Raw genomic sequence first — 57,671 nt, 5'->3', positions numbered from 1 at the left:
TGAAGACTAGAAGATTGTAGGTGAAGTAGCTCCGGTTTGTTGAGGGGAGTTGGGATTACAGTCCAATCTTTTCTGTTATTGAACTGGCTATAGAGTTTCTCAGTATATGGTAGCACCGCAGCACTATACTTTTGAGTACTTACCACCTCTGTAACTACATCAAGCTGCCCTAGGACAGAAATAACAATACGATCCAATCGTGGCCTACCTTTTACATACTTTGGAAAGGCATTCAGTACAATTTCTTTGCCTGATTGGAATGTCTCAACCTGGAAAGGTCCACTGCCAATGGGCTTCAGCTGAAAGCTTGTTTGATTGTAAGCGTGGCGCGGTACTATACCGATACTCATCAGAGAGGTAATGTAGGGTGGTAGTGGAGACTCAACAATGTCGATGGGGCGGGGGCGTGGTTGGTCAACGATTTCGATAGACTCAATCTGATCAGACTCAATGGCTCGGGAGGTTGGTTGCTCAACAATCTGATCAATCCTCTCTAGAGCCTGAATCTGCTCCCGGTCAATGGGCGTAATCGTATCACCTTTGTCAATATCAACTTGATCAGAATTATTATCTTTGGCTTCCTCTTCTTTGATAAAAAGCCATAGCACTTCAAAGCTGATAGTTCGATCATCAACGACATTGATATCTCTGATTATGTTTATCACCCGCTTATTTGGGATTGAGTTAAGTTTTTTATTATATACCTGATAGGTAAACTCCACATCAGCTACAGTAAGGGGTTTTCCGTCATGGAAACTCACGTTTTCAGAGAGCTCAAAATAAATTATTCGAGTATTATTTTCCTTATTTTCAGTCCACCACCAACGAGTGGCAATATCGGTTACAAAAGCTCCTGTTTTTGGATCACGACGACCCAAACCACGGAAGACTAGGCTCAAAACATCCCCTGGACCGTAGTTCATATCCCCTGAAGAGTAGTTGATATTGACTAGTGGGTCAAGGGTATTGATATCACGAAAATCAGCAATGGTTAGTTGGTTTAGACCTTTAACCTCAATCTGTCTGGTAAAGGTGCTGTTAGCTGGGTTGAGGTCTAAATGCTTGTGGTTGGGATCAGCAGTGAAGCGGATGGTGTGGGAACCAGCTTCGAGTGTTAGCTGGCGACGGATACTGCTGTCTTGCGATCGCTGATTGGGCTGCAAGGGACCGTGGGATTGGATCGGCTGGGGCTTGTTATCCACTGTCCACTGTACCTCGAAGGCATCAGAAGAACTATTCCCTTGATTGATCAGATCAGCTTCAATGGTAATCAGGTCTCCTGCTAAGGGTTGATTTGGTGTGATAGTAATATTGCGCACTCGTAAATCAACGGTGATTGCTTCCCAAGACAGCAAATTGGTGGTTTGACCATCGATAAGTACAAACAAGACACCAGAGCCTGTTACTTCGGGCATGGTAACAATTAAACGGGACTTGCTCCACTCCAGAATCTCTGCTGGTTGACCTTGGAACATAACTGCGGCATTAGGGTCGCGATCGCCAAAATTATCTCCCTCAATCACAACCTGGCTTCCGGGTAGTCCTTTTGCTGGTTTGACCTCACTCAAGAATGGTAGCTGTCGCCAGATCCGAATTCGTGAATCAGCAATTCCAGTTTTGCGGCTGAGTTCGGCTACCATTGCCGCTGTTTGGGTGTAGGCTTCAAGGTCGTTAACTGAGTAAATCCCAATGCCATTTAATTGTTTGATCTCAGCTTCGGTAATACTAGGTAGAGTAGCCAGAAGCCTCGTGCTGATGGGTTGGTCAAGTTGCTTACGCACTCCTTGTAACTGGCTTTCTAGGACTTGGGCAAAATCCAGTTTGATAATAGTAGCGCTATTTTCGCCAGGGTCTGTAGTCCGAAATAAAATTTGCCCGTCAGAGCTACGGCGCAGCTTAACTTCCATGTCCAGTTGAAGCTGTTTAATCGCCATGGATTTGCCACGGGCATAAGATTTCAAGGAAAGGGTATCTTCAGCACGGTCAATTTCAGCAGCGATCGCATCAACCATATCCGCTAGCTGCCATTCCATATTTTCCTCTGTCTTGCTGTTGGTATTATTTACTGTATTGCCGTTGCTAGCGGTTAATGATTCATCAGTATTCATAGTAGTTTACTAGCAAAAATGTTCAACTTCGGATGGGGTAGTCTTATAGTGATTTTTCAGGAGCGATAGTCATGCGGATGCGACCTAGTTTACCGACAGGGGGAGTTTCTATGGTTGAAGGTAAACTAATCATTACTCGTGATGTGGTTTCCTCTTGACTTAAAAATTGCCCATCGGTTTGCAGGTATAAATGTGCTGGAATATCAAAATAAACATCTGTAACCTGTAAATTTTTTCCTGCTGCGCTGTCAGAACTTTTTTGGTCGAGGGTGTCAGATACTTCTTCAAGGATCAGGGCAATCAATTTGCCTAGTGTGATATCAGCCATAGGTAATGATAGATAGGGGATGATTGAGGTTACTAAATAAGGGAGCAGGGAGCAGGGAGTAGGGAGAAAATATCTTCAAACTCCCCTCTCTTTTCCTATTCCCTGGAGGCTACCCTATCGCAACAATCATCCCGCTGCGATACTTAAGTAATTAGGTAATCAAGTTATGCGTTCGACTCTAGGATTGGGAAGGTCTCGGTGCGGAAGCGAATTTTAACCTGACCAATGATTTCAGTACTCATGGTAACGTTATCAAATGAACTTTCATTAGTTGTTTTGACTTTGAGTTTGTTGAAGTTTGCTCCAACAGAAGCGCGACCCCATCCCCACCTAGCACTGGCTCGGAGATAAGCGCCAGCTTGTAAACGGTCGTACTCGCTTTTTCGTTTAGTTTCTGTTTCGGTAGCAGTAACGTTAAAGGTAAGTTTAGAAAGGATTTCACCATCGCTGATTACAATCCTTGCCATGCCCTGCCTTGCCATCTCCCGGAGATGATCAATCAAGCTCTGTGCCAGTAACTTAGAAATTGCCTGACGAATTTGGTAGACTTGTGGAGCCGTGAAAGCATTCTTCTGCTCTGGTGTGATAGTGAGTTTAAGGGGTCGTTCCAGGTTAGCCGTTTCTGTTTCTAATGCTCTTGCTACCTCCTGTAACTTAGTAATACCACCCTTGCCAGGATTCCCGGTTTTTGGGTCTGAAGGTGTGCCTAGAAATGCATAGTCCGGGCGTACAACAGTGCCCCCATCGCCATCCGGATAGCGTTCATTAAGGTGTGCGTTAATCTCAGCATCAGAGACGTTTTCAGCCTCGAAGTTTTCCAGGGTTTTGGCTAAGTTAGCAACCAGCTCAGCATAGGCTTCGATCTGTCTGATCGTGGCAGCGATAATAGCATCGAAAGTACCGTTAATTAAGCCAGCAGTAAACTCCACAAAGCCTAGGTCTTGTACTTGCTTAGCGGCATTAATACCGGCATCAACGGCGTCACCGATAGCCATCCCCCCAATCATGGAGATTTGAGATTGCTCGTGATTAAGTTTTTCCTCAACTAGTTCCTGGAGTGTGTTACCGAGGATATCAGCAATACCATCGCGCACTAGTTGCCGCTCTTGCTCATCGCTAATCCGTGCTAGCGCCGAATCAACAATCTCGTTGACGATGCGGTTAACACCTTCTTCTACTAGTGCTTCAGTAGACTGATTGTTATCCGTGGACTCAAGTTCCACGTTTGGCATATCACTTAACTGCGGCGGGATTGGATTTTGTGAAGTCATGGTGTGATGTCCTGAAATTGGAAAAAATTGGTAACTCAATCTCTCGATGAGTTACCAATTCATAACGTTACATTCCCGTTCTAACAGCTTTTAAATGAGACTGCAACACTGAAGTGGATAGAATGGGGTAACTTTTTCAGGTTTTATTACAATTAAATAACGGCATGCTCCTAGGATAACAGCTATTAAGTGAGATTGTCACCTTGAATAGGATCGATTTGGGTAACTTATTTAGCCCTATTCTTACTAATACATCACGTCTTATCCCCATCGTAGCATCTTTCAAGTGAGTTTACCACACTGAAAAAACCGTAGGTTACAGCAACAGCTCATTCTCAGGGATACCACGGAGGTGAGATCACATGGCTAGGGAAAGGGTATCTTAGAGGAAGATAGGGAAAAACACTAGAAACCTCATGGCATCTATTCCTAATCCAACTCTGGCAGCTGGTATAGAAGCTCTGAAACAGGGCAATTACCAGGATGCGATCGCACACTTAGAAGGTGTCTGTGAGATGGAGTTGGATGACTCCATTGTGACGGAAGCCTCTCAATCCCTAGTCGAGGCATATCCTAAGCATGGTCAACCGGAAAAAGCGATCGCACTTTGCCAACACCTGAGGGAACACCCTGACCCCCAGATACAGGAATGGGCAGCTAAAACTGAGGCTGAGTTAATTACCAAGTATCCTGTTGCTGCTAAGTCCCCTACTGATGCCACAGGGTTTACCCCGCTAGAGGATCAGGCGTCTAGCCCACTGAAACTGAGCCGTAAACCAAACCAGACTGCTTCATCTTCTTCCCTATTACCAGTTCCCTACTCTCCCCCGGATATTCCCACCCTCTACACTCCTCGTCCTCGATGGCGCAACTGTGGACGAGCACAGCATTGGCATCCCCTGAAATCTCCCAAGATGGAACGGTTGTGGTTAGTAGCAATCACGGTTGCGATCGCATTTTTCTGGCTACTGCGGGTTCTAGTAGAATTCGCCATGGAAACCATCAATTCCATCTTGGTAGAGTTACCGTGGTTCCAACCCTTCCAATTGTTATACCGTGACCCAACTTTAGCCCTAGGAATTACCTTAGCAATCCTATTTATCCTATCGCCCTGGTTAATGGATGGATTGCTACAGTTTCATGGTCTTGAACCCCTATCCCTAACTCAACTAGCTTCCCGCCATCCAGAATCCGCTAAAGTCATCCAAAAGGTTTGCCGCAAACGACGTCTGCCCTTACCCAGCTTAAAAATCTTACCCACAGACGCCACCGTAGCCCTGACCTATGGTAACTTACCTCGCACTGCTCGCATTGTAGTTAGTCAGGGATTATTAGACCAGCTCAAAGATGATGAAATTGCCAACATCTACGCTGGTCAGCTAGGACATATTATCAATCGGGATTTCATGTTGATGTCCCTAGGGGTACTAATTATTCAAATCCCTTACACCATCTATTGGCAAATCCCTCAGTGGGCAGAGAAGCTAAAGGAATTACTGCTAGTTAAATTACCTGGTGGTAGGGGATGGTTAAGCCCAATCCTTTTAGGAATTACCGGTACTGTTGCTTCCGTCAGTTACAGCATTTACTGGGTATTGAGCTTACCCCTGCTATGGTTATCTAGAGCTAGAGTTTACTATAGCGATCGCATCGCCATCTCAATCACAGGTAATCCCAATGGCTTGACCCGCGCCTTACTAAAAATTGCCCTAGGGATAAGCGAAGACATCCAAATTTCCGGCCAAACCAGTGGGCTATTAGAAAGCTTTGATGTCTTACTCCCCGTCGGTTATCAGCAAGCCATGGTTTCCGCTGATACCTAGAGGCATACCATCGGAGAAAGAACCTTGTCCAATTGGGTAGATCAAGAATACGGCGCTAGCAGCTGCAACAGGTGCGCTGTAAGCTACGCAGATCCAAGGACGCATACCTAAACGGTAGCTTAGTTCCCACTCACGACCCATGTAGGCGAATACACCAATCAGGAAGTGGAACACTACCAACTGGTAAGGACCACCGTTGTATAGCCACTCATCTAGAGAAGCAGCTTCCCAGATTGGGTAGAAGTGTAGGCCAATGGCGTTAGAAGAAGGAACAACAGCACCAGAGATGATGTTGTTTCCGTACATTAAGGAACCAGCAACGGGCTCGCGGATACCATCGATGTCCACAGGAGGAGCAGCGATGAATGCAATGATGAAGCAGGTGGTAGCAGCTAGCAGGGTTGGGATCATTAAGACACCAAACCAACCTACATAGAGGCGGTTGTTGGTGGAGGTAACCCAATTGCAGAACTGAGACCACACAGAGTTATTGCTCTGTTGTAATACAGTAGTCATGTTCTTATGATTGCGGGTATGAATATGAACTTTTCGAGGTTCGTCCGGCTTTTGTGTGCCTTCATGTATATATATTAAGCAATATCTAAAGTTTTGTAAAGGGGTTTGAGAGTAATTACCCCTAATATTATTAAATAATGTAAATAAGTAAATCTTATATTAAATAAGTATTGATTTTATAATCAAAATGTGATATGAATTTAAAAAATTTAGATGTACCTCGCATATACCAGGAAACGCTACATTTATCTATTTATTTAGACTTTCTTAATATCTGGGCTTTTTCAGAAATCCGAAGTGCCCTGTTTTCCCTTGACTGTGACTGTTCCAATTGAAATTGGTTGACTAGATTACATTAGTGGAGTTATTGATTTAGTTAAATGGGAGAGGGTCAATGTATCAAATTTTACCGAAGTTACTAAAAAAATCTACTATGTTCAATGAATTATGATGAAACCTCATACACCTTAGAGAAATCATGCGGATTGAGCAGTTGCAAGCATTTCTGGCAGTCACCCAGACAGGTAATTTTGGACAAGCGGCACAAAAATGCGGCGTAACACAATCGACTATCAGTAGACAAATTCAGTCTCTGGAAAGCCATCTGGGTATGCCACTGTTTCATCGCACTGCTCACGCCAAGTTGACTCTTGCAGGGGAACAGCTGTTACCCCGTGCTCGTAAAATATGTCAAGAGTGGCAAACTGCTACCCAAGAATTAGCAGATTTGATCGCAGGTAAGCAGCCAGAATTGTGTGTAGCAGCAATCCAATCAGTCTGCGCTCACTACTTGCCACCGATCTTAAAGCAATTTTGTCGGGCCTATCCTCAAGTGCAATTACGAGTGACGGCCCTCGGAAGCGATCGCTCTTTGAAGGTACTGAGAGATGGTTTAGTGGATGTAGCAATTGTGATGAACAATCGCTTTTTGACCACTAGTTCAGAGATGGTAGTTGAGGTACTCTATGAAGAGCCCATCGAAGTCCTGATGGCATCAGACCATCCCTTAGTAAACTATCAATCAGTGCCCTGGTCAGAACTGATTAAATACCCACAAGTAGTCTTTAAAAGTGGCTATGGCATGCAACGTTTAGTACAGCAGCAGTTTGCCCGTCTAGGGGCTAACTTGCGGGCAGTTATGGAGTTAAATACCCTAGAAGCATTCCAAGGAGTAGTGCGCCAAGGAGAATTGATTGCCTTATTGCCCAAATCAGCCATGATCAATGTAAATCAAGACTCTACTCTGGCTGTGCGATCCCTAGAAAAACTACCAGAATCCCTGGCTAGCTCCCACAAACTAGTAGGTAGCGTCTCTGCCTTGGATTCGAAGTGGACTCGTCAGGTGGTCTTAGTCACGACTCGCGATCGCTTAGACATTCCACCAATTCAGCATTTTTGTAAACTGGTGCGTCAGCTGGACATGCCAACAGTTCAGGCTTGGAACGTCCAGCTGCCAGCCCTTGCTCAAGCTTGATAACTGTTTCCAGCTTTGGACTAATCACCGATGAGTAATGCCTTCAGGGAATTATTAAAGAAAGTGGGCAGTGGTGTGCACACAGGGAAAGCCTTAACTCGTGAAGAAGCCACCACGGCAACCCGCCTCATGTTGACACAAGAGGCTACACCAGCCCAAATTGGAGCATTTATGATTGCTCACCGCATCAAACGACCGACCAGTGAAGAACTGGCAGGGATGTTGGATGCTTATGACCAACTTGGACCAAGGTTACACCCGTGGGAGATCAACCATGGGCAAGATACCTCTCGGTCAGTTTCTTCTTCTCCATCCCTGGGGGTTACAGCGTTAGGAACACCCTATGATGGACGAAGCCGTACTGCACCAGTCACACCCCTGACCGCCTTAGTCTTAGCTACTGCTGGTGTACCTGTGGTCATGGATGGCGGAGATTGTATGCCCACTAAGTATGGAGTCCCCTTAATTGAGATTTGGCAGGGATTGGGTATGGATTTCTCCCAACTTTCTGTGCCCCAGGTGCAACAAGTATTGGAGAAAACTGGCTTAGGATTTATCTATTTACCCCAGCATTTTCCCGAAGCTCATCAGTTAGTTTCCTATCGCGACCAAATCGGTAAACGTCCACCGATAGCAACCATGGAACTCCTGTGGTCTGCCTATAGGTCTGCCGATCAAAGACAGACTCATCATGTTGCCGGGTATGTTCATCCACCTACAGAAAATCTGTTTAAACAGACATGTCAGCTGCGTCTGGTCAAGAATTTTACCTTTGTCAAAGGCTTAGAGGGTAGCTGTGACCTAGCACGCGATCGCACTGCCATCATAGCCATTAGTGAACCATCATCTAGTCAAGGGTTTGAACGTCTGCTACTCCATCCCAGTGAATACGGTTTGGCTGGCAAGGACTTACCGTTTGAGTCAACCACTAAACTGCTGACACAGTACCAGGAAATCTTAAAGGGTAAATCCAACCCATTGATGCCAGCCGCTATCTGGAATGGTGGGTTTTATCTGTGGCGTTGTGGTGTTTGCCCAGATTTGAGAGCAGGTCTGGCTAGGGCTGAATATTTATTCACCAGTGGTAATGTGGATCAAAAATTTAACGAAATTGTTGATTACTTAAACAAGCTTCAACAAGCAGAAGGTTAAATAAACAGAAGGTAAGCATATGCGCTACGCGCACGCTGTGCGAACAGCTATCAGCTATCAGCTAAAGCGCTACGCGCACGCTACGCGAACAGCTAATCAGTCACAGGCTAGAAGCCTGTGCCACGGTACTTGATGTGATCCATGAGCATAGGGCAAGCTACACCGAACAGCTTTTGAATAAAATCGGTAAGCATTGGAATAATGCTGCAGTGTTGTCACAGGACTTGTGGCCTGTGTCATAAAGCTGAGTGCTGAGTGCTGAGTGCTGAGTGCTGTTCGCGCAGCGTGCGCCTAGCGCATATGCTTACAATACTCAACCAAACTACTGAACCGACGTTCTTGCTGGAGGTGGTGCAAAGGTCGGAGACAATTCGGATGGATATTGATCAACAGAAATACAAGTGTTTAGAGCCTTGTCAGGGCTAGCGACATTGGCACTATTCAAGCCAATAACACATTCAGAAAATTGCTTTGGCAGGAGGCTACGACGGCAGTGATCCAGCACTGAGTTAGCATTTATGTTTTCAATCTGCTTGTCAATATCAACCACACACCTAGCTAATTCCAAAGGTCGTCGCACTCGTGTACAAGCACCTAGGGCTTTTTGACCTGCTAATGAGGTCAGTACCTCGATTTTCAGTACACAAAACGATAAATCTTCAGGTTGTAGTGCCTCTGAACAAGCTTGTGATGCGATTTCTGAAGTAATATTGGCCGCTTTAAGATCTTTGGCACACAAACTAAATTGATTTCCAGCAGTGGCAGCATCATTAGGAATCCCTAAAGTTACTAGGCCAGCGATTGCCAACTGAGTAGTACAAAATTTCAATAAAGATGTATGTCTAAACCTGCTTTGCTGCTTCATAACTAGTCTTAGTGGATAAAATTTTATAAGCTACCAATTATAAACGCTCAATTATAAACAATCAAGCTATTGATTATGTTAGACGTGGATTAGGGTTCCGTGGTCAATGGATGAGTAACTAGCAATCAACATAGCTCGCTTTTAACAACTTGCTATGATAGTCGATATTTTCAACCCCTAATCTGACAATTAGTTATTCTTTATAAGCTATCCCTTAGGGATATCTAATCTATTTATACCTATGCCTATGCAATTCTACCAGTTTTTAAGTAAAACAGTTCGCTCACTGTACTCTAATAGGCGCGGGACTATGATCCTAATGCTAATGGCATTGTGTGTCAGTTGCTCCCCAAAAAAATCCCCTGACCTTGAGTTAGAACTCAGTGTGAAAGCTGCCAGTCGTCCTGGTGCCTATACTGTATCCGGTAGTAGTAATCTACCTAACCAAAGTCAAATTGCTGTGGCTGCTATTCGCTATTTGCGTCCGACACAACAGCCTTTATTTGGTTCTAACCCCCTAGGCACCTATTCCATTTTGGATCGCCAAGTTGTTGAGGTAGACGAGCAGGGTCAATGGCAAGCTAGGCTTAACCTATGGGAGGTAGCATCAGATGGTCGCCTTCAGGAAGCTTGGCAAATCAATCAATCACAAGGACGATTCTCGGTTAGCCCCAATAATAGTGTCTCTTTCGTAGCTACCTATGAGCCCTATGGTCAGGTAGGAACAACTGAAGAGCAACAGCAGCAGATTCCAAAGATGGAAGGTGACCTCGTCCGATTTAATAATGATGGTCAACCTTACGTAAAGGCGAGTTACACCCTACCGATACCGCTACCTAGTGGCAGGAAATCAGTACCTAGCATTAGGGCAGCAGAACGCAATGGTGGCTGGGGAAACCGCTCAGAACTTAAACCCCGAACATCGGTTAGTGGTAGTATTCGCCCACAAACCAATTTAACTAATCAAAACAATACTCCACTCTCGCCGTCAGAGTTTTTCCGATAAGACAAAACTTTTATATTAGTTTATTGTTAATGGTCATGGTTCATGGTTAGTCACGCATCTTGCCTGAACCATGAATAATACCCAGAATAATATTCAGAATAATACTCAGCCAAACTGTGCAAGCTTTTACTAAAATACCTTAACAGTTTTATTTAATGAGCCCTATGATCGCGTTTTGTTGGCGCTTTTTGTGAAAAGGCTCAAGGTGATCTCAATCGTAACAATCCAGTAATTAGCTAATCCCAAATTAATCTATGGATAAATTAATCCATCGATAAATCGAGATTATAATTGTGAATTCCAAAGGCAAAAATGGTCAACTAAATCAATTTTGGCTAATTACCAACAGTAAACTATCTATACCTAACTCTCTGGAGTCAATTCCAGTAGATGCTTTTTAGCTTATGGTTTGACAAGGATGCACCCTAATCGTCTAACAACTTGTCTTAAACTTTCCTAACCCTTTACAGACCAGGACTTAACAAGTTGTTTGGATGGGTGATTCGCTACAGGTACCTCAATCCCTCGACTTCCGTGTGTGCCATCAAGGGCAGATTGTAAAGAAGCCATCTGAGTCATAATTGTTTGAAGTTGAGTGTTTAGTTGCTCCAGCTGCTCCGGTTTTGGTGAACTTACCTCGATCGGTGGGGTGAGTACAGGTTTTGTGCGCACAAAACCTAGAAACGTTTGTGCTGAGGCAAACTTCTGGGTTACATCCTCTACAGACCTTGTAGCCGTTGTGATAGCAGGCTCTTCAACAAAATCCGACCTAGTCACTATAGTTTCAAAGACTGGCTGGAATTCAAGGCTGTTATCCTGAGTTTCCTTAAGGTTTTCTGTAAGGTTTTCTGTAAGGTTTTCTGTAAGGTTTTCTGTAAGGTTTTCTACGACTTTGTCGTTAACGTTTTTCGTAAGATTTTCCGTAACGTTTTCTGTAACTGTTCTCTGGGTTTCTGCCTCATCTATAAAATCAGTGAGTCCAGACGCTGCCAAACTCGACAAAGAAAGCTTAAGGTCTTCTAATTCTTTTTCTTTTGACTGGATATCTTCAGCTAGAGTGGAAACTTTGTCCTGAGTTTGAGAAAATTTCTGGGCAGAGTGTTGCCACCCTGAAATTGCCAAACTGGCTATACCGACTCCCAAACTTAAGGCTCCAACTAACCCTAGGTAAGGGGGAGCAAGATCCTTAATTTCACCATCCATCCACTGTTCTCCCTGAATCCGAATGGAGACTGGTTGTGAGCCAAAAATTGCTACTGGTAAGGACAGTACTGACAATACCGCTGCTGCAAGAAGAACGGGTTTGAAAAGGAATTTATTCAGAGGAGAGCCTGACATGTTTTATAGTTAACTGTTAAAACTACTCGTGTTACTATGTACCTCAAGGGCTGTGAGAGAAATTCCGCATGGTACGGTTTTTTCATTCTGGTTATGATCTTGAGGTGCGACAATCACCCGAATTAAATTCGCAAAAGGAAAGCGCACCTCATGGTTTTTCAGTAGTGACTAGGAGAAACTACATGCTTTGAGTACCTATGGCACTTTTTGCTTCTACTAAAGTTAACCACGTGTATCAGTGATTTTCCGTAAATTACTTGTGAATAGTCCCACGAGATTGTAAATTTTCTGTGAAGTCTTTACAAAGGTTAGCTTAGATAGGCCATTTTTTCAGCCAATATGGCGGCAATCAGCAGCCAAAACCCGATTTATCCCAACTACTCCGGATGAAAGGGCTCGAATTAGCAAAAAAGCTGGTTTCAGACACTTTTTATAGCTAGCTCCTAGTCGGAAAGTTTAATCCCTGAGATCGGGCTCCTGTAGGTGAAAATCACTAATACCCAAATCCGTGTGTCACAGGTGAACACCGTGATCAGGAATGGGGTGAGGCCATTAAAAGTAATTTAGATCACAATTTAAATCACTATAGTCATGGTGCTTATGATGCCATGACCAAGACTAAATGCGATCGCACTTCTCGGGAGTGGCACTCTTGTTACGGAAAACTTAAACGTTACTTACTCATACTTCACAAAATAACCGTTCTCAATTAGTTGAGATACCTTGCCCTCGGGGTTTTAGACAGTAGGGAGTAGGGAACAGAAACACAGAAACATTTCTTAACTTTTACTTCAACGGCTATAGGGTTGATAAATGAGATGTAAACTTAAGGTGCGACCCAAGGGCGATTTACTCGCCCTTGGAGGCGCGCACCTACAGAAGTCTTTTTTTTATTGCACAATATAAATCCGCATCTGTTTATCCTCTACCATGGATGCCTGTTTTCTATTTCCTCTTGCATCAGGGAGTATGTTCACAAATCAAATATAAACGCTATATATCTCATAAGTATAATAAACGCAATATACCTGAGTTAGATATAAAGTTGATTATCTCTAACTCAGGAGCTAGAACTGAGAAGTTAGAACTCAGAAGAAATTATTTACCAGTTAATTGGCAATTGATCAAAGTTTGATCAGCAATAAAATTATGTATTCTGTCTTAATGCAGTTGCTAATAGGCAGAGGGTGTGTTATGTAAAAACCTTCGAGTCAAACATAGGCGCAGGATTGGGGAGCCTGATTTTAGTTAACTTAAAATTATTACTCATAACCATTCGACACTCATTGGCTCCCGGCGCTGCTTAATAATCGAATGATTTGAACAATTTTGTGGAATGGGAATCTTGCCTGTTCGGGGATCTTGTGGAATGGGCATCTTGCCCACCCCACTCATATCCATTCTGTGACTACTCCTACATCAAATCAAAGATTATGATGTAGGCTTCTCTCTCCTCACGAATGAGACTTACTGTTCCTCGGCGGATGCCGACGCTACGCGAACGATATCCTGTATCGATTTACTACAGCCATTGAGCGGCAGTCCAACCGCCATCAATCTATTATACCAAAACCAAGAGACCCCGTCAGGTAATTCCCCTCCCGCGCTTCATGCGCGGGTATAACGGGAGACCCCTTACCTGTTTAGTTGGATCAGCAACGCCGTTGCCTATTCCGTTTACGCAGCCTTATCAACTAAGGTTTCATCAATCGCTGTCATCAACAAATCATTTACAGATATCCCCGATGCTTTCGCCATAGAAGCAATCACACTTTTAGGACAAAAAGAACAATACAACCCTGCTTCTAGAAACCAAGGTTGCCCTTGTGGGTCGATACGGAAGTCAAAAAGACTGTAGTGCCGACAGCCCAACGCCTGATGACACATCTTAGCTACTGCCTGAACTGGCTCTGTTAAAGGGTCGCTAGGGTCTACCATCCAAGCTTTAACACCATCCTTAGCAGTCAAACTCAAGTCGCCATCTTCTGTTCGTTTTAGTTTATCCTCATAGTTGCGAATCGGGTGGTCATGGGGATTCACCAGGTACTCTTCCAGGGGTAAACCCACTAACTCGCCGTCCTTAACAACGATTCCACATCTAACTTCCCGACCTAGTTCGATATACTCTTCCACTAAAACCTCATCTGAATGTTCAAATGCTGTTTTGATCGCAGCGTCTAAGTCAGCCACATCTTTGACTAAAGCTACTCCGCAAGAATTGTCAGAACTAGCAGGTTTGATCACTACTGGCGGCTTAATAGTGGGAATGTCTCCCTGGCGAAGTAGTTCTCCAAAAGGTACTTTAACTCCTGCCGCTGCCACAATAGCCTTAGCTCTGGCTTTATGGGCAGTTAGTGCCATCAAATCTGGGGTATTGCCCACATAGGGAATATTAAGCAAGTCCAATAGGGCGCGGTATTCAGTCATGCCAGGGATGCAAAACATTTGTGGCAGCACTAGGTCAATCGTTTGTGCTGTTATGTACTTGATCGCCTCAGAGAGAGACATGGGTTTTGCTGCGGCGATGTCTTTGCTACTAAGGGATGAGGGAAACCGCCACTGGCGATCCGGGGTAATGTAAGCAATATGAAATTCGTAGAGGGAAGGATTTGTCGTTGCGGCAATACAGTCTTGGGCGTAAAGGCGTGACAAATCGCAGTAAAACTCATTGTCTGCAGACCCAACTAAATGAAGAATGCGAAGTACTGACATAAATAATCTACTCTTATAAAGAACTAAACTAAACAACTAAAAACGGAATCATTTAAGATGATTCAAAAACTGAGCAATTCCATAAACTGCCATCCCTGCAGCCATACCTGGAAGCACTTCATAAATAGCACTGGACAAATCAAGTCCTAAATTCCAAATCAAAGCTGTAGCAATCCCAATTCCCATCATTGCGATCGCTGTGATGAGATTTACTGGTCGCTGCCAAACTCTCAAGATTAATAAAGGACCCAAACCTGAAGCCAAAGCCGACCAAGAAAAAGTTACTAAAGCAAAGACATTGTTATTTCCAAGTAGAGCTATCCCCAAAACTACTGCTGTTACAGTTAGGGTTCCTACCTTTGCCAATTTGTAGGATTGAGCTGCAGCCGGAAAAATATCTTGGGTTATGGCAGCTGAACAAGAGAGTATTTGAGAATCTGCTGTGGACATAGTGGCGGAAAACAGCCCAGCGAGCATTAATCCCACTAAAACTACTGGTAACAATTTCAACGATAGGTAAGGAAGTGCTAATTCTGGATCCCCCGAAGCCAACAAATCCGGCATCAGCACTCGCCCTGTTAAGCCAATACCCATAGCCGATATCGAGGTTACTAACCCCAAAGCAGCTTTGAGATTTCTGGCAAAAGCAATGTTGTCGGCTGAGTCAATCGCCATAGCGCGCACCATAATGTGGGGTTGTCCCACCACACCAAAACCAGCGACTATCCAACCAATAAAGAAAGGCGCAAATCCCCACGGTTGCTGAGAATAATTCCAGTTGATTAAAGCTGGATCAATGCCTGCCAAAGATTGCCACAGTTGCCCGGTTCCACCACAACTCGCAACCGCCACCACTAACAAAAGTAACAAGGAACCGATCATGATTGTTGCTTGTAGAGCATCGGTCCAAATTGAGGCGCGAATTCCCCCGGAAAAGCAGTAAATGACAACAATTACTGCTCCTATAATGATGCCTAAATTATAGTTCCATCCGAACACAGCATTGAGTGCTTTGCTTCCTGCTACCAGTTGGGCTGCGGCGTAGGAACCTAGAAATACAATAGTAATTATAGCAGAGATAATAGCAATCAAACGGGAGCCTTTAATATTTTGACTGAGAAAGGAGGAGACAGTATCTGAAGCAGTTTCCTCAGAGAGCTGTCTCAACCGTTTGAAAATAAAATACCAAGCAAGATAGTCTCCAATTGCCCAACCAATGGTCAGCCACAGGGAGGAAATCCCTATTTTGTAGGCAAAACCGACTTGAGCGATGAACAAGAAGCCACTTTGACCAGTTGCCATTGCCGATAGTGCTGTCAGCCAAGGGTTGACATTTCGACTAGCCAGTAAATAATCGGTAGTAGTATTTTGTTTGCGGGTTGCCGAGTAAATTCCCACTGCTGTAAATAACAGCAGGAAGATGATAAAGGTGAGTGCAATCCCAACTTGTTGAGCCATTATGTTTGTTTAGGGGTTAATGAGAGATTGCTAGGGATGGTTAATCTTATTGACTATATCTCTGCTCATTTGATTATATGGCACCAGAAATGTTTAATGTTAATACTTCGATGTGTATCTATCGTTTTTCACCATCATGAGGTACGATTATTTTTTTACCTTTTCCATCTTCTGACTTTACTGTTCCCTGTTCCCTGTTCCCTGTTCCCTAAAACATACAACCTACAATTTTTACATTAATAGCTTAAACAACGCCATAGTACCAAATTTTGATAGATGCAGTAGTTAAACTTAACTATTAGCCGATTCAATGGGAGATTTAATAGCCGATCGGCTAGAAATGGCCAAATACATTCCTACTAAGATCACCACAAAACTGACTAAAGCTAAAAAAGTAATAGGCTCTGATAAAATCGCCCAACCTTCCAAGGCACTGAAAACAGGAACAATCAAGCCAACTAGGCTAGCAAACCCTGAAGATATCTTTTTGAGGCAATAAGTCCAAAGCCCTATACCCAACATTTGACCAACGACGGCTAGGGCGATGACTGAAAACCACCCAGTTAAGGAACTTGGAAAAAGTTGCTCTTTACCAAAAACCGTAACAGGTAATAGCAATATACAGCTAGTTGTTGAAGACCAAGTCATAATCGTCACAGAGTTAAACTTAGTGCGAAGTTGCTCAGCTATTAATGGGTGTACCCCAAAAAATATTGCTGAGACTAACGCTGCTAAATCCCCTACTATTTGTGAGCCTATTCTAAATGAAAACAGCTCATTTATTTCTAGTAACATTACTCCGGCGATCGCAACAAACATACCCAGGATAAATCGACGGTCAAAGAGCTTACCAAATGCTAGCCACCCTCCTAAGATAGCAAATATTGGAATCAAATTATGGATAATGCTAGAGTTAGCAACGCTCGTCTGGGTTAGAGACCAAGTCCAACATACTGTACCCATCGCTAACAGCAAACCATCTGCAATCAGTAGCCTTGTTTCTGCTCCCAGAGGAGTTTTATGTGCTTCAGGTTCAGCATACTGCTTTTGCTGACCCCCATTTAACCAGCTATTCAGTAGTCCAAAGGCAACAGCTGCAATCCAGAAACGATTGAATGCCGTAGCATTTGGTCCTATTTCTAATTCACTTAAACGGATAAAAATTGGTGATAAAGACAGACAGATTAGGCTACCTATTAAGGCCGCCAAGGAATCTATAGGAAATGAAGATATGTACTGTATCCGTGATAATTTACCTTGAGCATTCATTTTATTATTTATTTGTGAAAGGAATATCGTTAATAGAATTAACCATAACACCTATACCTATAAAATGTTTAGTAAAACGTGAACTTTTTATTTATTTTTGATGTTGTTTTTGGTAGTAAATTAAAGAAATAGTAAACTCAATAAATCAAATAAATGACTATCATAAATTAACTGTGTTAATTAGTTGGAAAACTAGTTAACACTAAAGTCTATAAATGTCACTGTGTCAAACAGACAACTATTGAATGCTAAAAGACAACTATTGTTACCTCTTGTTCTCTTAGTTATAGATTTAAAAGGTTGATATCACCCAGTAAAAACGCCTATACTACTTATAGTTAGACGTTTTTAGCAAATTGTGGTGTAGTTTTACTGGATTGGGTTACCAAACGTATCTATAAACACATTGCTTGACAAGGGTAAACGGCCTATATTTTTTCTTGATTCTGCTGCATAACCTACAGCTACAAGCACAACGGTAGCGATGTCAGGCATATTGCTAATTCCAATCACCTCTTTGACTTTGTCCTCTAAAGGGTGATTGATCATACAGGTTGACAAACCTAAACTTTCTGCTGCCAGAACTAAATGGGTCGCTGCCACCATGGTATCTTGAACTGCCCATTCGCGAGATTTATCTCCTAGTTGTTCCACTAATGCAGGGATACCTTTTTCCAGCATGTAGTTTACCACCTGGTCAGAGTATGTCCCATTATCCTTGGCTTCCTCTAAAATGTCTGGTGCTTTTTTCCAGCTGTTGATATCTGCAGTAAAGACAAAGCTTATTGGCGCACTAGCAATAATTTCTTGACGGCTGTAAAGCTTAGGATTAAATTCAGTAACGTCATCTGCATCAGGATAAGCTTTCGCCAATGCTGCTTTTTTTTCCGGATTTTGGACTACAACAATTCGCCATGGTTGTACATTGGAAGCACTAGGAGCAGCTACTGTCAGATTAATCAGCTGCTGTATTAGTGCTGGCTCAATCGGGTCAGGCTTAAAAACTCTAATCGAGCGTCGTTTTTGGATTGCAGAAGGGACATCTAATGGTGTAATTGTGTTCATTGTTTTACCTCCTATTTACCTTGTTTTTACCTTTTATTCGAAAATTATCAAAAAACTAAATATTCACACTATATATATTAGATTATATCATTAATTTATAAATTAAAAAATAAAAATATTTTCATAAATTACTATGATATTTAAATATAGCGTTTATAGTACTAATGAGGTACAGTATTCTTTGACGTTGATGCCCTATATAAATGTAGAGCATCACTATTTTATCTTATCTATTTCCTGTTCCCTGTTCCCTAAAATCTAGAAATTGTGTACCTCACAAGTCCTAGAATTGCTATGGTCTAATTTAATAAATTTAATTTTGCTAATTTTATAGTGATTTGAATGCTTCAAGCTAAATTAACTAGAATACTAAACTCCAGACTTGATCGCAGATCTACTAGATAGCGCTAAATACATTCCCAATAAGACTACAAGCAAACTGGCTAAAGTCAAAAAACCAACAGGTTCTGAAAAAATTGCCCAACCTTCGAAGGAACTGAGAACAGGAACAACCAACCCCACTAGGCCAGCAAACCCGGAAGATATCTTTTTAAGACAATAAGTCCAAAGTCCTACACCCAGCATTTGACCAACGAAGGCTAGGGCGATGACTGAAAACCACCCAGTTACGGAACTCGGAAAAAGTTGCTCTTCGGTGATTACAGCAACAGGCAATATAAACAGAAAACTGGTTGTTGAAGACCAAGTCATAATTGTCACACTTTTAAACTTAGTGCGAAGTTGCTCTGTGATTAATGAGTGTACACCAAAAAACACTGCTGACAGTAAAGCTGCGAAATCCCCTGGTAGCTGTTGAGCAAGGCTCAATGATAACAGGTCATTTACTTCGAGTAAGGTTACTCCCGCGATCGCAACAAAGATACCCAGGATAAATCGACGGTCAAAGAGCTGACCAAAAGCTAGCCATCCTCCTAAGATAGTAAATATGGGAGCCATATGATGCATGATGCTAGAGTTAGCAACACTTGTCTGGGTTAAAGACCAAGCCCAAGCTATCAAACCCATCGATACAAGCACCCCATCTGCAATCAGTACCCTTGTTTCTGGTCTCAGATGAGTGTTCTTTCCTTCAGGTTCAGTCTCCTTCTTTTGGTGACGCACATTTAAAAAGCTACTCAGTAGTCCAAAGACAACAGCCGCAATCCAGAAACGATTAAATGTTGTAGCATTTGGCCCCATTTCTAGTTCACTGAAACGGATAAAAATTGGTGAAAAAGAGAAACAAATTATGCTGCCTATTAATGCAGCTAAGCAATCTATCGGTAAGGAGTCGAGAGACTGTAGCCGTGACAATTTCGTTGGAGCATTCATTTTTTGATAAGGTTAATTAAAACATAATTAAGCACCGAGCGCATAATTAATAATATAAATTTCGGTCACCCTTGTAGTAAAAAAAATTGCTTTTGAAAATGTTTTATTAATTTGGTGTATCTGATTAATAGCGTAAACAATAAAACCTGTAGCGATTGCTGATAGCGTTGTCAGTCAGGGTTTAACATTTCTGCTAACTAACACGTAATCAGGGGGTTTTGATTGCGGGTTACCTATATTTTGATTTTTAGGACTCTTCGTCTAACTCTACTAATTTGCCAATGTTAAAGTCGATCATCACCCAGCCTTTTAATTTCTTTAAATTATCCAGCAATAATAAAGGAATTTGCCAGTGATGTACCATCAAAAATGGTAGAGGATCATTGAACTGAAAAATGCTATCTGTTCCTTCACTAATTTTTCTTACCCAAGCTTTCAATTGTCCCCAAGATCTGATTTCTGTCAGTCGCCAAAGTTCATGGTAAGTGCAATAAGTTGGTTTGCTATTTGGCAATGGAATTACTGGGTCTTCATTATCATATTTACTGTCGTTTAAATAAGCATCTGCTACTTTGGTATGGTCGTGAAATGTAGTAATAGCTGAGTGAGATCTTGGGTTACATTCTATCGGATAAACTCGATTATCTTCTGTTTGAATAAAGTCAAATGAAATTTGTCCAGTTAAATTTAATTCCTTTACAAACTTTTCTATCCACTTGTAAATTTTGGGATTATCAACATGTTTATAATTGACTTGAAACTCGGATGATTCACAACAACAATGTAGTCTAATTTTTCCTTGCCTTACTGTGCTATGGGTACAATATTCTTTACCTTTAACGAATTCCTGCATAATCCAGGGGTTTTCTTCAGTAATAGGTAAACTTTTTACAAATTGCTTCAGTTCTTGTGTTGAATTCATGGGTAATTTTGTCATATTTAAACGACGCACTGAGTCATAGGGAATACTTTTTAGAATATATTGACTCCCATCAGTCGCAAAATCAAAGTTAATAATTTGTTCTGGTTTAGTCATTAAAAATGATTTGGGAACAGTCAAGCCAAAACTTTTTGCTTTTTCAATAAATGTAAACTTATTATCTAACATTTGATTAATCTCTATATCAAAATGAAAGACTTCACAATGTTCAGATAAAACGGGTTTGACCAGAGATTCATAATAGTTTAGTGCTACACCGGATACTGGGATAAATATGTCTATATTTTCTTCTTTTACGATATCTAATAATTTCTGACAATAACCATTCCAATCTTTTTTAGGATTGGGTACAGTGTAGAAACCTGTAACAGCTTTAGAAAATCTATTCCCTGATAACCAGTATTTGTTTGTTTCTACCATAAAAACTTTATGTCCTGCTTCATCAAATAAACGAGCAAGTTGTAAACACTTTGTCATTTTTGCACCCGTCAACAAGATATTTTTATGGTCTTTATTTAATTCTTTTTTGTGATTTTTTTTCAATAAAGTATTAAACAAAACGGCTGGCAAAATTTTGATTAAATTAAATGGTGCTATTAGTAATAACAATGTTAAAGTGCCTAGAGTTTTGAAAGCACTATAAACACGTGTTGACATTAATAAAATTAATAACATTTTAGGATTTGATTAGAGAACATTATGGCAAATAAAAATTTTATTAACCTCTAAATATTTGCTATTTTTGCTATTAAAAAAAATACAAATTACTAGATAGTAAATTCTCCTAGAAACTAGGTTTATTAATGTCTCTAAGAGAATTATTTTATACATAATTTAAGTCATGGGATTATTTTTTTCATTCACCATAATGACTTTGGGATGATACAAAAGTGCTTCTTCTTCTGTCATTTGAGCGTAGGTAATAATTATTATTTCGTCACCCACTTCATTCATCCGAGCAGCCGGGCCATTGAGACAAATAGTCCGGCTACCCCATTCGCCAGGAATTGTATATGTTTCTAGTCTGGCACCATTATTAACATTAACTATTTGTACTTTTTCATGGGGAAGAATATGGGCAATTTTCAGTAGTTCTTCGTCAATAGTAATAGAACCTTCATAGTACAGTTGTGCTTCGGTTACTTTAACTCTATGCAGTTTGCTCTTTAAGGTTGTAATTAGCATTTGATTGTGTTCCTCAAAATTAGAATGATACTATTGACCTTTGACCTCACGGTCAACCTAAATTTTTACGACTACTTAGTTTCGTCGGATGATAGTTAGACCATCTCGCAATGGTAGTAACACTTGTTCCACTCGGGGGTCATCCGCTACAAACTGGTTAAATTTAGCGATCGCACTTCCATTGGCAGTCTGTTGCTCTGGGGGTAAATAAGGTTGTCCTTGAAGCAGGGTATTATCCACACAGATAAAGCCACCAGGAATTAATAATTCCTTGTCTAGCAGGAGCTTGAAATAATCGACATACTCCTTCTTATCAGCATCAATAAACACCAAATCGAAGGATTCCTGGGCATCTGCCAACTTTTTTAAAGTTTCTAAAGCTGGAGCGACTTCCACCTTAATTTTGCTGCCGTGGGGAGACGCTTCAAAACAAGCACGGGCAAAGTCGGCCACATATTGATCGACTTCACAGGCAACCACCTCTCCATCTTCAGGCAAGGCTTCTGCCATGGCTAGAGCGGAATATCCAGTAAACATTCCGACTTCTAGGATGCGCTTGGCCTTAGTCATGTAGACAAACAACTTGAGGGTTTGTCCTTCAATATGCCCAGAGAGCATCTCTTGCTCCAACTGGCGCACGGTTTCTTCATCTGAGAAAAGCTTACTCCAATCTTCTGTTGCCGTTTTCTGGGCTAAGGCCGCTAGGGCAGGAGACTCTGGAGTCGCACATTCTTCAAGGTAAGGGTCGATTCCAGCGGCTAGGGCTAGTGCTTGTTGGAGAGACGCCATCAGAGAAGCGGGAACTTTCTCCTCTTGAGCCATCTCGACTATCCCTTCAAGCTGTTGCACTAAAATTCCTAAGGGAGTTACGGGCCTTGGAGTTTGGGGAGTTTTTAGTAGGTTACTCATTTTTAGTCCTTTTACTTAAGACCGAGGTCACTGAGGTACATTTCTGTGCCTTTTCCATCATCAGGAAAAGAAGAACATAACTGCTTATGCTTGTCAATGGCTACTTGTAGCAATCTTGACGATACCTCTTGAGCATAATCACAGGAACCAATCCCTGTCGGAAGTGGAGCCCACAAACCCCCTTCTCCTCGCTTGCGGCGCATATTTTTCTGACCTTCAAGCATCAGGTCAATATCTTCTAGGATGGGGTGATAAACAGACAGACCGAGAGAGCGACACAAAGCGATAATGCGATCGCGTTCTTCTGGTTTGAGCCAGCCCATTTCTACCGCTAAAGTCGCGCCGAACGCCATGCCAATGGTGACAGAATGACCGTGCATCAATTTAGCAGCAGGTTCAAAGCGAGGACTCCAGGTGTGACCATAAGCGTGGGGACGGTCTTGGTAAGTCTCGAACATATTTGTTCCTTCATGCTTCATGTAGGAAAACAATGCCCGATAGATGATGGTATCAGCGATCGCTGCGAGTTTCTCATCCCCATTCAGGGTCGCAAAGTGAGTCTCTACTAAGCGGGGACCGTATTGTTCCATTAACTCAAACAGAACCGGATCATCGGTGACTGCCATTTTAATAATTTCTGCCATACCGTTGCGGACGTGACCTGTCGCCAAAGTACGGAAAAAACTGCGGTCTACCAAAGTCACTACCGGAGGATGATAGGAACCAATGCTGTTCTTGAATTGGGCACCGTTGGTACAAGTGCGGGGGGACGGACCAGCATCAATAGCAGCTACAACCGTGGTTCCGACCATAATATAAGGAGTGCGTCGGTGCTGCAGGGCGCAGGCAAGTCCGGCTACATCACTAAGAACACCACCACCTACCACTAGTACGGGTTCGTTACGGGACACGTCGCAGCCATCTTTACCTAAAAATTTCAGCAAGCGGTGGACGGTTTCGGGAGTTTTGTCAGATTCCCAAGCGCGGCAGGGCTGCAAGTTAAGAGGAATTTCATATTCCTCGAAGTAGCGGCGAATTGAAGCTCCGTAAAGCTCATCTACGGTCTGATCCACAATTGCCACACAACGACCGCGACGACTGTAAACCTCTGCCAACGTGGGATTGGCAGGGTTGAAAACTCCGTCCACTAACTTAACTGTTGCCTTTAGCGCATAGGTAGCAGAGATTTCAAAAGAGCGACCATCTCCACTAGCAGCGATTTCTCCATGACCGGTGTACCACTCTGAAGTGCGGTACTTTTCTGGGTGGTGGAATTGAATAATCTGCTCTGATTGTGAAGGAGAGAGCTTTTGTGATCTTGGATTAGGTTTAGCTTGAACCATAATTGTGTTGTTTGGAGATTGCTTGTTTGGATGTACCGACTGCTATGGAAGAATTTACATGGCAAGGCATATTTCTAGGTATATTTCCGTCCCCTAGCCCCCCAATTTGCCAGTGCGACTCGCGGCGAATTTAATTCGACCACTGCAAGGGCACCGGGGCAGGGCACAAAAGCCTAAACTTCACCGAAAATTAGGGAAGCAACGGGGGATGTACCAAAACCAGACCATCTAAATTCATTCTTGAATGTCTTTATGCAAAGCGCGAGTGGGGAAAACTCCTTTTGGCCGCACTGCTAGTCACTCATGGTGGGGGAACCCCCTTTGGCGGCGCTACCTCGCTGCATTGCTTGAGCAACGCTAATTTTACATTTTCTTTAGATTTGCTTTTTCAAGAGTGACTAGGTTAACCTTAGCATCGCTACTTAAGTATTGTAACAAAAATTTACAAATTTTCCTAGGGGTAGCGACAAATTTTTTTAGAAAACTGTATTTCTCAGAACAGACTTAATAGACGCTAAAGGTCTAATACAACCGGAGCACTGCACTGCGAATTATGGCAACACAGCCATGATGAAGAGCCTCTTCTAGGGTGAAGGGGGTCATTCCTTGTGGTTGACATTAGGCGGCTATCCTATTAAGATGAGTATTTACTACTACTAACCTGCTGCTCGGGCTAAACCCACTCACAGTAGCCATACCCGTAATCATTACCCTCCTCAATTCCTGATTGCGACCGGTACAGCTGTTGTGCTAGTAGGGGCTTTTCAACCTTGGAAAAAATAGGTAGGGAGATGGTCACGTGGTCATATGGGGATAATTTTCGACAAGCGATGCAGCGAGGTAGCGCGGTTTTGGGGATCCCCCCCATGAGCGAGTACCGGCTTTGTGTTACGGGTTTTCTTGATAACTAACTGCATCAAGAAATAGTCATAGTCGGGGTTTCCGGCAAATTTTATCAACACTGATTTTTGCTACTTAACATTTCTTTACCCACGTCAGTAGATTAAAGCAGACTAATTAGTCTGGTGTCAAAGGTGCTTATTCACTTATTTTTCATCAAATTTAGTTTTATTTAGCCATTTAGCTATCCTTATATCCTCTTATCTACGAAAATCATGAAATTATTGCCTGTTCAAGCTGTATTGACTGTGGTGAAAGGGACTGGGGTGGTTCACGCTTTCCAAATTTTGTTTAGGGTAAACAAATTTTAGTTAAAAATACCTACTGGATATGAGAGTAATATAATAAGTATTATTGCTTATTAATTCTGATTAAGGTTTCGAGAATATAGATGGGTTTGCCCTGGGGGGAGTTTGAGATAGCATCCCCTGCAGCTGAAGGAAATTGGCTCTAATCTGATCTAAGAGGAATGTATTAGGCATAAATTAACCGTCCTTTGGGAGTAGGAATATCACGCCCCAACTCTTGAGCCGTTTCGATCCACTCTCGGATAATAATTTCTGCATTAGTTACTGCTTCTACATAAGTTTGACCATCTGCCATACATCCAGGTAATTCTGGCACTTCCACTATAAAAGCTTGGTCTGATTCACTCCAATAGATAATTAATTCGTACTTAACTGACATCGCTATCTCCTAAACCGTATTTCACAATTAGATTTCTAACTTGCCTAACTTGATAAGCTTTGGCTTTGGTCCCTAAGGGCTGAATATTAATGATTTCCTCTACATTATCCTTGGTAAAAATGTAGTGATCGCCTCTGATTCGTTCGTCAAAGCCCAATTTTTTGAGTAGCTGACACAGTTCGGAAAACTTGATGTTGTTGTCGGATGTCCCGGTAAGAATTTTTTGCAGCAGTTTTTCATATTTGCCCATTTCCTATACCAAAATATTCTCTAGTTCGTCCAAGTCAAAAATTATTTATGCTTCAAGCGCTCTAAACTTTTCTATAATCATCATTAATAGTTTTAAATTCATTATTGAACTATAATTATTGAACTAAAAATTCATCTTTTAATTTAAGCAATAATTATTATTGACGCACAAATTTTAAACTTGCTTCTGTAGCTAACAACCCATTTTTTCTAGAATATCAAATAATCCATTTATAACAACACTACTATTCACCTATTTAAGTTATAACGATGTTAATTCGTCCACAATAAACTTTGATATCAGGGGGACACTTCCCACACTTCCCACACTTCCCATACTTGCCACACTCCCTACTCCCTCAAAAAAAAAATTGTTAGAAAAATTTAAATAATATGCTACAATATGTTATTTTTTATGCTATACTAAAATCGTGGACAATAAAATCCACGGGAAGAGCCAGCCTAAGAGTTTTCCTAGGCCACAGGCTGGCTCTGGGTCCCCTTTACAGGAGATAACTTAATATTATGTCCCATCGCCTATACCCATGGGTAATGGTGAGGTTGTTACCACCGATGCCACCAGTGGTTTTCGCTCGGTTCGAGAACCCTGCTGATGCTAATGGCTATGTGCAGGTACTGAAACTGCTGATGCCTGGTGTCAAGTTTCTAATTTTTTTTGACCTTGATCAATAATCATGATTGACGCACAAATTCAGAACTTGATTCTGTAGCTAACAAGCCATGGTTTTGTTTAAATTCAGCCAACAACCGAAAAAAATATTCAAAACCTACTTTTTCATCATGACAAGAAAGCATAATTAACTTAGCCCATGACGTAACCAACTTAACCCCCAGTTTTTCCTGTAGCCAAGGTTGAAACTCCTCATAAAATTTTGCTTCTGCTTCAGTCAACTCAATATCCATCTCACTGCGAGCATATTCATAGCCAACTAAAAACATAAATAAATCGGTTACCGAAGGACGACCAATATACATACCAGGTAATTTTTCGATTTTTTCTAGAATATCAAATAATCCATTCATAACAACACTACTATTAACCTATTTAAGTTATAAGGATGTTAATTCGTCAGATATTAATTACATTTTGGTTTCAATGATAAAAGAATTCAACTGTGTTGCAAATCATCCCAACATCTCCTCTAGCGCATCAAGATCTGCCCGAATTTCATCCTCAAGCGTCCGCGATTTTTATAAAATAACCTTTGGTGCTTCATATTGCACCTCTTCATACTCAATTTCTTTGTAACGATTGTAATCAAAGGGTTGGGAACGGGGAAACTCCGCACCCAACCCTTGTATTCCTTGCAATTGAAAATTGCGATTAAACTACAGCAGGCTCCTTATCGGCAGACTTAACTTTACTCAAAAGCTCTTGCAATTTGTCACCCTCAATTACTTCGGTGTCCAATATTTCTTTAGCAATGGTTTCGAGCAACTCCCGATTCTCGTTCAGAATTGCTAATGCTTGTTGATGACCTGTTTCGACAATCTCTTTAACTTCATCATCAATCGCCTTAGCAGTTTCATCACTGACATTGCGGCGGGGATTCATCATCCCATCTCCGAGAAAGCTTGACTGCTGACCTTTCTGGTAAGCTAAGGGTCCGAGCACTTTACTCATGCCATAGGTGGTTACCATTTGCTCCGCTAAATCCGTAGCTCGTTGGAGGTCATTGGAAGCGCCAGTGGTAATGCTATTAAACACAATCTCTTCCGCTGCCCGTCCACCAAGCAAGGTGGCAATCTGACCGTGGAGTTCTTTTTCATCCATTAAGAAGCGGTCTTCTGTAGGCATTTGCAGGGTATAGCCTAGTGCTGCCATCCCCCGTGGCACAATGGAGATTTTAGCAACTTTACTACCACCAGGCATCAAAGCACCAACTAGAGCATGACCGACTTCATGGTAAGCAACGATGGTTTTCTCTTTGTCATTGAGCACCCGGCTTTTCTTCTCTAGACCAGCTACTACTCGCTCAATGGCTTCAGCAAAGTCGGCTTGGGTTACTTTTTCCTTGCGGTTACGGGCAGCTAACAGGGCTGCTTCATTAACGAGATTAGCAAGGTCAGCACCAGCAAAACCAGGAGTACGAGTTGCGATCGCTTTTAGATCCACATCTTCCCCAAGCTTAACTTTCTTAGCATAGATTTCTAGAATTTTCAAGCGACCGGCTAAGTCAGGACGGTCTACCAACACCTGCCGATCAAATCGTCCTGGACGTAACAGAGCTGGGTCTAGGGTTTCAGGGCGGTTAGTGGCTGCTAGGACAATTACCGTAGCATCACCAGCAGCAAACCCATCCATTTCCGTTAGCAACTGGTTGAGGGTTTGTTCCCGCTCATCGTTGCCACCAACAAAACCACCACCACTAGCACGGGACTTACCAATAGCATCCAACTCATCAATGAAAATAATACAGGGAGCTTTCTTTTTGGCCTGTTCAAATAAATCCCGAACTCTGGCAGCACCAGCACCGACAAATAGTTCTACAAATTCCGATCCAGAAATACTAAAGAATGGTACACCAGCTTCTCCAGCCACTGCTTTAGCCATTAGGGTTTTACCCGTTCCAGGAGGTCCAACTAATAGCACTCCTTTTGGAATTCGTGCTCCTATGTTAGTAAACCGTTGGGGCGTTTTGAGAAAATCGACAATTTCCTGTAATTCAGTCTTGGCTTCTTCTACCCCAGCCACATCATTAAAAGTAACTTTGGTAGCATCATCTTGTACATAAACCTTAGCTTTACTCTTGCTAATGGAAAGAGCACCTTGGGGTCCGCCACCACCAAAACGTCCTGCAAAAAACTGCAAAATGCCAACAAAAATCAGTGGAGGTATCACCCAGCTGAGCACGATGGCAAACCAGCTTCGTTTAGGGGGAGGAGCAGCAGCAAATTCTACTCCTTTATCTTCTAGCCGTTGGGGTAACTCTAGGTCATAGATTGGGGTGGTGATCAGAATTTGTCCTGCCTCTTCAGTATCAGCTTTGAGCTGATATTGGATTTGGTCTTGCCCAACATAAACCCGCGCTACCTTTCCATCTTGGACTTGGTCAATAAACAAGCTGTAGGGTACCCGAGGGATTTTCTGTCCGAAGAACCCAGGCAAGAATAAGTTAGCTACAAGAAATAAACCCCCTAAAAACAAGAGAATATTGCCAATTAGGCGAGATCGAGGGGGTTGAGGTTTGTCTTTAATACTCATAAATGCAAACTAGTTAAATGCAAACTAGTGTTTGTTTAAAATGCTTTTGTTATAGAGGGTGAAAGCCCTCACTCTTAGCCTACCAGGGTACGGTTAAAAGTTATACCAATTGTTCAAAGTAGGACTACAGATGCAGATGAGGAGATAAGGAGATAAGGAGATAAGGAGATGGGGAGATCAAATTAACGTGTAGCGGTGTCAGCCCTAAGAATTGGTATTAACTCTAAAATTCCAGACTTACTTGATCAGGGTAAACCCATCTTATTTTTGAAATGCCTATGATAAGTATTTTTGCTTACTAGTTATGAAATCTTTTGTTAGTAAGGCTTCTACAATTTAGATGGATTAGATAAGTATTTTTGCTTACTAATTGTGCAATCTTGTGTTAGTAAGGCTTCTACAATTTAGATGAGTTGATCATAGAGTAATCATATGGTCAACTCTAGGCAAAGCTTTCTATTCAGAAATAGACTTAGACGGCTTCCAACCAATCAAAGATTTGATCTAATTGATCTAATGTAATTAGTCCGTATTGCCAAAGAATCATGGGTAAAAAGGTTGGGCTTGGTTCGCCCTGGCGTAGGGCCAGGGCAATGGAAGCCCCAGGAATCTCTAACTCTTCCTGTAACCAGCGAATCAATTTAGTAAGCACTGAATACTGCATCGACCTCTGGTTTAGGAATTGGGCAGAGAGTTGCTAGCAAAAGCATCCATGGCATAGGCCGGAGTGCGATCGCTATAGTCAGTTTCTTGACCAGTTACGGATTTGGCCAGTTTGTTGAAAGAATCACTACGCCAGTTGCGCTCATGGATGGGCTTGGTTTGCTCACCACGGAAGTAAGCTTGAGTACCAATTAGTGCAGCAGCAGTCCAACCCACAATTAACAGTGCAATTACAATAGTCATAATTTTCTCCTTTGTGTTTTACAAGCTAGTGGTCAAATAAGTAACGAATGATTTAGCTGATACCGAAGGCGGTCAAAATTAACAAGCTGACTAAGAAGCTAGCAATAGCACCTTGGGAAATATAATTACGTTGCTGTTCTACTGAAGGGAAATCTGCGTAGTAAATCTCGGTTTCAGGGGCGTAGTTGTTGAGCACTCCGGTTTCATCAACGGTGGTGTACATAGTGGACTTGGTAATGGTGTTAGTGCTGAAAGTCATTTGGTTTTTTTCTCCTTTGTGTGTTTTACAAGCTTTGGGTCTAACAGTTAAAGCATTGCTTGATTAAAGTATCAAATGCTTTTTGATTAGGAATTGGGCAGAGAGTTGCTAGCAAAAGCATCCATGGCATAGGCGGGAGTGCGATCGCTATAGTCAGTTTCTTGACCAGTGACGGATTTAGCCAGTTTGTTGAAAGACTGACTACGCCAGTTGCGCTCATGGATGGGCTTGGTTTGCTCACCACGGAAGTAAGCTTGAGTACCAATTAGTGCAGCAGCAGTCCAACCAACAATTAACAGTGCAATTACAATAGTCATCATTTTCTCCTTTGTGTTTTACAAGCTAGTGGTCAAATAAGTAACGAATGGTTTAGCTGATACCGAAGGCGGTCAAAATTAACAAGCTGACTAACAAGCTAGCAATAGCACCTTGGGAAATATAATTACGCTGCTGTTCTACTGAAGGGAAGTCTGCGTAGTAAATCTCGGTTTCAGGGGCGTAGTTGTTGAGGACTCCGGTTTCATCAACGGTGGTGTACATAGTGGACTTGGTGATGGTGTTAGTGCTGAAAGTCATTTGGTTTTTTTCTCCTTTCGTCTTTCTGTAAATAAATATAACACTATGTAACTTTTTGTTTCAACGTCTTGACAGATACTTTTTGTAGTGCATACCGTATAGAGTCAGGTGTAAAAACCCGACAAAAAGGTAAAAAGCCTCAAATATAAATAGTTAACAACAGTAAATAGGCGTAATTAGCAGTAATTACGCCTATAAAACCAAATAATGGCTGATAATCCTTATTTATAAGTGTTGAAATCTAAGTGTTTACGTCTAAGGGTTTAAGTGTGATTGTTTAAGTTATTACTTTCGGCCTATATCTTTAGGAATAGATGGCATCCCGCCAGTCCGATCCTAGTCAGCCTTTAGATAATGAGGAGTTAATAGACTGATCCGATGTATAGCAAGATGTTTACACAGGACTTACTGGGTAAGTCCTGTTGATAGAAGCAAATGTTGTGGGCATTGGGGGGCAAGGATCATGCCCTACCCTTATTGATTACCCCTACAATTGATTACTCCTGTAACAGAGTCTTAGACACAATTCTGGTTTTCTTACGATCAGCTTCTGAGAGCTCTTCCCCAGTTTGCAAAATCGTAGCATTGGTTTGCAGTACCGTTGCGGCTCCTTTATCCCCCATCTGGATAGCGGTTTTTGCCGCAGTTTGTAACATGGTGGCAGCCCCAGCGCGATCGCCCTGCTGTAATTTTGTTTCCGCAATTTGAGTCTGACGGTATTTAGCTAAAGCTAGAATATGCTTCTGTACCTCAGGATTGGGAACTGGTTGATAAGCCTCCTGGAAATTTGCCTGGACTGGCACGATCTCCGACAGTAACTCTTGTCCACCACTGGATGGGTCATCATATCTGACTTGTAAATGGGCAATGGTTTGACGACCCTCTGGCATTTTACCAACATACAAGTTAGCGAGAATCACCCGTTGTGAATCAGTCATCAAATCTCCCAAACGTACCATAAAGCGATCGCCTTCTGATTGTGCTGGGAGTTCAATCGCATCTGGTGCTACTTGGGCAATGGGTTTAAGTTCTGCTAACCGCACTTTTGGCATTAAATCCAACAACAGATAAGCATTAGTTAAGCCCACAGACTGCATGCGGTTGAACAAACGTGCAAACTCACTCAGGGCTTGCTCTGGTTCTTCAATGTAAGACAAGCTACCAGTCGCAATATCCGAAATTTTTTCTAAAATATCTTGGTTCCAGTTGGAACCGAATCCCAGACTGTTGATAGTCAAGTTATTTTCAGCAGCCAGTTCAGCTAATTTTAAGCAACTTTCATTATTTCCATGTTCGTTTTCCCCATCAGTCAGGAGAAACACCTGAGATACAGTGTCTTGTTTAGCTTTAATTAATTCTTTAACCCCTAGCTTTAGACCTTCATCAATGGCAGTACCCCCATCAGCCGCAAGTCGGTTAATCTTTCGTTTGATTTGGTCTAGGTTGCCCATCGGTTGATTGCGAACCAGCACTTTGGCTCTGTGGTCAAAGGCCACAATCGAGAGGCGGTCATCCGGTTGCAGGCGATCAATTAACCCCACTGCTGCTTGCTTGACAGTTTCCAGGGGCTGTCCATGCATGGAGCCACTGTGGTCGAGTACCAGACACAAATTCAAGGGTACACTTCGACTAGAGGAAGCAGCGATCGCAGAAATCGCCATGGATAACTGACGCTGACTACTCGGTTGATTAGCATCAATATTAGTATCGTTAAGGGCTGGGTGCAAACCAACTTTCATGTTAGATAGCTCCTAAGGCAGCAAGGGTAATTGATAATGGGTGTAGAGGCTATCGGTCAGCATGGGTGTAGCCATTGAGCTGCTTACAATAACCCCCAAATAAGAAAGTTTTCCCCCATGTTACAGTTTTAACCTTTAGGGTGGTAACCGGCACGAAGAAAGTATGGCAAGCTACACTGGTTAGAGATAGTGCCATTATTGCAGCCCCAAATATCATGAAACGACCCATCCAGGCTGTTCAATCCACCTACTATGGTAGACCTGCCCAGCGGACACCGCCACCAGACTTACCCTCGCTGTTGTTAAGTGAGCGGATTGTATATTTGGGTATGCCCTTGGTGAGTGCGGTAACAGAATTAATTATTGCCGAACTGTTGTATTTACAGTACGACGACCCAGACAAGCCCATTAAAATTTACATCAATTCCACCGGCACATCCCGTTACGATGGCCAACCCGTGGGTTTTGAAACCGAAGCCTTTGCCATCTGTGACACCATAAATTACATCAAGCCCCCTATCCACACTATTTGTATTGGTTCAGCCCTCGGGATGGCAGCCATGCTCCTCTCCGCAGGAACCAAAGGCTGTCGGGCAAGTTTACCCAATGCCACTATTGTCCTACATCAGCCCAGGAGTTATGCCCAGGGTCAAGCCACGGATATCCAAATTCGTGCTCAAGAAGTTCTGACCAATAAGAAGACGATGCTCAATATCTTGTCTCGCAATACCGGTCAAGACCAAGAAAAAATTGCTAAAGATATGGATCGCTTCCTTTACATGACACCTCACCAAGCCCAAGAGTATGGTCTGATCGACAGGGTGCTAGAACCTCAAGAGCTTGATACTCCGATTCCTGCTGGTATTACTTAAGTTGTAAGTTATCAGCAATCAGCAATCAGCTTATGCGCACGCTACTTGAGGTGCTATCAGCAATCAGCGATTAGCGCTACCCACAGGCTAGAAGCCTGTGCCACGCACGCTACTTGAGGTGCTATCAGCGATTAGCGCTACCCACAGGCTAGAAGCCTGTGCCACGCACGCTACTTGAGGTGCTATCAGCGATTAGCGCTACCCACAGGCTAGAAGCCTGTGCCACGCACGCTACTTGAGGTGCTATCACCTTCCCACAATCTAGTAATAACTCGGAGCAAATTATGCCAATTGGTGTGCCCAAAGTTCCCTACCAGATGCCAGGAAGTCAGTATACTGAATGGATTGACATCTACAACCGTCTCTACCGGGAACGCATTATTTTTCTAGGCAAAGAGGTTGATGACGAAATCACCAACCAGATCATTGCGGTGATGCTATATCTCGACTCTGAAGATAATAGCAAAGATATTATCCTCTACATAAACTCTCCTGGTGGTTCAGTCACCGCAGGCATGGCTATTTATGACACCATGCAGCATATCAAATCCGATGTAGTCACCGTTTGTGTTGGTCTAGCTGCCTCCATGGGGTCTTTCCTGCTAGCTGCAGGTAAAAAAGGAAAACGAATCGCCTTGCCTCACTCCAGGATTATGATTCACCAACCCTCTGGGGGAACCCGTGGACAAGCTACGGATATTGAGATTGAAGCTAGGGAAATTTTGCGGATTCGCCATCAACTCAATGAAATCTACGCCCAAAATACCGGTCAAGCCCTAGAGAAAATCGAAAAAGACATGGATCGGGACTTTTTCATGTCAGCGGATGAAGCCAAGGAGTATGGCTTGATTGATCAAGTCATTGACCAGAGAGCACTCTAGAGTGTTGGTCTGGTAAATTTGATCAGAACTTACGCCGCCAAGCCGGTTATTAACGGTAATTACACTTTGATTTATTACCAAAAAGTGGGTTCTAACCGTCTTGGTGGGTAAGGGCTGTTTGATGATCTGGTGATCAAGTAGTTTGAACTTCCCCACCCTGAAGAGGGATGGGGATTCCCAGGCACAACAACGCTCGTTGCTGTTCTCTCCTAGGGCGTGACTTTCCCCCGCACCGGAGGTAGCTGAGTGGGGTCAATACCCAGTTTTTTTTGAGACCCTTACTTTTTAAATTAACACTATTTGAAACGGAATATTCATCCCGGAGACGAAACCTTAGGATAGTGGAGCCTTTATGGTTGGCAGGCTATGCAGAAAAAGGTTAAAACTTGAGGCGCGACCCCGTAATTTAATTCTTCAAACGGAAAGCGCGCCTCCATTGATTAAGGCGACCACTACCTTACGGTAACTTCAAGACCTAAGAGAACGGGGTATTCTTTTCCCTCTCAAACTCTCCGACTCTGATAAATTTGCGTAGGGTGCGTTAGGGACGGGCTCGCTCTGAGCGCCTCGTATCCAGTGTTGGGATAGCCCGTCCCGTAACGCACCACCTTATATTCATTCCTTGATTAAGCAATGCCGATGATCCGCTGATCAAGTAATATAAAGGGAAAAGTAGTTACATTATTGAATAGGGTACTCTATATATAGGAAAAAAATAAGTCTGTCTAAACGCTTATTGATTACTTATCCCATTGATGAATCTGGCTGATTGCTATCGCTTATTGGGTGTAGATCCAGGAGCAAAGCAGGTTGAAGTAAAGGAGTCTTATCGGCGTCTGGCACGTCGGTATCATCCTGATATTAACCCTGGAGACAAGCTTGCCCAAGAAAAGTTTATTCGGTTTACGGAGGCTTATAAGCTTCTCCTCAGTGTTATCAAAGAGTCTGACCGTGAACCAGTCTTAACCTCCACCACTAGCTTTGGTAATCAGAGTAATCAGCCTGAGGACTCACCTCCGACAACCTCAACTTGGGTCACGCCTAAGCCACCATCCGTTGAAATCAATCAACCCCTCTCACCAGTGGAACAACAGCTGAAGTGGGATTCCTAANTAAGGGTTTTGAGGATAGAGAATAGAGAATAGGGGAAAGCAGGCTATCAAAGGTTTTGATGATTTATAAATATGTGCTGCGCCCTAATTTTGTAGTGCCATCGCTTCATAGCGAAACACTTTGTATAGCAATGGAAATACCGGTTAGGACAGTATTGTTTGACTCAAAAACTGTCAACTGAAAAACTTCCTAACTATTTATCCCAACTCTTCAAATACCTTAAACATGGGTAGATACATAGCGAGCAAAATAGTACCAACCATACCCCCAAGTACCACAATCATCAGTGGCTCTAAAATACTAGTTAGAGCTTTCACAGCTTGTTCCACTTCATCTTCATAAAAATCGGCAACTTTCATTAACATGGCATCTAGTTCACCAGTTTCTTCACCGATACTAATCATTTGAATTGCCATTGGTGGAAACACGTCATATTTTTGTAATGCCAGACTAATTACTCCTCCTTGTTGTACCTCGTCCTTGGCTGAATCAATGGCATTAGCAACTACTTGATTACCAGAAGTATCTCGAACAATTTCCAGGGAAGTTAATATCGGTACTCCTGAACGAGTTAAAATATCATTCCCTACCCTATTTCCATTTGTACCTATTTTAAAAGGAGGTGGTAGTGAATCGAAATTGCGCTCAGCAGTGCAGGCACTACGAGCGGATCAAACTTTGAATCAACTAGAACCATTGTTAGCTTTTTTCGCTAGCTTCGTCTTAGAGATACCATTAATTCAACAAATCATGAGGTGGGATATGACAGTATTACGTGAATCACCCTGGTATCAGGAAATTTTACAAGAAGGAATCCAACAAGAACGTCTACGGAGTTTAGAACGCATCCTTAACTTGCGATTTAGAGATATTCCTTTAGATATATCCCGGAAAATGGAAGCCTTAAGTCTCGAACAATTAGACGAGTTAATCGCCATAGCATTAACTGTGAATTCTTTAGATGAGTTTAGTCAACAGTTGCCCAATTAATTAAATAGAGCCACACCCCACCTTGCCTGTGGGGTAATTTTTTCTCGGCTATTAGTTTTGATGCGCTCAATCGACTATATAATTTTAAGTTGATATAACTTTATCATAGCTATTAGGTACACAGGATTTTTTACCTATTCCCTTATTCAAGCCTTGTTAATTATGTTACAAAATCAAGAAACAGCATCTGAAACTAAAGCTGAAACTAAACAGGATATCCCTTCTGTATTTAGGATCTCTCCTATAATTCGGATTACCCTAATCACATTTTATTGGGCGCTGTTGATACCATTACCGTTTTTAGCTAAAGTATCATCGACTCCAGTATCGCCAATAGTCCTGTGGATAGGAATTAGCTTAGGATTTATCGCCCTCTATGGAGCTTTAAGCGAACAGGTGATTGTAGATGAGGAAAAAATTCAGGTGGCTTATCCCAATTGGGTGCCCCGATTCTTTCGCAAAGGTTGGCAATTACACTGGAAAGAGGTGAAAGACTTAAAAATGCGCACCACAGGTCAAGGAGGGCTTGTTTACTATTTCATTAGTCAGTCTTCTGACCAAGCTTACTTGCTGCCAATGCGAGTAGTGGGATTTAATCGCTTAGTTAAGTTAGTACAAAACTATACCGGTATAGATACCACCGATATTCGTCCCCTAGCCCAGCCTTGGATGTATCTAATTTTGTTTGGATTCACCCTCTTGCTATTACTTGTAGATACCTGGACAATAACCACAGCTATCAATCAGGGTTTAATTTATTGATGACAGTGTATTAATGGGTAAGCATTCAGCTAATGCGCTACGCGCACGCTACGCGAACAGCTATCAGTTATCAGCTATCAGCCTATGGGCTACGCGCACGGTACTTGAGGTACTATAGCACTACGCATTAAGATGTTTGACATTGTCTTGATGCAAAGCGCGAGTGGGGGAAACCCCCTTTGGCGGCGCTGCATCGCTCCTAAACTCCGAAACGTAAGTAATCCCTTACTTTTGACTTTTGACGCAATAACCTTGCTGACTTGCGCGTAGCGCTATAAAAGCACTATCTGTAGCACCATCTGTAGCCCATTAGCTGAGAGCTGAGAGCTGAGAGCTGAGAGCTGAGAGCTGAGAGCTAAAACATTGATAATTTTGAATTGGAGCGAAGTGATTGACTAATCCCTTGTTGCAGCTCAAACAGGTAAGCCTGACCCTTTCAACCAAGGGGAAAGCGGCTGGGATACCTATATTAACGGATATTTCTTTCGAGGTCAGCCAATGCGATCGCATCAGCGTGATTGGACCATCCGGTGCGGGTAAAACCTCTTTGTTGCGCCTGTTGAACCGACTCAGTGAGTCTACCCAGGGGAATATTTACCTAGATAATCAGAACATCCGGAATATCCCTGTCCTAGAATTGCGCCGACAAGTAATGCTGGTACCTCAAGAACCAAAACTGTTAGGGATGACCGTTCAGGAGGCTCTAGCTTATCCGTTGGTATTGCAACAGTTGCCAAAAAAAGCGATTGCACAACGGACACAAGGGATTCGAGAGAGACTGCGCATCCCAGCCGAGTGGTTAGAGCGTACAGAGTTACAACTGTCTTTGGGACAACGGCAATTGGTTGCGATCGCACGAGCACTAGTTGTCCAACCAAGGATAGTGTTACTCGATGAGCCAACCTCAGCCTTAGATGCTGGTATAGCCTCTCAGGTGATCAGGGTATTTACCGATTTAGCCCGAAAGGAGCAGATCACAATTTTGATGGTCAATCATCAGCTAGATATGGCTGAGTTATTTTGTAATCGACTATTGTATTTGCAAGATACTCAGTTACTCCAAGACAGTCCAGCTGAGCAGATTAATTGGCAACAGTTGCGAGAGAGATTAGTACAAGCAGAAGCTAAAGCATCTCAAGAGTGGGCGTAATCATTAGTTATTATAAATTACCAATTACCAATTACAGCGTTTTTGATAACTATCAGGTATACAGAATTTTTTCACTATTGCTAGCATGCCTATTGCTAGCATGCCTATTGCTAGCATGCCTATTGTCTATTGCCTCTTGCCTATCATGCGTCTAACCTCTCTTGATGTCTTTCGAGGTATTGCCATGGCTAGCATGATTCTAGTCAACAATCCAGGAAGTTGGTCTTATGTCTATCCCCCCTTACTTCACGCTAAGTGGCATGGTTTTACACCCACAGACTTAGTATTTCCTGCCTTTTTATTTATTGCTGGTGTAGCAATGGCTTTTTCCTTAGTCAAGTACACCAATAACAACCAATCCGTATCCCAAGGGTATTGGCGTATTGGCAGGCGATGTGCCATTCTATTTGCCCTAGGCTTACTGCTCAATGGTTTTCCGACTTACGACTGGGATACTCTTCGGATTATGGGTGTCTTGCAGCGCATTAGTCTTGCCTATCTCCTTAGTGCTGTAGCAGTGCTAAATCTAAGACGACGGGGTTTGTGGGTACTGACCGGAATAGTTTTGTTAGGGTACTGGGCAGCGATGTCTTTAGTGCCAGTTCCTGATTATGGTGCTGGTAATCTCACACCGGAAGGGAATTTTGCTGCCTATATCGACCGTATGGTATTGGGAACAAACCATTTATATAAACAAGCTCAATTTGATCCAGAAGGACTGTTTAGCACCTTACCGGCGGTAGTAACTGTCTTAGCTGGCTATTTCGTTGGGGATTGGCTACGCCATCAACCGATACAGTCCCGTACTAGTTTGGGATTAGTACTATTTGGTGTAGGTTGTCTTGGTTTAGGCTGGGTTTGGGATTTTTGGTTCCCAATTAACAAGCAGCTATGGACAAGTTCCTATGTCGTCTTTGCTGCTGGTTGGTCGATGCTGTTACTTGCTGCTTGTTATGAATTTATTGAAGTGCGGGGATTTCGCCGATGGGGATGGCCCTTAAAAGTGATGGGGTTAAACGCAATTTTTCTGTTTGTAGCATCTGGTTTAGTAGTTCGTATCCTGTATCGAACTAAGGTAGGGACAGGTGATAATGCTGTGAGTACCTATACTTGGATTTATGAGAATCTGTTTCGGTCCTGGGCTGGAGCCATGAATGGTTCTTTGATCTTTGCCATAGTGAATGTACTGTTGTGGTGGTTGATTCTTTATGGGATGTATCAACGACGCTGGTTGATTAGAATTTAATGGTTAATGGTTGTTGGTTAATGCTTAATTAACCATTAATAAATCTTGTGGGTTGCCAATTCTGTCCCAGATTTTAGATCATTCTCATTTATCCCTTGATTAAAGCGATAGCCAACATTACGAACCGTTTGAATAATACTGGGTTGTCGAGGATCGGTTTCTATTTTTTTGCGCAGGGCAAGGACGTGGGTATCGATAGTGCGTGGATTGTCAATAGCATTGGGCCAAGCGCGGCGCAATAATTCAGAGCGACTCAAAGCCATTCCCTCTGCTTGGGCGAGTACATATAGCAAACTAAATTCTTGGGGAGTCAGGTCAATAAACTCTTCTTTAAAGCGGACACGACGCTGGACTAAATCAATTTTGAGATCACCGTAGTCCAGAGACAGGGGAGCCACCGTAATACGGAGGCGACGGATTAGGGCTTCCACCCGTGCCATAAATTCCTGTATACCAAAAGGCTTGGTCAGGTAATCGTCTGCCCCAGCTTTAAGACCAGTGACGATATCTCTTTCACTATTACGAGCAGACAACATTAAAATTAGAGATTTTCGCTGTTGCTGAAGCCAGCAGCAGAACTCAACCCCATCGCTGTCTGGTAAATCAGAGTCTAGGATAACCAGAGTTGGTTGGCGATGGTGAAACTCTTCCTTGGCTTGATCAAGATTTTGTGATTGATATACCCCATAGCCGGATTTCTTCAGGTGTGACCCTAGAAGCGATCGCAAATGAGGGTTTCCTTCAATAATCTGAATTCTAACTGAACCCACGGCACTTCAAAGTCCTCTTAGCCTTAGCCGTTGGGATTTAATTGTAGCAAAAGCAACATCAACATTCTGTAACAAGTGCTACTGATCAGACTGATAGTGGCTTGGGTTTTTCAAATAGGACTTCCTAGGGACACGAAATAGACCAGGTCAGAGGAACAAAGGGACAATAGGAAAAATTTTAAGTCACCAGTATTTTTAATTCACAGTTTTAGATTATATCATATAAAATGCAATTTAGTCTAGCTAACATAACAAATAATTGAGAAAACTATCGAGGACTTGCTAGTTTTGCTAAACTTAAAATAAGTTGGCGTATCGGAGTTTCTACTGAGTGAGCCAATACCGCTAGTGTTGATACTCAAAATTTATTAAGACTATGCTGCAAGATCCTCAAGCTATACGCTGCTATCAAAAACTTACTGACTCCCTAGTCGATTTGTGGAATCGAGGTTATAGCTTCGACGAATTGCGGCTATATATCGATGGCTATCTTTCTGCCTTAAAACACACAAATACCCTTGAATCCTACATAATCTACCGTTTAGAAGAAGATGCCACTCGCTATCTTCGTGACCCATCCAACTTTGAGATGGTACCAATGCCACAGCCAGAAACCGACTACTATTAAACCTTAAACACAGAAACATCAAGCGAGAGTTAGCCACTTAATTTATTGAGTGGGCAGCGAGCGTACCGGGATTTATCCCGGCCATCGTGTTAGAATAGAATAGCGAGTAAGAACAAGGTTGGTCGCGTTGATATTTTGCTAGTACGGTGAAATTCCAGCCAGTAAGAGACGGGGTATATCCTACTCCTCAAGGAACAGGCAAGCAATGCAGCAAAAAGTAGTGATTTATTGCCCTGATTTGTTTGGTACAACCACTCCGAAAGCTATTCAAATTAAAAGTAAATCCACAGATTGACTTCTTGTCAATCCGAGGGAGGTAGGGCAGTTTTGAGTCTGCCGCAACGGTACAGGTTAGATTTTTTCTAGTCAGTATTGTAAGCGTTGTGGAGCGTGGTTTTAACCCGCCTAATGACATCAGCCTAGAATCCCTGCGTTTTCAAACCAGGGAGAACTCAAACAGAGAACCCCACTGAATCATATTAAGTCCATTGGAGTGCTCATCCTATCCGTTAGCTGGTAATAGGCCATTACCAATTAACTATTACCCATTACCCATTACCAAAAAGAGATAGGCTATTCTCTTTAGTGATTAACTGGACTTGATATCAGTGGGTTTTCTGAGCAATCTGGTTTTCCCAAATACCGATTAAATTCTGAACCCTCTCATCCCAACCATATTGGGAAACACACTCCCTACCGTTGCGACCCATTTCCTGTCGCAACGTTGGGTTCTCAATTAATATTTTGAGCTTGTCGGAGAAATCTTCCTGATTCTGGGGAGTGAACAAAAAGCCATTCAATCCGTCTTGGATATTCTCCACTACCCCACCTGCTTCAGGAGCGAGCACAGGAATTCCAGCAGCGAAGGCTTCTAATATAGTTAGCCCTCTAGTCTCCTTCTCAGATGCTGTGATATGAATATCACTGTTGACCAACAAAGCTGGAACATTTTCCGGTGGGACTCTACCGAGGAAGTAACTATTTGGTGTTAACTTACTTAACCTGGTAGCAATCTCATCCCGCATCGGACCATCACCAACAATGATCAGTGCGATTTGGTCACTGTTGACCTTTTGTACAACTCGCGAAAAGGCATTTAGGGTAAATTCCCACCCCTTATCTGGAGTTAACCTACCTAAGAAAACTAACTTAACTTTACTGTCAACCCCTCTAAGGTCATAGTTCTTATCAAAAAACTGTTCCTCTTGTAAATCCGCAGAGAATTTACTAGCATCAAAACCAAGTAAATTGGCATAAGTGGTGTTTTTAATGCCTAGATCGATAATTTTTTTATGGGTAATCCGACTAGACACTAGGGTGACATCATAAGAATTATACACTGAAAGCAATATGGTTTTAAAAATAAATTTAATTCCAGCGACGACCAAAGACGGTAGAGAAAAGTAATCTTCGGCATAGTCGAGAAAATTAGTCCTAAAAAAACTCACACAGGGAATACCAGCCTTTTTAGCAAAAGCCACCCCAGGCACTCGAAAAAATCCAAAAAACAGTCTTTCTGGTTCATCAACATGAATAATATCGGGCTGGAATTTTTTTAATTCCTGGAGGAGGATTGAATAGGAACTCCTACGCACCTGACGCTCAAAATCTAAGTCCATGAATGGAGTACTCGGTAAATTGATGATTCTCACTCCAGGCATGATTTGACCAGTATAATCTCGCCAATTGGGATAGACATCTTCTAACGCACTGTAGTCAGGACAAAATAACAACACCTGGTGTCCCCACTGACTCAGTCGTTGTAGCCTAGATAATCCACTAACTGTTACGCCATCAATGACAGGTAAGAATCCAGAGGTGATAATAGCAATTTTCATAGGTTAGTAGAATCTATTAGACTCAGAGCGTGTTTAATCTGTAGAGCCAAAGTATTGAGGATGGATCAATTTTTGCATAAATCATCAGCAAAACAGATCAGGCAAATCTAATAACGTTTCATAGCAAATCCGGGTTAATTACCCCCTTTTTAAGCAAAAAGCGTGAGGAGCTTTAGGAGCTTCAGGAGCTTCAGGAGAACAGGAGAAAGAATGCTGGAATCATAAAGAGGGTTTTTGAAGCGAATTTGCTATCAAACACTACTGGAGCTAGTCAAACCTAAGTTAGGGTGAATAGCATCCGGCAGTTCCTTTTCCACTCGCCGTATGGGTGAATATCGATAAGCGATAAAGCTTGCCAGGATGTTCAGCAATCCCATCAACAGCAACAGCAAGCCCATCCCACGCCCTGGACCAACTCCAATGATATGTCCAATACTACCTGCTAACAATCCATCCGTAGCCATCATCGGTTCTAAAACATGATCGACTAACGGTCCGGTTAGCATGTGGGCAAGGATCAATAAGGAGTTTTCGATAGCCAGTTGTAAGGCAAAGACCCGTCCTTGCAGATTAGCTGGGACTTTGTTCTGCCAGATAGTCTGATTACAGCTAACGATAATGGGTTGAGCAAATAAGACACCAAAAGCCCCAAGAGCAGCCAAGCTCACAGAAGCGCGGCACCCACCTAAAAGTAAGAACAAGCCTTGCAGGATTACAAAGCTAAAAATACCGTATATCCTGGGCTTGGGTCCTCCCCAGGTAGCCATGACCAAGCTACCAATCAACATGCCACAACCGCCAATAGATAAAATGACCCCAAGTTCAGCACTGGAGGCAAAACTTAACACCAGTGGCCAGAACAACACCTGAAGAATACCCACACTGAAGTAGACCACGGCAAAGAACATCAGCAACCCTCGCAGTCCTTGGCGTTTGGCAATGTAACGCCAGCCTATTACAATATCTTGGCGCAGTTGAGAGAAGTGGGCTTGCTTTTGATGAGTGTGATGGCTAGACTGGAGATGGGGAATCTGAACGCTTAGCAATGTTGCTAGGGCAAAGATGAATGTGGTGAAGTCTATTAATAGAATTCCCTGCAAGTGGATGGTCTCCAGGAGCACACCCGCCAATGTCGGTCCAAGAATCTTGGCAGTTGCCCTAGAGGCTTGCATCATGCCATTAGCACGGCTAAGATGTTCTTGAGGCATCAGCTGAGTCGTAGCTGCTGTATAGGCTGGCAACTGGAAAGCCTTAAAGGTTGAAGTGATGGCCACGGCTAGGTAAATGTGCCAGATTTCTAAGCTACCGGAGAACACCAGAGCCATAACCACTAGTGTACTAACCCCTGCCACGGAGTCGCTGAGAATCATCGCCCAGCGTCGATTCCACCGGTCTACGAATGTACCAGCTATGGGTGAGATAATAATATTGGGTAGGTGAATAAATAAAGAAATTAGGGCAAATTGGGTGATTGAACCAGTAGTCTGGTAAGCCCAAACACCCAGAGCAAATTCGGTAAGATTAGACCCTAGAAGGGATACTAGCTGTCCCAACCAGATCAGAAAGAAAATCTGCATGTATTGTGTCTTTTTCTACTTTACTCGTCGTTATACTCCGCCATCGGCGGAATTATTGTACCTTTTATACATGAATGACTGAACCCCTTGCCAGTTCCCGCTCAGCTTACACCTTGATGGGTAAAACAGTCTAGCTCGGGGAAAAAGACTGTTGTGGGTGGGCTTACTAATATATCTAGTATGCTGGCAAGTTTTATGCTTGACGGTACCCTTGATGAGTACTCTTTGTGACATTTTTGCTTAGATTCTGGTGACATTGTCTTGATGCAGTCGCTCTCCAGCCCCGTGGGCACCCCCCCAAGACCGCGCTGCCTCCCCAAGACCGCGCTGCCTCCCCAAGACCGCACTTGCTCCTCAATGGCTGCGCTGCATCGCTTTTGCCCGACAAGCGCCTCTGTGGGTGACATGGTGCTGAATTTGCTGATCAGAATAATTCCGTAGTACCTATCTGAGCAGGAAGGAAGACATGAGCTATTGTGGACACCTATCTTGAGAAGCTCCACAGCCGAGAGCTGACTGCTGACTCGTTACTAACTAGTTACGTTTAGTGGTAAGAAAAGACCAGTTACCCTGGTTATTAAGAAGAGTTTTAACAGTTAGGATGAAAATTGATGTGATTTCCATTCACTATTATATACTTGATTGGCAAATAAAACAAGTATCCTAAACAGTAGTTTGAAATCAATTGAGATATTGAGATATTGAATATGCGCGCACTATATCTATTTCCTTAGATAGTTCCGTTTTGGATTGTTTGAGGTCACTAGTTTAATTTTTTTTTGAGCTTTTATCCCTGACACTCAAGCGTCAAGCGTCAACTGTAACCCTATTAAATTGATTTCAACCTATCGGTTATAAAATATACCTCGGTTTGACCCCCCAGAGTATCCCGAAAATCAGTGCTAGCTCACGGCCTCTCCTTCCTCATCACTGAAAATTTTGCCAAAATGGCAACCAATTACTAACATGTATGAGTCAATATTGTATAGCTCAAGGTTTATTTACTCTTAAGTTTACTGCCATATAAATCTATGTCGAAATGATTAGATTCAGAAGAGGATTAACATAAAAATTAGGGTAAATAATATCGCCATAGTCTTATTGATTTATTTTTATGATTTTTATGAATTTTAAATTAAGATTACTTAAAATTGCTTTAATTAACTAAATTTCAATCAGGGTGCTTTACTACACTATAAGTAAGTCAGTAATATTTCTATCGATATAACTACTTATAATTAGTTAGTGATATTACTAATCGGCAGTTTAATCAATATAGTTAACGAAACTACCTATGGTATTAAACGCAAATCAACTATCTGAAATAACTATTAAACTAACAGCTACCCTGACCGCAGAACCCTTAAATAAATCTGTTAAACTATGGATGGAAGATATAAATATTCCATCTAAAATAGACTTATCAAAATCTAATAAACATGTTGAAAAAATACTTGATAAGTCTAGTCTAATATCTACTAAAAAAAATGACATCCCTGTCATCTCCTCAAGTTTTGAAGACTGGATCAGGTCTCCTGCCAATCAGCCATTATCACCAAATGACTCTAACCTAGGGTTAGCTACCAATTTTGATATTCTTAAAGCCGAGGCATTGCTAGCCAATCATAACGATTACCAATTACCAAATAATTTAGTAATTGCCCATGAAAATGAGCAAGAAACTGATGAATTATATCAAGAAATATTTGAAAAACAGACCTATATTAAAAATGGCATAACTATCCATGATGGGGATTGTATTTTTGATATAGGGGCAAACATCGGTATGTTCACCCTGTTTGCCCAGCAAATTTGTAAAAATGCCAGACTATTCTCCTTTGAAGCCTTACCAGACGTTTTTGAACTGTTGCAGATCAATGCATCACTGTATGGCTCCAATGCCAAAGTCTTCAATTTTGGACTTTCCAAGCACTCAAAGAGTATATCTAGTATTATTCATCAACATAACATTGAAAAAATTGATTTACTCAAAGTTAATGCTGATCAACCTCAGTTAGATATCCTGTCTGGCATCAAGGAAAAGGATTGGGAAAAAATTCAGCAAATTGTCATGGAGGTTGATCAGATTACAGCAGGGAGAAAACTAAAGCAGATCACAAAGTTACTCCAACGGAAAGGCTACCAGTTAGTGATTGATCAAGAATTATTGCTGGCAGATACAGGGGTTTACCGTATCTACGCCAGACGTAACTATCGGTTAAATCAATTCTCCTAGTATCCAACAGGAATGAAAATCCCTGTTGTTCTACCAAAACACTGATTAATCAGCTTACTCAGCACCCTTCACACTGAGGCACTCAGCCTTCCTGATAAGGAAGTGGATCGTCCAATCCCAACTCAGCAAAGGCAGCCAATCGCAACCGACAAGCATCACAAACACCACAAGCTAGATCGTTACCTGTGTAGCATGACCAGGTTTTTTCCCAAGGGACACCCAGCTGATTGCCTAATTGGATAATTTCAGTTTTCTTCAGGTCAATCAGAGGAGTGACAATTTTAATTCCATTGCCCTCCCTACCTTGTTTCGTCCCCAAATCAAAAGCTGTCTGCATTGCTTGGATATAATCCGGACGGCAATCTGGATAGCCAGAATAATCTAAGGCATTGACACCCACATAGACTCCCTCAGCACCAATTGCTTCTGCATAGGATAAGCCAAAGCTCAGAAAAATCGTGTTACGGGCTGGAACGTAGGTAATGGGGATTTCTTGAGACATCTGCTCTAGACTACGCTCCTTGGGTAGGTCAAGGTTATCATCGGTTAACGCTGAACCTCCCCACTGCCGTAAGTCAAACCTGACTACCTGATGTTCCTTAACACCTGCTGCAGTAGCAATTGCGTAGGCTGATTTGAGTTCTCGTCGATGTCGCTGCTGATAATCAAAGGAAAGGGCATAACACTCATAACCGTCTCCTACTGATTGATACAAAACTGTAGCAGAGTCTAAACCTCCAGATAACAACACAATTACTTTCTTAGACATGATCCAACCAGATATCACAAGTCTCATCAGGATAATGCCTAATCAAACGTTTTGCACTGTTACTACAACTACCAATTAATAATTTCATTGGTCTGTCAACAGACAACCCACAAACTGACACATAGGGTTAGTGTTCCATATTTCGTCAAACCACAATAAGTATAGAACACATGCTTTAAAGGTTCTTTTAGCCTGAGTGGGATGGACAAAGCTTTGAAATTCTTCACATTTATAGTTGCTGTGGTACTATCTGGATGGTTTAAGGCGACTTAGATTAAGTAAATCGACTTATTACCAGTGGTGGAGGAGCAAAAAAGAGTGCAGAATAGTACTTATCAAAGACATCGAGATCATCAAGTCCAGCGCAACTTACCGCAGCCAATCAAAATCGGTGTGATTGGCGTTGGCAATATGGGACAACATCATGCCCGAGTTTTGAGTCTTCTCAAAGACGTTGAAATTGTGGGTGTGGCAGACATTAACGTCGAGCGTGGTTTAAATATTGCCAGTAAGTACCGTGTTCGCTTTTTTGAAGATTATCACGATCTTCTTCCCTATGTAGAGGCGGTTTGCATTGCAGTGCCGACCCGTCTACATCATGAAGTCGGGATGACTTGTCTACAAGCTGGAGTGCATATCTTAATTGAAAAACCGATTGCCGCTAGTATTGCTGAGGCAGAATCGTTAGTAAATGCAGCAGCAGAGTCCCAATGTATTCTCCAAGTTGGACATATTGAACGTTTTAACCCAGCTTTCCAGGAACTGAGCAAAGTTCTCAAGACAGAACAATTGCTGGCTGTGGAAGCTCATCGCATGAGTCCCTACTCTGACCGAGCCAATGATGTCTCGGTGGTTTTGGATCTCATGATTCATGATATAGATCTATTACTAGAATTGGTAGCCTCACCTGTGACAAGGTTAACCGCTAGTGGCAGCCGTGCTTCTGATTCCGGGTATTTAGATTACGTCACTGCTACCTTGGGGTTTGCCAATGGTATTGTTGCTACTGTCACGGCCAGTAAAGTGACACACCGAAAAATCCGTCGCATCGCTGCCCATTGCAAAAATTCTCTAACGGAAGCTGATTTCCTCAATAATGAGATTCTAATTCATCGGCAAACCACTGCCAATTATATGACCGACTATGGTCAAGTGCTTTACCGACAGGATGGTTTGATTGAGAAGGTTTATACCAGTAACATTGAACCACTCCATGCTGAGTTAGAACACTTTGTCAATTGTGTACGGGGTGGTAATCAACCTTCTGTCGGGGGTGAACAAGCGCTGAAAGCATTGCGTTTGGCCAGTTTGATTGAGCAGATGGCTCTTGATGGTCAAGTTTGGCACAACGTAGATAATGGGAATCATAAACTCCATACTTCGGTTATGACAGTTCCCTGTTAACGGCTTTTTGTTGATAATTTAGGGGTCAGTTGCACTCGTAACTGACCGACATTAGGAGGAGCCTAAGGGGGTAAGGAACAAATCAGTCAAATCCGCTTTGATACATCCCTTATAGCCCTGACAACTAAAAGTCGCAGCTATAGCTAGGTTAAGCCTTCTCGAAGAGTACAAAGTCTGCCAAGGCAGACTGACTTGAACAGGGGGTCTTGAATCTGGATTTGCTATCAACCTTTTCCCCTGTCCCTTTTTCCATTTACCTGAAAAGTTTGATCACTGATGAAGCTACCTGAGCTGATATAACTTCACTGACTTTCTGATTTCCTTGGGGGCTAAGGTGAATGTGGTCACGGTAAAGTATTTCTGGTGTTTCGGTGTTATTGAATACTTCTAAAAAATCTAGATAAGTAATTTTGTGCTCTTGAGTAAAGTCACTCAAGCGTTTACGGGCTTTTAACTCATAGTCACGAGGTCCTTTGGTACCAATTTCCCGGAGTAGGGGGGTCATCCCTAGGACTAACTTGGCTCCAGCAGCATCAGTTAGGGTCTTAATTTCCCCAATGGCCTTGAGATTAAAGCCAACCCGGTCTCCTGGTTCCGCTCTGACTGCTTCCATTTCAGGAATAGCTGGTGCTCTCAGGAGATAGCGACTCCAGATCTCGGCTATGGCTAGGAGGGGTTTTTGGCTGGGATAATTGCGATCGCGTCCCACTTGTACAGAAGTCGGTGCTGTAGCAAACAAGTCATCGGTATTAATCAGTAATACCACTACATGGGCGTTGAAGGTGCCAAAGCGTCGTAGATAGGCTAACTCATTTCGTGGTCCCCAAGAATTAGCAGAAGCATTAAGGACTTCGACTGTTTCAAATGGTTTCTCCTTGGTTAGACTTGGTAAGACGTCTTTGGTCAGCCATAGTTCTAATTGAGATTGGAGCAGTGCTGATATGGTTTGGTCTTGGTCTGTCCACCAAGCCCCATTGGCAACAGAATCCCCCAGTAGGAACACCCGCAGCATGGATAGGGGTGGCTGAGGAGTGGTGGTGGCACTGCGCATGGAATATTCATTAATGACAATGCGGTTGCCAAACCGTCTGGTGCTTTGGTTAGGGGCTAGCAAGTAGCCAATTTCCTCATCTGCCACATAAATCAGCGGATTACCGAAGCCGAGCAGCCATCGTAAACCGACCTCTAGCGCTACCAAGGAACTGACTAGCACTGCCAAGGTTAATAGCAATACTTTCACAAGAAAATCCTATATAATTTATAAATTTTTCCTATAGTTTTGTCTAGGTGTTCAGTAGTGAGATCACTTTAAAAGCCGAGTATAACCGCTCAAAGCTGAGTATACCAAGGTTAATCGGTAAATTTCCCCCTGATTTAGCCCTGGCTATAATCGACTTGTTGGCTTAGATCCCTGATAACTCAAACAGGAGCGACAAACTATGTCAGACCTCAATCGTGGCATCATGAAGTTCAAAGGAGCTGATAGCCCCACAGCCGTTGTTATTTCAGCAATTGTGGTTTTGGGCAGTATCAGCGTTTTGATCTGGTGGGCATTGCACAACGCTTACAGCATTGGCTAATTCCGGTCGATTTCCTTAAAAAATTGACAATTCCTAAAAGCTGTGCTAACATTTATAAATGTGAGCTAAAAGGGTCGGTGCCCGAGTGGTTAATGGGGGCGGACTGTAAATCCGTTGGCTATGCCTACGCTGGTTCAAATCCAGCCCGGCCCACCACAATGGTTTGGGATATAACCTAAATATACTTTTGATAAGTCAGCAGAAAATTTGCTGATTTTAACCGTTGACTAATTACCATGACTGGTTTAGCGTCGGTAAATCAAAAGCTGATTAATTGATACCTTGGCGGAGTAAATTTGGCCAAAGTACAATAGGCTAAATCAAACCAATAATGTAAATCTAATAATTTAAATCTAGCCCGTGTGGCTCAGTGGTAGAGCACACCCTTGGTAAGGGTGAGGTCACGAGTTCAATCCTCGTCACGGGCTTTTAAGCATGAATTTCCGAATAGTTAGCAAATTGTACAGTGACTAATTATTGGTCACAAAGGCAAATACAGCACAATTTCCTTCCATTCTGCTTGCTCACTACAATCGATCAGTAGTAGTAATTCATCAATTGCCTGTCGAATTGGCATTCGATCATTGACGACAAAGATTCCCGCCATTGACTCTCCTGAAACTAGGCGGTTGTAGGCAAAATCTGGCATCGTTGCACGATCATGAGTTAGAAGGATACGTCCATTAATTGCTGCCCAAGCTAGAATCGCTGGATCATCTACTTCTCGCAACCCAACATCTTGAACCCGTAGTAGGTCAAGATTGGGTTGACGCGAAAACAGCCCTCGAACAATGTCACCGTTGAAATTCTCATCGCTCAGCAAACTCAGCATAACCGTTTATACTGATTCTGCTGAGATAGCAAACGGGTACGAATTGAGCTGAGATCAGGTTGGATACTAGACAATCTTTGCTGCACTGATTCAGCTAACTGCTCTCTATGATTTAAGTATGTTTCTACGGCATCTTTGTGTCGAAGGTAGTAGCCAATTGTATTGTAAACATCGGACGAAGATAGAGTCGAGTATCGATGCACAATAGACTCAGGGGATGCACCATCTTGAAACGATCGAATAACAGTCTCTAGCAAAACCCTTGAATTTCCAACTCGAATCGCTCCAGTTTCATCTTCTCGCAGAGGAGGTGTCTCACGTTCCAAAACTAGGCTCATAGATTAACTTTCCTAAATCCAGTATAAAACCATCGTAACTTACTTCAGAGCGCAATTGCTCAGTAAACTTAAAAACACTGTCTCAAAATTGGGCGTTGCTGAATATCGAAATGGTTTAACTATAAAGGTGAATTTTATGATATATTAAATAATAAATAAGAAGCCTAATTAATAAATCCAAGATTTTATTGATGTAAAGCGCGAGTGGGGAGAGACTCCCAAGACCTTGCTGCATCGGTTGTTCAAATGTAGAGTAGCACAGAGTGCGTCGATGTAGTCTTCCTAAATAATGTCTCAATCTTGTATTTTCATTTTCTATATATAGTCATATAAATTTTATTAACCCAAGTTGCTAGTTATCCAGATGCGATTTGACCGTAGGTCACGCTACGGGAACGCACGAGGGTGTTGAGCTTAATTAATGGTAACTAGAATTGAGGACTGATAACTGGTTAAACCTATTACAACAGCAGCGAGTAATTGCTGTGATTCGAGCATCCTCGAAATCCCTAGGAGAGCAGATGGCTAAGACGGTAGCCACTGGGGGTATACGGTTAATTGAAATTACCTGGAATAGCGCTGATGCTCCTGAGCTAATTAGTCAGCTCCATAAAGAATTACCCAACTGTATCATTGGTACTGGCACGATATTAAACCAATCTCAGTTACATCAGGCCATTGATGTTGGAGCGCAGTTTATCTTTAGTCCCCATGTAGATACAGCAGTTATTAAAGCAGCGGTAGCTGCTAAGGTGCCAGTGGTTCCCGGAGCACTTTCCCCCACAGAAATTGTGACAGCTTGGGATGCTGGTGCTAGCTGTGTTAAGGTGTTTCCGATTCAGGCGGTCGGTGGTGCTAGTTACATCAAATCCTTACTTGGTCCACTGGGTCACATCCCGTTAATCCCTACTGGTGGTGTTACTATAGACAATGCTCAGGAATTGATTAATATCGGAGCGATCGCAGTCGGTCTTTCTGGGAATTTGTTTCCTAAATCCCTTATTGATGGGGGGAATTGGAATGCGATCGCAAAACGAGCAAAACAGCTAAAGCAACGATTAGCCCCTCATTCTCTGAGTTGAGGCTATGATGTTGGTGATTTGTTTGATTGACTGCTAAGGTTATATGTTTTTCCACTGGCTAAATCCCTTAAGAAGCTTGTTTGCCAGTTTCCCACTGATGCTAATCCCCTTGGCTGTCTGGACAACACCAGCGTTGACCAATCCTGTGAGTGAGCAAATCGCTACCAGAGTGATGGAACTACAAGATTCAGAAGAACGCTGGATTGAGATAGACCTAACCAATCAAAGGCTGATTGCTTGGGAAGGTAGACAACCGGTTTATGCAATAATTGTCTCTACTGGTAAAGATTCAACACCTACCCATCCTGGTACATTCACGATTCAATCCAAGCGTCGCAAGGACAGAATGCGTGGTGCAGATTACGATCTGGCCAATGTCCCTTATTCGATGTATTACCACCGGGGCTATGCTATCCATGGGGCATACTGGCATCGTAAGTTTGGTACCCCAGTAAGTCATGGCTGTGTGAATGTAGCTGTGGATCATGCTGAGTGGTTATTTGATTGGGCCTCTGTGGGAACACCAATCGTAATTCATCAGGGCATTGAGGAATTGGCCAAGGATCAATGAGATCAAGTCTGTGGAATCATTACTCACTCTACCTGTAGGCTGTGCTTCCCAGTTCTAAGTAAATCCTGTTAATTTCTTTAGGAATAGTTCACCAGCTTCTTCCAAATTCCCATCCAGAGAAAACGTCAAGCTGCGGACTCGAATATCACGAATTTTAACATCAAGGGGTTGAGTTAAAGGAGCTGGATATACTAAAACTGCCTCTTGGCAATCTTGTGTGATGGCATAGATTACTACTTGGTTAAAGTCATCACGAGATGGACTAATAGGGATTTTATACTTAGTATCGAGAATGCAGCATGTTTTCTCAGTTGCCACCTCGTAGAGTACTATATCAATGTAAAAATATAATGTCTTGTCGATGTCTACTCTTTCGAGTATCTTAATGCCAAAGCCACTGGGTAAGTGCGATTTTATCCATTCAGCCACAAAGCGTTCATAGAGTTTTGCCATGTTCACTAGAAAGGGCAACATGGTATTACTACCTGTTTGATGACTTGGTCCGCTGTGTTCGAGAAAAAAGCGGCAAAGAGCATGTAACCTTTGGTAATTCTGATTGAGCCGATTATAGTTTCGTCCGATACAATCCCTAGCGCTATAAGGTTGTAGGGTGACAAGGTTTTGTAGGGCATGATAGGCTTGGCGCAACATGGAACTTACTTTAGCGCTATATAAACCAGTGCGACAGATACAGTGGAGTGTCCAGGCGATAATCTGATTATCTTCGATGTCACTAGTGTGTTGGTCGTAATGGCAGTTAAGTTTAATATCCCATGGCTTCTGGATAGTTTGCTGTACATCCAAACGCCCCCGAAGGTATGCTAATTGACCAGTTGTAGGGATGTAGGTGCGGTAGAGTCCTTGGCGAATGCGATCGCGTATGCCATTAATGAGGATACTGACCAGGTAATCGTAAAATTCTTCTAGAGATTTACAATCAATCAACCCCTCTAGAATCTGAAAGCTTCTAAGGTTATAAGCATAGTCCAGCATTCCGAAAATATTGTTTATGGGGACTTTCGGCTGGAGTTGGATGCTCAGTTCATTGGTTAGGGGAATATAACCTACCCATCCTTGAGAGGTCAGTTGCCAGTAATCCCCGGTTTTGGAGTATTCAAGATTTACTGTTACCTGATTGCTGTATTTTTGCTGCAATTCATCGATTACGGATTCTGAAATCTGGTAGCGTGGAATCTTATCTGGCTGATACTCCGTTAGTTTGATTATAGTCATTTGTTATAGGGCTACGCCCAGGGAACAGGGAATAGGGAGTAGGGAGTAGGGAATAGGGAGTAGGGGTAAGAACATTGAATTTACTTCATAAGTATTTGAAATGCTAGATTCTTAATTCTTAATTCTTAATTCTTAATTCTTAATTCTTAATTTTATAGTGTCCCAGCGAAATTGGTCTAGTTTGTCTCGTTGATCGAAAAAGTATTCTTCTAGATATGGCTCAATTTCCCTTTGCCAGATATCTTCAATTTCCTCAGCTATATTTTCTAGTAGAAAGAAGGAGATTCCCAGGGAGTAGTTAGGATCTGCGATCGCATTATTTATTTGTTCGAGTATCTTAATCAATCCATTCACTGGAAAATCCGTTGTTTCGTGATATCGTCTTAGGATTTCATAGTTGGGATAGAGCCGAATAAATGCGAAGCGACGGCGAAATGCCTGATCAACTAGAGCAATAGAACGGTCTGCTGTGTTCATAGTACCGATAATCCGAACATTTTTCGGGATACTGAAGAGTTGATTACTGCCAGCTAAGGGAATTTTTTGATCCCGGTACTCTAGTAGATACAATAATTCTCCAAACACACTAGCGAGGTTAGCACGATTAATTTCATCGATGATTAGAACACAAATTCCTCGCCGAGACTCAGCTTTCTTACAGAATTCTATAAATCTGCCTGGAACTAAAGGATATCTCAATTCCCCATTTTTACTTTGTGGACGAATACCTTGAATAAAGTCTTCATAGGAATAGGCAGGATGGAATTGGACAAGTTCTGTGAATCCATCAGTTCCACTGATTAAATGGTTAGCAATTTTTTGAGCACTATAGGTTTTACCTGTACCTGGTGGGCCATAAAAAATTCCTTGTCCTTTGCGTTCAATAGCACGTATCCATGCCTCTAACTCTGCTATATCAAAACCAGTATCTTTAGCACATTCGCTTAGGGTATACTCCTCTGGTAACTTCATCCTTGAAGCATCAGAGGTAAATTCGATCACCTCCTCTTTACCCGAAAAATTATACCCTCTAACCGCAACTAACCAGTAGCAAAACATATCGAATAAATCATTATCCCTGAGCACTGGTACACCCGGTTGATGCATAGTGTTATCTAATGCTTTAATCAGCTTCAATCCAGCAGCATTTGCTGCTGGATAATCTGTCAGTCTCTTTCCGTAGGATGTATTAACAAAATAATTGATCACCTGTCGAGAATTATCATTGATTAACAGAAACCTATCTGGTTGGAGCCCATTGAGGAGATTCGTCAGCATTTCCGTCGGAAAACCTTTAGAGTATTCCCTTGTATAAAACTGATTACAAGCTGCTGATAACTGATTAGGATGCTTAGTGCAGCAACCAACAAATTCAAGGATGTCGTAACCAATCTGTTCTACTAACCTTTGTATCCATTTATGATGATATTTCAGTTTTAATGGCAATCGTAATTCTAAATAATTATCACGTTTTCTAGGAATAGTTAGTATCCATGAATCATCACCCTCACCATATTGACTATTCAACGTAATCGCCAATTCTCTATCAGGGAATAGCTGAAAGAGTATCGGTTCTGTTATAGCTTCTCCAGAGTCCACCATAGCAGAGATGACTGCAAAATTACGACACCAAAGGCGACGCTGCTCTTTGTAGGTTGCCATGTGACTTAACCCAACCGGTGTGTAGGGATATGAACTGATAAATTCCTGAAATAGACTGACCAATTCAGCTTTATTCTCCCCTACCATACTATCCACCTAATTTTTTCCCTGATAACATGTTTGAGACATTAGAGACTGTTAGTTAGTCATTTATTCTCACTAATGGGTTATGGGCTTGCTATTATCCATTATCTATGCTCCATGACCCATTCCAAAATAACTTTTTAGCAAATATTTAGCTAATTGATATAAGGCTCTGACATAATTTCCATTTTATTCTGTACAATAGACTTAAGATGCTCAAATTGACTAGTCGTCAAGTAATGATAAGATTGTGGAGGTCTAAAGTTAGCCCATTTTGCTCTCAAATCTTGTAAGGTTACTGGTGGCTCAAAATGTTCTATGAGTTTTAAGCAAATCCCATAACCGACGGCGGCTTCCTCATAATACTCATTAAAATCTTTTTTTTCTATCCCAGCATTGTCTTTTACTTTATACCAAAGGATATCCGGGCGGTCTTGAATAACGTTTTCTACTTCAAAAAAACCCGATAAAACTTTATCTGGAGCCGAGACATAAACCACAACAATATCCCCTGGTTCTAATCGAGGACGCACCCGACGAAGTTCAATTTTTTTGGTTCCATTGAATAATTGACTAGCATATTTAGGACGAATTGATAATAACAACACATTGGGCATTGTTAACACTACTGATTTTGGGTGCCTTCTCTATATATCATTGTAAATTGTTCCTTATCAATCCGCAACGGTGATTGAAGTGTTAAACGCTTACCAAGTATTTCTTGAATTTCAGCCAAATCTATAGGATTTTTAAAAAGTTCAGTATCACTAAATCGAAGTGCCATCAGCTTTTTATTAGGATCATTTTTGGTAAGCTTCATTAAATCTTCTAATTCATATACACCCAATCGGCGAAACTGTTGATGGAGATTTTTAGGTTTGTTTACGACTACTTCATCAAGTCTAGAGCAAGCTCTTACGTATCCTGTGCCGCAATAATTTTTATTATAGCTTACATACCAGATAATTCTACCAAGAACCCCTGGTTTTAAGCCACCATTACCTCGATGGCTTCGATAATAGACCAGTTCACGTTTTAGCGCCAGATCAGATTCCGATCTAAATAGACACTGATTAGCTAAGTATTCATCGAATAATTCCTTTGCCCATTTCGGTTGAATAGGAATGATTATGGTAGGAAGATCAGCATCAATAATTTTTGCTGGCCAAAGTATGCGTTCAACGTCTAGAGTTGTTTTTGCCGCTTTGGTTAAATTATCAGTTTTGAGGGTTTCAGCAATTTTTAGGCAAAAGTTATAATCCTGACTTCGATGAGCTAAATTAGTGAGATAGTCGGATAATTCTGTCGCCGTAACCGCAACGGCAAGATTGGCATTTAAATAGCCATCCTTAACTTTAAAAAATGCATCATCTTGAATAGCGCTAAGAATAGTTTGAGCCAAATAAGGTTCAGTAAT

54 protein-coding genes, 2 tRNA genes and 4 pseudogenes (1 of these 60 running past the window's edge) are annotated in these 57,671 nt (G+C 42.3%); 20 read left to right on the top strand and 40 right to left on the bottom strand.

The annotated features are described in order from the left end of the window. From F6K52_RS01985 to F6K52_RS01975, 3 genes are all read right to left on the bottom strand, one after another. Positions 1-2,108, bottom strand: partial view of an ABC transporter substrate-binding protein gene (locus F6K52_RS01985; RefSeq protein ID WP_293073214.1) — the 5' portion only. 76 nt of this gene lie to the left of the window's left edge; only the first 2,108 of its 2,184 coding nucleotides appear in the window; it begins with the start codon at positions 2,106-2,108; its stop codon lies off the left edge, out of view. A 43-nt stretch (positions 2,109-2,151) separates the two neighbouring features. Then, positions 2,152-2,436: a hypothetical protein gene (locus tag F6K52_RS01980; RefSeq protein WP_293073212.1), complete on the bottom strand. Its 285-nt coding sequence runs from the start codon at positions 2,434-2,436 to the stop codon at positions 2,152-2,154. A 164-nt stretch (positions 2,437-2,600) separates the two neighbouring features. Next, positions 2,601-3,707: a hypothetical protein gene (locus F6K52_RS01975; RefSeq protein WP_293073210.1), complete on the bottom strand. Its 1,107-nt coding sequence runs from the start codon at positions 3,705-3,707 to the stop codon at positions 2,601-2,603. Positions 3,708-4,123: 416 nt separating this feature from the next. On the opposite strand from F6K52_RS01975, the gene F6K52_RS36895 reads away from it, so the two are divergent. After that, the gene (locus F6K52_RS36895) at positions 4,124-5,530 is read left to right on the top strand and encodes a zinc metalloprotease HtpX (RefSeq protein WP_364415626.1); all 1,407 of its coding nucleotides are present in this window, start codon (positions 4,124-4,126) and stop codon (positions 5,528-5,530) included. Here F6K52_RS36895 and F6K52_RS01965 read toward each other — a convergent pair. Continuing rightward, positions 5,516-6,046, bottom strand: a pseudogene (locus F6K52_RS01965) (Photosystem Q(B) protein 1); the annotation flags it as partial. The gene F6K52_RS36895 and the pseudogene F6K52_RS01965 sit on opposite strands and share 15 nt — an antisense overlap. 478 nt (positions 6,047-6,524) lie before the next feature. On the opposite strand from F6K52_RS01965, the gene F6K52_RS01960 reads away from it, so the two are divergent. After that, the gene (locus F6K52_RS01960) at positions 6,525-7,520 is read left to right on the top strand and encodes a LysR family transcriptional regulator (protein ID WP_293073207.1); all 996 of its coding nucleotides are present in this window, start codon (positions 6,525-6,527) and stop codon (positions 7,518-7,520) included. 30 nt (positions 7,521-7,550) lie between these two features. Continuing rightward, a complete protein-coding gene (locus F6K52_RS01955; RefSeq protein WP_293073204.1) occupies positions 7,551-8,672 on the top strand; it encodes an anthranilate phosphoribosyltransferase family protein in 1,122 nt (373 codons plus the stop codon). A gap of 322 nt (positions 8,673-8,994) precedes the next feature. Here the strand turns inward: F6K52_RS01955 and F6K52_RS01950 are convergent, their stop codons facing one another. Beyond that, a complete protein-coding gene (locus tag F6K52_RS01950) occupies positions 8,995-9,537 on the bottom strand; it encodes a hypothetical protein (RefSeq protein ID WP_293073201.1) in 543 nt (180 codons plus the stop codon). Positions 9,538-9,862: 325 nt separating this feature from the next. Between F6K52_RS01950 and F6K52_RS01945 the strand changes: the two genes are divergently transcribed. Continuing rightward, complete coding sequence (locus F6K52_RS01945; protein ID WP_293073198.1) at positions 9,863-10,543, top strand: hypothetical protein; 681 nt, start codon at positions 9,863-9,865, stop codon at positions 10,541-10,543. A 456-nt stretch (positions 10,544-10,999) separates the two neighbouring features. On the opposite strand, the gene F6K52_RS01940 is transcribed toward F6K52_RS01945, so the two are convergent. From F6K52_RS01940 to F6K52_RS01880, 13 genes are all read right to left on the bottom strand, one after another. Further along, complete coding sequence (locus F6K52_RS01940) at positions 11,000-11,881, bottom strand: hypothetical protein (protein WP_293073195.1); 882 nt, start codon at positions 11,879-11,881, stop codon at positions 11,000-11,002. Between the two features lie 1,677 nt (positions 11,882-13,558). Continuing rightward, positions 13,559-14,593 (bottom strand): D-alanine--D-alanine ligase, encoded by a 1,035-nt coding sequence (locus tag F6K52_RS01935; protein ID WP_293073193.1) that lies wholly within the window; start codon positions 14,591-14,593, stop codon positions 13,559-13,561. A 48-nt stretch (positions 14,594-14,641) separates the two neighbouring features. Continuing rightward, positions 14,642-16,051 (bottom strand): sodium/proline symporter, encoded by a 1,410-nt coding sequence (locus tag F6K52_RS01930; protein WP_293073190.1) that lies wholly within the window; start codon positions 16,049-16,051, stop codon positions 14,642-14,644. 291 nt (positions 16,052-16,342) lie between these two features. Further along, positions 16,343-17,320: a DMT family transporter gene (locus F6K52_RS01925; protein WP_293073187.1), complete on the bottom strand. Its 978-nt coding sequence runs from the start codon at positions 17,318-17,320 to the stop codon at positions 16,343-16,345. A 369-nt stretch (positions 17,321-17,689) separates the two neighbouring features. Continuing rightward, complete coding sequence (locus F6K52_RS01920; RefSeq protein ID WP_293073185.1) at positions 17,690-18,385, bottom strand: nitroreductase family protein; 696 nt, start codon at positions 18,383-18,385, stop codon at positions 17,690-17,692. A 369-nt stretch (positions 18,386-18,754) separates the two neighbouring features. Next, on the bottom strand, positions 18,755-19,717 hold the full coding sequence (locus tag F6K52_RS01915) for a DMT family transporter (protein ID WP_293073182.1): 963 nt from the start codon (positions 19,715-19,717) through the stop codon (positions 18,755-18,757). A gap of 247 nt (positions 19,718-19,964) precedes the next feature. Then, positions 19,965-21,314, bottom strand: a complete 1,350-nt coding sequence (locus tag F6K52_RS01910; RefSeq protein ID WP_293073179.1) for an ATP-grasp domain-containing protein — start codon at positions 21,312-21,314, stop codon at positions 19,965-19,967. Between the two features lie 177 nt (positions 21,315-21,491). Continuing rightward, entirely contained in the window at positions 21,492-21,842 is a 351-nt protein-coding gene (gene panD, locus F6K52_RS01905) for an aspartate 1-decarboxylase (RefSeq protein ID WP_293073176.1), read from the bottom strand. A 75-nt stretch (positions 21,843-21,917) separates the two neighbouring features. Continuing rightward, positions 21,918-22,751, bottom strand: a complete 834-nt coding sequence (locus F6K52_RS01900; RefSeq protein ID WP_293073173.1) for a class I SAM-dependent methyltransferase — start codon at positions 22,749-22,751, stop codon at positions 21,918-21,920. Positions 22,752-22,762: 11 nt separating this feature from the next. Further along, the gene (locus F6K52_RS01895) at positions 22,763-24,094 is read right to left on the bottom strand and encodes a sedoheptulose 7-phosphate cyclase (RefSeq protein WP_293073170.1); all 1,332 of its coding nucleotides are present in this window, start codon (positions 24,092-24,094) and stop codon (positions 22,763-22,765) included. 803 nt (positions 24,095-24,897) lie between these two features. Further along, entirely contained in the window at positions 24,898-25,056 is a 159-nt protein-coding gene (locus tag F6K52_RS01890) for a hypothetical protein (protein WP_293073167.1), read from the bottom strand. Positions 25,057-25,468: 412 nt separating this feature from the next. After that, positions 25,469-25,681: a type II toxin-antitoxin system HicB family antitoxin gene (locus F6K52_RS01885; protein ID WP_293073164.1), complete on the bottom strand. Its 213-nt coding sequence runs from the start codon at positions 25,679-25,681 to the stop codon at positions 25,469-25,471. Then, positions 25,671-25,931: a type II toxin-antitoxin system HicA family toxin gene (locus F6K52_RS01880; RefSeq protein WP_293073161.1), complete on the bottom strand. Its 261-nt coding sequence runs from the start codon at positions 25,929-25,931 to the stop codon at positions 25,671-25,673. Before F6K52_RS01880 ends, F6K52_RS01885 begins: the two co-directional genes overlap by 11 nt. A 524-nt stretch (positions 25,932-26,455) precedes the next feature. On the opposite strand from F6K52_RS01880, the gene F6K52_RS01875 reads away from it, so the two are divergent. Beyond that, the gene (locus F6K52_RS01875) at positions 26,456-26,623 is read left to right on the top strand and encodes a hypothetical protein (protein WP_293073158.1); all 168 of its coding nucleotides are present in this window, start codon (positions 26,456-26,458) and stop codon (positions 26,621-26,623) included. Here F6K52_RS01875 and F6K52_RS01870 read toward each other — a convergent pair whose 3' ends face one another. The 9 genes from F6K52_RS01870 to F6K52_RS01830 all read right to left on the bottom strand — a co-directional run bounded on the left by F6K52_RS01870 (position 26,624) and on the right by F6K52_RS01830 (position 32,832). After that, positions 26,624-26,974: a hypothetical protein gene (locus F6K52_RS01870; protein WP_293073155.1), complete on the bottom strand. Its 351-nt coding sequence runs from the start codon at positions 26,972-26,974 to the stop codon at positions 26,624-26,626. A gap of 301 nt (positions 26,975-27,275) precedes the next feature. Then, positions 27,276-29,156 (bottom strand): ATP-dependent zinc metalloprotease FtsH4, encoded by a 1,881-nt coding sequence (ftsH4, locus tag F6K52_RS01865; RefSeq protein WP_293073152.1) that lies wholly within the window; start codon positions 29,154-29,156, stop codon positions 27,276-27,278. A gap of 472 nt (positions 29,157-29,628) precedes the next feature. After that, on the bottom strand, positions 29,629-29,820 hold the full coding sequence (locus tag F6K52_RS01860) for a DUF2949 domain-containing protein (RefSeq protein WP_293073149.1): 192 nt from the start codon (positions 29,818-29,820) through the stop codon (positions 29,629-29,631). A gap of 11 nt (positions 29,821-29,831) precedes the next feature. Then, positions 29,832-30,062 carry a hypothetical protein gene (locus F6K52_RS01855; RefSeq protein ID WP_293073146.1) on the bottom strand — a complete coding sequence of 77 codons (231 nt, stop codon included), beginning with the start codon at positions 30,060-30,062 and terminating at the stop codon, positions 29,832-29,834. A gap of 52 nt (positions 30,063-30,114) precedes the next feature. After that, entirely contained in the window at positions 30,115-30,321 is a 207-nt protein-coding gene (locus F6K52_RS01850; protein WP_075900325.1) for a ssl1498 family light-harvesting-like protein, read from the bottom strand. Positions 30,322-30,407: 86 nt separating this feature from the next. Further along, positions 30,408-30,638, bottom strand: a complete 231-nt coding sequence (locus tag F6K52_RS01845) for a hypothetical protein (RefSeq protein WP_293073143.1) — start codon at positions 30,636-30,638, stop codon at positions 30,408-30,410. Between the two features lie 52 nt (positions 30,639-30,690). Further along, positions 30,691-30,897, bottom strand: a complete 207-nt coding sequence (locus F6K52_RS01840; RefSeq protein ID WP_070393417.1) for a ssl1498 family light-harvesting-like protein — start codon at positions 30,895-30,897, stop codon at positions 30,691-30,693. Positions 30,898-31,394: 497 nt separating this feature from the next. Next, a complete protein-coding gene (locus F6K52_RS01835; protein ID WP_293073140.1) occupies positions 31,395-32,636 on the bottom strand; it encodes a VWA domain-containing protein in 1,242 nt (413 codons plus the stop codon). A gap of 49 nt (positions 32,637-32,685) precedes the next feature. After that, positions 32,686-32,832: a hypothetical protein gene (locus tag F6K52_RS01830; protein ID WP_293073137.1), complete on the bottom strand. Its 147-nt coding sequence runs from the start codon at positions 32,830-32,832 to the stop codon at positions 32,686-32,688. Positions 32,833-32,851: 19 nt separating this feature from the next. On the opposite strand from F6K52_RS01830, the gene F6K52_RS01825 reads away from it, so the two are divergent. The 3 genes from F6K52_RS01825 to F6K52_RS01815 all read left to right on the top strand — a co-directional run bounded on the left by F6K52_RS01825 (position 32,852) and on the right by F6K52_RS01815 (position 35,501). Continuing rightward, positions 32,852-33,508 (top strand): ATP-dependent Clp protease proteolytic subunit, encoded by a 657-nt coding sequence (locus F6K52_RS01825; protein WP_070396724.1) that lies wholly within the window; start codon positions 32,852-32,854, stop codon positions 33,506-33,508. A 284-nt stretch (positions 33,509-33,792) separates the two neighbouring features. Beyond that, the gene (locus F6K52_RS01820) at positions 33,793-34,389 is read left to right on the top strand and encodes an ATP-dependent Clp protease proteolytic subunit (RefSeq protein ID WP_075900331.1); all 597 of its coding nucleotides are present in this window, start codon (positions 33,793-33,795) and stop codon (positions 34,387-34,389) included. A 755-nt stretch (positions 34,390-35,144) separates the two neighbouring features. Then, positions 35,145-35,501 (top strand): J domain-containing protein, encoded by a 357-nt coding sequence (locus tag F6K52_RS01815; RefSeq protein ID WP_293073135.1) that lies wholly within the window; start codon positions 35,145-35,147, stop codon positions 35,499-35,501. A 198-nt stretch (positions 35,502-35,699) separates the two neighbouring features. Here the strand turns inward: F6K52_RS01815 and F6K52_RS01810 are convergent. Next, positions 35,700-36,077 (bottom strand): annotated as a pseudogene (locus F6K52_RS01810) (type II secretion system F family protein); the annotation flags it as partial. Positions 36,078-36,180: 103 nt separating this feature from the next. Between F6K52_RS01810 and F6K52_RS01805 the strand changes: the two are divergent. The 4 genes from F6K52_RS01805 (at position 36,181) to F6K52_RS01790 (ending at position 39,650) form a co-directional block, all read left to right on the top strand. After that, positions 36,181-36,492 carry a DUF4351 domain-containing protein gene (locus F6K52_RS01805; protein WP_293073132.1) on the top strand — a complete coding sequence of 104 codons (312 nt, stop codon included), beginning with the start codon at positions 36,181-36,183 and terminating at the stop codon, positions 36,490-36,492. Positions 36,493-36,654: 162 nt separating this feature from the next. Further along, positions 36,655-37,254, top strand: a complete 600-nt coding sequence (locus F6K52_RS01800; protein ID WP_293073130.1) for a hypothetical protein — start codon at positions 36,655-36,657, stop codon at positions 37,252-37,254. Positions 37,255-37,645: 391 nt separating this feature from the next. Continuing rightward, a complete protein-coding gene (locus F6K52_RS01795; protein WP_293073127.1) occupies positions 37,646-38,404 on the top strand; it encodes an ATP-binding cassette domain-containing protein in 759 nt (252 codons plus the stop codon). Positions 38,405-38,549: 145 nt separating this feature from the next. Further along, a complete protein-coding gene (locus F6K52_RS01790) occupies positions 38,550-39,650 on the top strand; it encodes a heparan-alpha-glucosaminide N-acetyltransferase domain-containing protein (protein ID WP_293073318.1) in 1,101 nt (366 codons plus the stop codon). 35 nt (positions 39,651-39,685) lie between these two features. On the opposite strand, the gene F6K52_RS01785 is transcribed toward F6K52_RS01790, so the two are convergent. Then, entirely contained in the window at positions 39,686-40,420 is a 735-nt protein-coding gene (locus F6K52_RS01785; protein ID WP_293073124.1) for a response regulator transcription factor, read from the bottom strand. Positions 40,421-40,796: 376 nt separating this feature from the next. Here F6K52_RS01785 and F6K52_RS01780 point away from each other — a divergent pair, with 376 nt between their 5' ends. Further along, on the top strand, positions 40,797-41,048 hold the full coding sequence (locus F6K52_RS01780) for a DUF6761 family protein (RefSeq protein WP_293073121.1): 252 nt from the start codon (positions 40,797-40,799) through the stop codon (positions 41,046-41,048). A 605-nt stretch (positions 41,049-41,653) separates the two neighbouring features. On the opposite strand, the gene F6K52_RS01775 is transcribed toward F6K52_RS01780, so the two are convergent. Then, on the bottom strand, positions 41,654-42,886 hold the full coding sequence (locus tag F6K52_RS01775; protein ID WP_293073117.1) for a glycosyltransferase: 1,233 nt from the start codon (positions 42,884-42,886) through the stop codon (positions 41,654-41,656). Between the two features lie 251 nt (positions 42,887-43,137). Further along, positions 43,138-44,463, bottom strand: a complete 1,326-nt coding sequence (locus F6K52_RS01770; RefSeq protein ID WP_293073114.1) for an MFS transporter — start codon at positions 44,461-44,463, stop codon at positions 43,138-43,140. Between the two features lie 1,294 nt (positions 44,464-45,757). Here F6K52_RS01770 and F6K52_RS01765 point away from each other — a divergent pair. Continuing rightward, entirely contained in the window at positions 45,758-46,699 is a 942-nt protein-coding gene (locus F6K52_RS01765; protein ID WP_293073111.1) for an FkbM family methyltransferase, read from the top strand. An 82-nt stretch (positions 46,700-46,781) separates the two neighbouring features. On the opposite strand, the gene queC is transcribed toward F6K52_RS01765, so the two are convergent. Continuing rightward, entirely contained in the window at positions 46,782-47,468 is a 687-nt protein-coding gene (gene queC, locus F6K52_RS01760; protein WP_293073108.1) for a 7-cyano-7-deazaguanine synthase QueC, read from the bottom strand. Between the two features lie 318 nt (positions 47,469-47,786). Here queC and F6K52_RS01755 point away from each other — a divergent pair, with 318 nt between their 5' ends. Then, positions 47,787-48,872, top strand: coding sequence for a Gfo/Idh/MocA family oxidoreductase (locus tag F6K52_RS01755; protein WP_293073105.1), 1,086 nt, complete (start codon positions 47,787-47,789; stop codon positions 48,870-48,872). Between the two features lie 253 nt (positions 48,873-49,125). Here F6K52_RS01755 and F6K52_RS01750 read toward each other — a convergent pair whose 3' ends face one another. Beyond that, positions 49,126-50,112 (bottom strand): SGNH/GDSL hydrolase family protein, encoded by a 987-nt coding sequence (locus tag F6K52_RS01750; protein ID WP_293073102.1) that lies wholly within the window; start codon positions 50,110-50,112, stop codon positions 49,126-49,128. Positions 50,113-50,311: 199 nt separating this feature from the next. On the opposite strand from F6K52_RS01750, the gene F6K52_RS01745 reads away from it, so the two are divergent. From F6K52_RS01745 to F6K52_RS01735, 3 genes are all read left to right on the top strand, one after another. Beyond that, positions 50,312-50,452, top strand: a complete 141-nt coding sequence (locus F6K52_RS01745) for a hypothetical protein (RefSeq protein ID WP_293073099.1) — start codon at positions 50,312-50,314, stop codon at positions 50,450-50,452. A gap of 71 nt (positions 50,453-50,523) precedes the next feature. Next, positions 50,524-50,608 (top strand) — tRNA-Tyr (locus tag F6K52_RS01740). Between the two features lie 200 nt (positions 50,609-50,808). Beyond that, positions 50,809-50,880, top strand: a tRNA-Thr gene (locus F6K52_RS01735). Positions 50,881-50,933: 53 nt separating this feature from the next. On the opposite strand, the gene F6K52_RS01730 is transcribed toward F6K52_RS01735, so the two are convergent. From F6K52_RS01730 to F6K52_RS01720, 3 genes and pseudogenes are all read right to left on the bottom strand, one after another. Next, positions 50,934-51,284, bottom strand: a complete 351-nt coding sequence (locus F6K52_RS01730; RefSeq protein ID WP_293073096.1) for a DUF5615 family PIN-like protein — start codon at positions 51,282-51,284, stop codon at positions 50,934-50,936. Beyond that, positions 51,278-51,622, bottom strand: a complete 345-nt coding sequence (locus F6K52_RS01725; RefSeq protein WP_293073093.1) for a DUF433 domain-containing protein — start codon at positions 51,620-51,622, stop codon at positions 51,278-51,280. Before F6K52_RS01725 ends, F6K52_RS01730 begins: the two co-directional genes overlap by 7 nt. Before the next feature lie 115 nt (positions 51,623-51,737). Then, positions 51,738-51,941 (bottom strand): annotated as a pseudogene (locus tag F6K52_RS01720) (hypothetical protein); the annotation flags it as partial. A 115-nt stretch (positions 51,942-52,056) separates the two neighbouring features. Between F6K52_RS01720 and F6K52_RS01715 the strand changes: the two are divergent. Then, positions 52,057-52,704 carry a bifunctional 4-hydroxy-2-oxoglutarate aldolase/2-dehydro-3-deoxy-phosphogluconate aldolase gene (locus F6K52_RS01715; protein WP_293073090.1) on the top strand — a complete coding sequence of 216 codons (648 nt, stop codon included), beginning with the start codon at positions 52,057-52,059 and terminating at the stop codon, positions 52,702-52,704. Between the two features lie 97 nt (positions 52,705-52,801). After that, positions 52,802-53,275: a L,D-transpeptidase gene (locus tag F6K52_RS01710; RefSeq protein ID WP_293073087.1), complete on the top strand. Its 474-nt coding sequence runs from the start codon at positions 52,802-52,804 to the stop codon at positions 53,273-53,275. Between the two features lie 54 nt (positions 53,276-53,329). Here F6K52_RS01710 and F6K52_RS01705 read toward each other — a convergent pair whose 3' ends face one another. From F6K52_RS01705 to F6K52_RS01690, 4 genes and pseudogenes are all read right to left on the bottom strand, one after another. Continuing rightward, complete coding sequence (locus F6K52_RS01705; RefSeq protein ID WP_293073084.1) at positions 53,330-54,508, bottom strand: restriction endonuclease; 1,179 nt, start codon at positions 54,506-54,508, stop codon at positions 53,330-53,332. Positions 54,509-54,640: 132 nt separating this feature from the next. Beyond that, a complete protein-coding gene (locus tag F6K52_RS01700) occupies positions 54,641-56,257 on the bottom strand; it encodes an AAA family ATPase (RefSeq protein WP_293073315.1) in 1,617 nt (538 codons plus the stop codon). A 152-nt stretch (positions 56,258-56,409) separates the two neighbouring features. Then, positions 56,410-56,871 (bottom strand): ASCH domain-containing protein, encoded by a 462-nt coding sequence (locus F6K52_RS01695; RefSeq protein ID WP_293073081.1) that lies wholly within the window; start codon positions 56,869-56,871, stop codon positions 56,410-56,412. Between the two features lie 8 nt (positions 56,872-56,879). Continuing rightward, positions 56,880-57,671, bottom strand: a pseudogene (locus tag F6K52_RS01690) (N-acetyltransferase); the annotation flags it as partial.

This window comes from Moorena sp. SIO3H5 (assembly GCF_010692395.1).
In the GTDB taxonomy this organism is placed as follows: Bacteria; Cyanobacteriota; Cyanobacteriia; order Cyanobacteriales; family Coleofasciculaceae; genus Moorena.
Note: the sequence above shows the minus strand (reverse complement) of the source record. Positions and strands in the feature narration are given on the sequence as shown.

Coding starts and splice junctions, on each gene's coding strand:
- F6K52_RS01880 (WP_293073161.1), bottom strand. CDS start 25,931: ATGGGCAAATATGAAAAACTGCTGCAAAAAATTCTTACCGGGACATCC.
- F6K52_RS01915 (WP_293073182.1), bottom strand. CDS start 19,717: ATGAATGCTCCAACGAAATTGTCACGGCTACAGTCTCTCGACTCCTTA.
- F6K52_RS01960 (WP_293073207.1), top strand. CDS start 6,525: ATGCGGATTGAGCAGTTGCAAGCATTTCTGGCAGTCACCCAGACAGGT.
- F6K52_RS01695 (WP_293073081.1), bottom strand. CDS start 56,871: ATGCCCAATGTGTTGTTATTATCAATTCGTCCTAAATATGCTAGTCAA.
- F6K52_RS01930 (WP_293073190.1), bottom strand. CDS start 16,051: ATGGCTCAACAAGTTGGGATTGCACTCACCTTTATCATCTTCCTGCTG.
- F6K52_RS01955 (WP_293073204.1), top strand. CDS start 7,551: ATGAGTAATGCCTTCAGGGAATTATTAAAGAAAGTGGGCAGTGGTGTG.
- F6K52_RS01910 (WP_293073179.1), bottom strand. CDS start 21,314: ATGTCAACACGTGTTTATAGTGCTTTCAAAACTCTAGGCACTTTAACA.
- F6K52_RS01705 (WP_293073084.1), bottom strand. CDS start 54,508: ATGACTATAATCAAACTAACGGAGTATCAGCCAGATAAGATTCCACGC.
- F6K52_RS01725 (WP_293073093.1), bottom strand. CDS start 51,622: ATGAGCCTAGTTTTGGAACGTGAGACACCTCCTCTGCGAGAAGATGAA.
- ftsH4 (WP_293073152.1), bottom strand. CDS start 29,156: ATGAGTATTAAAGACAAACCTCAACCCCCTCGATCTCGCCTAATTGGC.
- F6K52_RS01950 (WP_293073201.1), bottom strand. CDS start 9,537: ATGAAGCAGCAAAGCAGGTTTAGACATACATCTTTATTGAAATTTTGT.
- F6K52_RS01875 (WP_293073158.1), top strand. CDS start 26,456: ATGTCCCATCGCCTATACCCATGGGTAATGGTGAGGTTGTTACCACCG.
- F6K52_RS01925 (WP_293073187.1), bottom strand. CDS start 17,320: ATGAATGCTCAAGGTAAATTATCACGGATACAGTACATATCTTCATTT.
- F6K52_RS01700 (WP_293073315.1), bottom strand. CDS start 56,257: ATGGTAGGGGAGAATAAAGCTGAATTGGTCAGTCTATTTCAGGAATTT.
- F6K52_RS01885 (WP_293073164.1), bottom strand. CDS start 25,681: ATGTCAGTTAAGTACGAATTAATTATCTATTGGAGTGAATCAGACCAA.
- F6K52_RS01940 (WP_293073195.1), bottom strand. CDS start 11,881: ATGTCAGGCTCTCCTCTGAATAAATTCCTTTTCAAACCCGTTCTTCTT.
- F6K52_RS01860 (WP_293073149.1), bottom strand. CDS start 29,820: ATGCAGTATTCAGTGCTTACTAAATTGATTCGCTGGTTACAGGAAGAG.
- F6K52_RS01745 (WP_293073099.1), top strand. CDS start 50,312: ATGTCAGACCTCAATCGTGGCATCATGAAGTTCAAAGGAGCTGATAGC.
- F6K52_RS01790 (WP_293073318.1), top strand. CDS start 38,550: ATGCGTCTAACCTCTCTTGATGTCTTTCGAGGTATTGCCATGGCTAGC.
- F6K52_RS01775 (WP_293073117.1), bottom strand. CDS start 42,886: ATGAAAATTGCTATTATCACCTCTGGATTCTTACCTGTCATTGATGGC.
- F6K52_RS01895 (WP_293073170.1), bottom strand. CDS start 24,094: ATGGTTCAAGCTAAACCTAATCCAAGATCACAAAAGCTCTCTCCTTCA.
- F6K52_RS01870 (WP_293073155.1), bottom strand. CDS start 26,974: ATGAATGGATTATTTGATATTCTAGAAAAAATCGAAAAATTACCTGGT.
- panD (WP_293073176.1), bottom strand. CDS start 21,842: ATGCTAATTACAACCTTAAAGAGCAAACTGCATAGAGTTAAAGTAACC.
- F6K52_RS36895 (WP_364415626.1), top strand. CDS start 4,124: ATGGCATCTATTCCTAATCCAACTCTGGCAGCTGGTATAGAAGCTCTG.
- F6K52_RS01710 (WP_293073087.1), top strand. CDS start 52,802: ATGCTAATCCCCTTGGCTGTCTGGACAACACCAGCGTTGACCAATCCT.
- F6K52_RS01850 (WP_075900325.1), bottom strand. CDS start 30,321: ATGACTTTCAGCACTAACACCATTACCAAGTCCACTATGTACACCACC.
- F6K52_RS01935 (WP_293073193.1), bottom strand. CDS start 14,593: ATGTCAGTACTTCGCATTCTTCATTTAGTTGGGTCTGCAGACAATGAG.
- F6K52_RS01820 (WP_075900331.1), top strand. CDS start 33,793: ATGCCAATTGGTGTGCCCAAAGTTCCCTACCAGATGCCAGGAAGTCAG.
- F6K52_RS01975 (WP_293073210.1), bottom strand. CDS start 3,707: ATGACTTCACAAAATCCAATCCCGCCGCAGTTAAGTGATATGCCAAAC.
- F6K52_RS01900 (WP_293073173.1), bottom strand. CDS start 22,751: ATGAGTAACCTACTAAAAACTCCCCAAACTCCAAGGCCCGTAACTCCC.
- F6K52_RS01800 (WP_293073130.1), top strand. CDS start 36,655: ATGTTACAAAATCAAGAAACAGCATCTGAAACTAAAGCTGAAACTAAA.
- F6K52_RS01980 (WP_293073212.1), bottom strand. CDS start 2,436: ATGGCTGATATCACACTAGGCAAATTGATTGCCCTGATCCTTGAAGAA.
- F6K52_RS01815 (WP_293073135.1), top strand. CDS start 35,145: ATGAATCTGGCTGATTGCTATCGCTTATTGGGTGTAGATCCAGGAGCA.
- F6K52_RS01770 (WP_293073114.1), bottom strand. CDS start 44,463: ATGCAGATTTTCTTTCTGATCTGGTTGGGACAGCTAGTATCCCTTCTA.
- F6K52_RS01730 (WP_293073096.1), bottom strand. CDS start 51,284: ATGCTGAGTTTGCTGAGCGATGAGAATTTCAACGGTGACATTGTTCGA.
- F6K52_RS01830 (WP_293073137.1), bottom strand. CDS start 32,832: ATGGCACTATCTCTAACCAGTGTAGCTTGCCATACTTTCTTCGTGCCG.
- F6K52_RS01765 (WP_293073111.1), top strand. CDS start 45,758: ATGGTATTAAACGCAAATCAACTATCTGAAATAACTATTAAACTAACA.
- F6K52_RS01825 (WP_070396724.1), top strand. CDS start 32,852: ATGAAACGACCCATCCAGGCTGTTCAATCCACCTACTATGGTAGACCT.
- F6K52_RS01945 (WP_293073198.1), top strand. CDS start 9,863: ATGGCATTGTGTGTCAGTTGCTCCCCAAAAAAATCCCCTGACCTTGAG.
- F6K52_RS01835 (WP_293073140.1), bottom strand. CDS start 32,636: ATGAAAGTTGGTTTGCACCCAGCCCTTAACGATACTAATATTGATGCT.
- F6K52_RS01840 (WP_070393417.1), bottom strand. CDS start 30,897: ATGACTTTCAGCACTAACACCATCACCAAGTCCACTATGTACACCACC.
- queC (WP_293073108.1), bottom strand. CDS start 47,468: ATGTCTAAGAAAGTAATTGTGTTGTTATCTGGAGGTTTAGACTCTGCT.
- F6K52_RS01855 (WP_293073146.1), bottom strand. CDS start 30,062: ATGACTATTGTAATTGCACTGTTAATTGTGGGTTGGACTGCTGCTGCA.
- F6K52_RS01845 (WP_293073143.1), bottom strand. CDS start 30,638: ATGACTATTGTAATTGCACTGTTAATTGTTGGTTGGACTGCTGCTGCA.
- F6K52_RS01920 (WP_293073185.1), bottom strand. CDS start 18,385: ATGAACACAATTACACCATTAGATGTCCCTTCTGCAATCCAAAAACGA.
- F6K52_RS01780 (WP_293073121.1), top strand. CDS start 40,797: ATGCTGCAAGATCCTCAAGCTATACGCTGCTATCAAAAACTTACTGAC.